The sequence below is a fragment of the Embleya sp. NPDC050154 genome (genome assembly GCF_044460165.1).
Lineage (GTDB): Bacteria > Actinomycetota > Actinomycetes > Streptomycetales > Streptomycetaceae > Embleya.
Genome location: NZ_JBITJP010000013.1, coordinates 55,692 through 113,362, shown reverse-complemented (window position 1 = coordinate 113,362; position 57,671 = coordinate 55,692). Strand labels below are relative to the sequence as shown.

Annotated in this window: 34 protein-coding genes (2 of these 34 cut by a window edge); 11 read left to right on the top strand and 23 right to left on the bottom strand. The window is 72.6% G+C overall.

The window, feature by feature from the left end; translation table 11 throughout:
* From ACIBSV_RS26615 to ACIBSV_RS26605, 3 genes are all read right to left on the bottom strand, one after another.
* Positions 1-13,924, bottom strand: partial view of a type I polyketide synthase gene (locus tag ACIBSV_RS26615; RefSeq protein ID WP_395867211.1) — the 5' portion only. 4,820 nt of this gene lie to the left of the window's left edge; 13,924 of the gene's 18,744 nt are visible here — the first part of the coding sequence; its start codon is at positions 13,922-13,924; the stop codon falls past the left edge of the window.
* Between the two features lie 243 nt (positions 13,925-14,167).
* Complete coding sequence (locus ACIBSV_RS26610; RefSeq protein WP_395867209.1) at positions 14,168-17,443, bottom strand: amino acid adenylation domain-containing protein; 3,276 nt, start codon at positions 17,441-17,443, stop codon at positions 14,168-14,170.
* 277 nt (positions 17,444-17,720) lie between these two features.
* Positions 17,721-18,536, bottom strand: a complete 816-nt coding sequence (locus ACIBSV_RS26605; protein ID WP_395867207.1) for a hypothetical protein — start codon at positions 18,534-18,536, stop codon at positions 17,721-17,723.
* Positions 18,537-19,037: 501 nt separating this feature from the next.
* Here ACIBSV_RS26605 and ACIBSV_RS26600 point away from each other — a divergent pair.
* The 4 genes from ACIBSV_RS26600 (at position 19,038) to ACIBSV_RS26585 (ending at position 23,265) form a co-directional block, all read left to right on the top strand.
* On the top strand, positions 19,038-19,955 hold the full coding sequence (locus ACIBSV_RS26600; protein WP_395867204.1) for an ABC transporter ATP-binding protein: 918 nt from the start codon (positions 19,038-19,040) through the stop codon (positions 19,953-19,955).
* Positions 19,952-20,797 (top strand): ABC transporter permease, encoded by an 846-nt coding sequence (locus ACIBSV_RS26595; RefSeq protein ID WP_395867202.1) that lies wholly within the window; start codon positions 19,952-19,954, stop codon positions 20,795-20,797. The genes ACIBSV_RS26600 and ACIBSV_RS26595 overlap by 4 nt, the downstream gene beginning before the upstream one ends.
* A gap of 75 nt (positions 20,798-20,872) precedes the next feature.
* The gene (locus ACIBSV_RS26590; RefSeq protein WP_395867200.1) at positions 20,873-21,604 is read left to right on the top strand and encodes a response regulator transcription factor; all 732 of its coding nucleotides are present in this window, start codon (positions 20,873-20,875) and stop codon (positions 21,602-21,604) included.
* Positions 21,605-21,762: 158 nt separating this feature from the next.
* A complete protein-coding gene (locus ACIBSV_RS26585) occupies positions 21,763-23,265 on the top strand; it encodes an ATP-binding protein (protein ID WP_395867447.1) in 1,503 nt (500 codons plus the stop codon).
* A gap of 100 nt (positions 23,266-23,365) precedes the next feature.
* Here ACIBSV_RS26585 and ACIBSV_RS26580 read toward each other — a convergent pair whose 3' ends face one another.
* A complete protein-coding gene (locus ACIBSV_RS26580; protein WP_395867198.1) occupies positions 23,366-26,146 on the bottom strand; it encodes an AAA family ATPase in 2,781 nt (926 codons plus the stop codon).
* A 951-nt stretch (positions 26,147-27,097) separates the two neighbouring features.
* Positions 27,098-28,042: a hypothetical protein gene (locus tag ACIBSV_RS26575; protein WP_395867196.1), complete on the bottom strand. Its 945-nt coding sequence runs from the start codon at positions 28,040-28,042 to the stop codon at positions 27,098-27,100.
* Positions 28,043-28,418: 376 nt separating this feature from the next.
* Between ACIBSV_RS26575 and ACIBSV_RS26570 the strand changes: the two genes are divergently transcribed.
* Positions 28,419-28,733: a hypothetical protein gene (locus ACIBSV_RS26570; protein ID WP_395867194.1), complete on the top strand. Its 315-nt coding sequence runs from the start codon at positions 28,419-28,421 to the stop codon at positions 28,731-28,733.
* Positions 28,734-29,110: 377 nt separating this feature from the next.
* Entirely contained in the window at positions 29,111-30,655 is a 1,545-nt protein-coding gene (locus ACIBSV_RS26565) for a PQQ-binding-like beta-propeller repeat protein (protein WP_395867192.1), read from the top strand.
* 112 nt (positions 30,656-30,767) lie between these two features.
* On the opposite strand, the gene ACIBSV_RS26560 is transcribed toward ACIBSV_RS26565, so the two are convergent.
* The 5 genes from ACIBSV_RS26560 to ACIBSV_RS26540 all read right to left on the bottom strand — a co-directional run bounded on the left by ACIBSV_RS26560 (position 30,768) and on the right by ACIBSV_RS26540 (position 36,865).
* Positions 30,768-31,760: a hypothetical protein gene (locus ACIBSV_RS26560; protein WP_395867190.1), complete on the bottom strand. Its 993-nt coding sequence runs from the start codon at positions 31,758-31,760 to the stop codon at positions 30,768-30,770.
* 93 nt (positions 31,761-31,853) lie between these two features.
* The gene (locus tag ACIBSV_RS26555) at positions 31,854-32,888 is read right to left on the bottom strand and encodes an MsnO8 family LLM class oxidoreductase (protein WP_395867188.1); all 1,035 of its coding nucleotides are present in this window, start codon (positions 32,886-32,888) and stop codon (positions 31,854-31,856) included.
* Between the two features lie 294 nt (positions 32,889-33,182).
* Positions 33,183-34,202 carry an acetamidase/formamidase family protein gene (locus ACIBSV_RS26550; protein ID WP_395867186.1) on the bottom strand — a complete coding sequence of 340 codons (1,020 nt, stop codon included), beginning with the start codon at positions 34,200-34,202 and terminating at the stop codon, positions 33,183-33,185.
* Positions 34,199-35,671, bottom strand: a complete 1,473-nt coding sequence (locus ACIBSV_RS26545) for an APC family permease (protein ID WP_395867184.1) — start codon at positions 35,669-35,671, stop codon at positions 34,199-34,201. Before ACIBSV_RS26545 ends, ACIBSV_RS26550 begins: the two co-directional genes overlap by 4 nt.
* A 54-nt stretch (positions 35,672-35,725) precedes the next feature.
* A complete protein-coding gene (locus ACIBSV_RS26540) occupies positions 35,726-36,865 on the bottom strand; it encodes a substrate-binding domain-containing protein (protein WP_395867182.1) in 1,140 nt (379 codons plus the stop codon).
* Between the two features lie 50 nt (positions 36,866-36,915).
* Here ACIBSV_RS26540 and ACIBSV_RS26535 point away from each other — a divergent pair, with 50 nt between their 5' ends.
* Complete coding sequence (locus tag ACIBSV_RS26535) at positions 36,916-37,356, top strand: MarR family winged helix-turn-helix transcriptional regulator (protein ID WP_395867180.1); 441 nt, start codon at positions 36,916-36,918, stop codon at positions 37,354-37,356.
* Positions 37,357-37,486: 130 nt separating this feature from the next.
* Here ACIBSV_RS26535 and ACIBSV_RS26530 read toward each other — a convergent pair whose 3' ends face one another.
* Positions 37,487-39,901: an ATP-binding cassette domain-containing protein gene (locus ACIBSV_RS26530; protein ID WP_395867178.1), complete on the bottom strand. Its 2,415-nt coding sequence runs from the start codon at positions 39,899-39,901 to the stop codon at positions 37,487-37,489.
* Positions 39,902-40,022: 121 nt separating this feature from the next.
* Here ACIBSV_RS26530 and ACIBSV_RS26525 point away from each other — a divergent pair, with 121 nt between their 5' ends.
* The gene (locus tag ACIBSV_RS26525; RefSeq protein ID WP_395867176.1) at positions 40,023-41,546 is read left to right on the top strand and encodes a hypothetical protein; all 1,524 of its coding nucleotides are present in this window, start codon (positions 40,023-40,025) and stop codon (positions 41,544-41,546) included.
* Between the two features lie 157 nt (positions 41,547-41,703).
* Positions 41,704-42,309 carry a DNA-binding response regulator gene (locus ACIBSV_RS26520; RefSeq protein WP_395867174.1) on the top strand — a complete coding sequence of 202 codons (606 nt, stop codon included), beginning with the start codon at positions 41,704-41,706 and terminating at the stop codon, positions 42,307-42,309.
* Positions 42,310-42,333: 24 nt separating this feature from the next.
* Here the strand turns inward: ACIBSV_RS26520 and ACIBSV_RS26515 are convergent, their stop codons facing one another.
* The 3 genes from ACIBSV_RS26515 to ACIBSV_RS26505 are packed head-to-tail and all read right to left on the bottom strand — an operon-like array spanning position 42,334 to position 46,127.
* Complete coding sequence (locus ACIBSV_RS26515) at positions 42,334-43,569, bottom strand: sensor histidine kinase (protein ID WP_395867172.1); 1,236 nt, start codon at positions 43,567-43,569, stop codon at positions 42,334-42,336.
* Positions 43,570-43,621: 52 nt separating this feature from the next.
* Entirely contained in the window at positions 43,622-45,907 is a 2,286-nt protein-coding gene (locus tag ACIBSV_RS26510; RefSeq protein WP_395867171.1) for a TOMM precursor leader peptide-binding protein, read from the bottom strand.
* A 52-nt stretch (positions 45,908-45,959) separates the two neighbouring features.
* A complete protein-coding gene (locus ACIBSV_RS26505; protein ID WP_395867169.1) occupies positions 45,960-46,127 on the bottom strand; it encodes a hypothetical protein in 168 nt (55 codons plus the stop codon).
* Between the two features lie 360 nt (positions 46,128-46,487).
* Between ACIBSV_RS26505 and ACIBSV_RS26500 the strand changes: the two genes are divergently transcribed.
* On the top strand, positions 46,488-48,041 hold the full coding sequence (locus tag ACIBSV_RS26500) for an MFS transporter (protein WP_395867167.1): 1,554 nt from the start codon (positions 46,488-46,490) through the stop codon (positions 48,039-48,041).
* Positions 48,042-48,134: 93 nt separating this feature from the next.
* On the opposite strand, the gene ACIBSV_RS26495 is transcribed toward ACIBSV_RS26500, so the two are convergent.
* Genes ACIBSV_RS26495 through ACIBSV_RS26455 form a run of 9 tightly spaced genes read right to left on the bottom strand, consistent with a single transcriptional unit; the run spans position 48,135 to position 57,059 of the window.
* Positions 48,135-49,391, bottom strand: a complete 1,257-nt coding sequence (locus ACIBSV_RS26495) for a sulfate adenylyltransferase subunit 1 (RefSeq protein WP_395867165.1) — start codon at positions 49,389-49,391, stop codon at positions 48,135-48,137.
* Positions 49,391-50,344 carry a sulfate adenylyltransferase subunit CysD gene (cysD, locus tag ACIBSV_RS26490; RefSeq protein WP_395867163.1) on the bottom strand — a complete coding sequence of 318 codons (954 nt, stop codon included), beginning with the start codon at positions 50,342-50,344 and terminating at the stop codon, positions 49,391-49,393. The genes ACIBSV_RS26495 and cysD overlap by 1 nt, the downstream gene beginning before the upstream one ends.
* Positions 50,341-50,802: an adenylyl-sulfate kinase gene (locus ACIBSV_RS26485; RefSeq protein WP_395867161.1), complete on the bottom strand. Its 462-nt coding sequence runs from the start codon at positions 50,800-50,802 to the stop codon at positions 50,341-50,343. The genes cysD and ACIBSV_RS26485 overlap by 4 nt, the downstream gene beginning before the upstream one ends.
* Positions 50,799-52,658 carry a M20/M25/M40 family metallo-hydrolase gene (locus ACIBSV_RS26480; RefSeq protein WP_395867159.1) on the bottom strand — a complete coding sequence of 620 codons (1,860 nt, stop codon included), beginning with the start codon at positions 52,656-52,658 and terminating at the stop codon, positions 50,799-50,801. Before ACIBSV_RS26480 ends, ACIBSV_RS26485 begins: the two co-directional genes overlap by 4 nt.
* Before the next feature lie 58 nt (positions 52,659-52,716).
* Entirely contained in the window at positions 52,717-53,913 is a 1,197-nt protein-coding gene (locus tag ACIBSV_RS26475; RefSeq protein ID WP_395867157.1) for an MFS transporter, read from the bottom strand.
* A complete protein-coding gene (locus tag ACIBSV_RS26470) occupies positions 53,913-54,683 on the bottom strand; it encodes an SDR family NAD(P)-dependent oxidoreductase (protein ID WP_395867155.1) in 771 nt (256 codons plus the stop codon). The genes ACIBSV_RS26475 and ACIBSV_RS26470 overlap by 1 nt, the downstream gene beginning before the upstream one ends.
* Positions 54,684-54,692: 9 nt before the next feature.
* The gene (locus ACIBSV_RS26465; RefSeq protein ID WP_395867153.1) at positions 54,693-55,688 is read right to left on the bottom strand and encodes a sulfotransferase; all 996 of its coding nucleotides are present in this window, start codon (positions 55,686-55,688) and stop codon (positions 54,693-54,695) included.
* Between the two features lie 18 nt (positions 55,689-55,706).
* A complete protein-coding gene (locus tag ACIBSV_RS26460; protein WP_395867151.1) occupies positions 55,707-56,600 on the bottom strand; it encodes a family 3 encapsulin nanocompartment shell protein in 894 nt (297 codons plus the stop codon).
* Positions 56,601-56,651: 51 nt separating this feature from the next.
* Positions 56,652-57,059, bottom strand: coding sequence for a hypothetical protein (locus ACIBSV_RS26455; RefSeq protein WP_395867149.1), 408 nt, complete (start codon positions 57,057-57,059; stop codon positions 56,652-56,654).
* Positions 57,060-57,123: 64 nt separating this feature from the next.
* Between ACIBSV_RS26455 and ACIBSV_RS26450 the strand changes: the two genes are divergently transcribed.
* Positions 57,124-57,671, top strand: partial view of a LysR substrate-binding domain-containing protein gene (locus ACIBSV_RS26450; RefSeq protein ID WP_395867147.1) — the 5' portion only. The gene runs 394 nt beyond the window's last position; the window shows 548 of its 942 coding nt (coding positions 1-548); it begins with the start codon at positions 57,124-57,126; its stop codon lies off the right edge, out of view.

Below are 57,671 nucleotides of genomic sequence, written 5' to 3'. Positions count from 1 at the left end.
CCGCCAACGCCGCCCGAATCACCCGCTGCTGCGACGGACCATTCGGCGCCGTCAAACCATTGCTCGCACCGTCCTGATTGATCGCGGTGCCCCGGACGACGGCCAGCACCTCGTGCCCGTTGCGGCGCGCGTCGGACAGTCGCTCCAGCAGCAACATCCCGACGCCTTCACCCCAACTGGTGCCGTCGGCCGCCGCCGAGAACGCCTTCGCCCTGCCGTCCGCCGCCAGGCCCCGCTGTCGGCTGAACTCGACGAAGACGCTGGGCGTGGCCATCACCGTCACGCCGCCCGCGAGCGCCAACGAGCACTCGCCGCTGCGCAGGGCCTGCGCGGCCAGGTGCAGCGCGACCAGCGACGACGAGCACGCGGTGTCCACCGTGACGGCGGGACCCTCCAGGCCGAACGTGTAGGCCACCCGGCCGGACGCGACACTGCCCGCACTGCCGTTGGCGAGGTATCCCTCGAACTCGCCGGCGTCGCCCGCCGAGTTCATCAGGCGGGAGCCGTAGTCGCCGTACATCACGCCGGCGAACACGCCGGTGCGGCTGCCGCGTACCGTCCGCGGGTCGATGCCGGCCCGCTCGAACGCCTCCCAGGACGTCTCCAGGAGCAGTCGCTGCTGCGGGTCGATGGTGAGCGCCTCGCGCGGCGAGATGCCGAAGAACACCGGGTCGAAGTCGCCCGCGTCGTGCAGGAAGCCGCCCTGGCGAACGTAGCTCTTGCCCTTGTGTTCCGGATCCGGGTCGAACAGGTTGGCCAGGTCCCAGCCGCGATCGGCCGGGAAGCCGGTGATCCCCTCGGCGCCTGCGGCGACCAGTCGCCACAGGTCCTCGGGCGAGCCGACGCCGCCCGGATAGCGGCAGCTCATCCCGACAATCGCGATCGGCTCGTCGTGGATGGCTACAGTCGGCGCAACGGCCGGCCGGGCAGCGTCCGTTGCCTCCGCCTCTCCCGTACCCGCCAGTTCGGCCCGTACGTGTTCGATCAACGCGGCCGGCGTGGGGTGGTCGAAGATCAGAGTGGCCGAGAGGCGCAGCCCCGTCGCCGTGTTGAGTCGGTTGCGCAGTTCGACGGCGGTCAGAGAGTCGAAGCCCAGGTCCTTGAAAGCCCGTTCCGGGTCCACCGACTCGGCGGTTCCGTGGCCGAGCACGGTGGCGACATGCTCGCGCACCAGTGTCGACACGGCGCGCTCGCGCTCCTCGGCGGACAGCCCCGACAGCCGCTCCCGGAGCGAACCGGCCGAGCGGTCCGCGCCGGCGCCGCCGCGTGCCACGCGACGGCTCGGCGCGGCGGGGACAAGGTCGCGCAGGACCGATGGCAGCCCGCCGTCGACGGCCTGGGCGCGCAGCGCGGCGGTGTCCCACCGGGCCGCGACGAGCAGGGCCGCGTCCGTACCGGTGGCCGCGTCGAACAGGGCGAGCCCGTCGTCGGCGGACAGCGCGAGCACGCCCGAGCGGTGCAGCCGGCTCAGGTCGGCGCCGCCGAGGCCGTCGGTCATGCCTTCGCTCTGTGCCCACAGGCCCCAGGCCAGCGAGGTGGCCGGCAGACCCGCCGCCCGCCGACGCACCGCGAGCGCGTCCAACGCCGCGTTCGCCGCCGCATAACCACCCTGACCCGCCGAACCCAACACACCCGCCGCCGACGAGAACAACACGAACGCGGACAACCCCCGCCCCCGCGTCAACTCGTCCAACAACAAAGCGCCGTCCACCTTCGCGGCCACCACACCCGCAACCCGCTCCGACGACAACGCCTCCACGACACCGTCATCCAGCACACCCGCCGCGTGCACCACCGCCGACACCGAACGACCCGCCAACAAACCCACCACCGACGCCCGATCCGAGACGTCGCACGCAACAACCTCCACCCGAGCACCCGAGGCAACCAACCCCGCCCGCAAACCCTCCACACCCGGCGCCGCCGAACCCCGCCGACTCACCAACACCAAATCCCGCACACCATGCCGAGACACCAGATGCCGAGCCACCAACCCACCCAGACTCCCGGTACCACCCGTCACCAACACCGACCCCGAACCCCAATCAGGCCCGGCAGCGTCCACGGGCGACGTGAACCGCGCCAAGCGCGCCGCGCGCACCGTGCCTTCGGATACCGACAGTTGCGGCTCACCCGATGCGACTACAGCGGTCACCAGTTCCGCCGAGGCGGCGTCCGAGGCGTCCACGTCCAGCAACACGAACCGACCCGGATGCTCCGACTGCGCCGACCGCACCAGACCCCACACCGCGCCCTGCGCCGGATCCCCGACCGCACCACACGTCACCACCACTAGCGTCGCGTCGGCCGTGCGCTCGTCGGCGAGCCAGGTCTGCACCACGTCCAGCGCACCGGCCGCCGCGTCCCGGGCGCTGCCCGCTGTGCCGACCCGGTACGTCACGACGTCCGCAACCGTGTCCAACGCACTCAGGTCCGAGCCGCTCGTGAGCTCGGGATGCCGTGTGACCGCCGAAGTCGTCCCGTGCGCGTCGACCGCGAGCGGAATCCAGTCCACCGTGTGCAGCGAACCTCGCGCCGTCGACCGACCGGCCGGCGCGGCGATCTCCGTCACCGGACGCAGCACCAGCGACGACGCGGACAACACCGGCCGGCCGGCGTCGTCGGCCAGCAGTACCGCAAGCCCGTTCCCGTCGGTCGGGGTGAGCCGGACACGTAGTGTCGTGGCGCCGGACGCGTGCAGTGCGACGTCGTTCCACACGAAGGGCAGTCGGGTCTGCTCGTCGACGTCCAGGACCAGCGGGTGCAGGGCCGCGTCGAGCAGGGCCGGATGCAGGCCGAATCCGTCCACCGACACGTCCGGCGGGAGCGCGACCTCCGCGTAGCGGATGTCGCCGCTGCGCCAGACCGCGCGCAGGCCCTGGAACGACGGGCCGTAGTCGTAACCGCGCTCGACCAGCAGAGCCCGGACCTCCGCAGGGTCGACCGGCGTTGCGGAGGTGGGCGGCCAGTCGGTCAGGTGGTCGTCCGGCTCCGCGGCGACGGGCGTGAGCGTGCCGGTGGCGTGTCGCTGCCACGTCGATTCGCCCACCGCGTCGCCGTCGTCCTCGACGCGCGAGTACAGCGCGAACGCGCGCCGTCCCGAATGCTCTTCCGCCGCCGCGACCCACAGCTGCACGACCACACCGCCACGCTCGCCGAGCAACAACGGCGCTTCCAGCATGAGCTCTTCCAGCAGCCCGCACCCGACCTCGTCACCGGCTCGAACCGCCAGTTCCACGTACGCCGTTCCGGGCAGCACGATCGCGCCGCCGACCACGTGATCGGCCAGCCACGGGTGCGTGCGCAGCGACAGCCGGCCCGTGAACAGCACGCCACCACCGTCGGCACGTTCCGCCGCCGCACCCAGCAAGGGGTGGCCCGAGTCGCCCATTCCGACCGAGGCGAGATCGGCCGAACGATCGAGCAGGTCGTCCAGCCAGTAGTGGTGCCGCTGGAACGCGTAGGTCGGCAGGTCCACGCGGCGTGCGCCCGGATGGAAGCCGGCCCACGAAACGTCGGGCGCGGCGCCGTTCACATACAGCGTGGCGAGCGCGACCATCGCGGTGTCCGACTCGGGCCGGTCCTTGCGCAGCACGGGTACGGTCACCGCACGCTCCGGCTCACGCAGCCCGTCACGAACCAACGCCGTCAGCGCGCCGTCCGGACCCAGTTCGACGAACCCGCGCGCGCCCTGGACCTCCAACGTGACCACGGCGTCGTGGAACCGGACCGGCTGTCGCACATGCCGGACCCAATACTCGGGATCGCTCCACTCGCCCTCGACCACCGCACCGGTGACCGTCGAGACGGCCGCCAACTCCCGTGCACCGAAAGACAATCCTTCGACCACGCGGCGGAACTCGTCGATCATCGGGTCCATCAGCGGCGAATGGAACGCATGGCTGACCCGCAGCCGCCGCACCCGACGCCCCAACCCCTCGAAATGCGCCACGATCTCGGCAACCACAGCCTCCGCACCGGAGACCACCACCGAATCCGGACCATTGATCGCGGCGATCCCGACGAGGTCATCCCGACCTTCGATCAACGGCAGAACATCCGCCTCCGCAGCACCGATCGCCGCCATCGCACCACCGACCGGCAACGCCTGCATCAACCCACCACGCGCCACCACCAGCCGGCACGCGTCCTCCAACGACAACACACCAGCCACATGCGCTGCCGCGATCTCACCCACCGAATGCCCGACCACCACATCCGGCCGCACACCCCACGACTCCAACAACCGGAACAACGCCACCTCGACCGCGAACAACGCCGGCTGCGCAAACCCGGTCTCGTCCAGACCATCCACATCGCCCGAGATCACCTCGCGCAACGAACCCTCACCCAGCTCCACTTCCAGCCGGTCGCACACCTCGTCGAACGCCGCCGCGAACACCGGGAAGGCCGCGAACAAACCACGACCCATCCCGACCCGCTGACCACCCTGACCCGCGAACACGAACGCCAGGCGGCCGGATCCGCCGCGGGCGACACCGCGCACCAGCCGGGGTCCTTCGCGGTCTTCGACCAACGCGTCGAGCGCCGCCGCGAGTTCGGCGTGGTCGTCCACGAACAACACGGCCCGGTCGTCGAGCGCGGCGCGCCCGGTGGCCAGTGAGTGGCCCAGGTCGACCAGCGGTGTGTCCATCGCCGTGGCTACGAACGCCCGGAGACGAGTGGCCTGTTCACGCAGCGCCGCGGCACCGAGCCCGGACAACGGAATCGGGGTCGGCAGTGCTGCCCGCACCGAATCCGTCTCGGCTTGCGGCTCGCCGGCGGCGACCGTCGGGCTCTCCTCGACGTCGGGCCGCTCCAGGATCACGTGCGCGTTGGTGCCGCTCACGCCGAAGGCGGAGATGCCGGCCCGGCGCGGTGCGCCCGTCTCCGGCCACGCCACCGGCTCCGTCAACAAGGACACCGCACCCGACGCCCAATCCACCTGTGGCGAGGGTTCGTCCACGTGCAACGTCCTGGGCAACACGCCGTGACGCATCGCCTGGACCATCTTGATCACGCCACCCACACCCGCAGCCGCCTGCGCATGCCCGATGTTCGACTTCAACGACCCCAACCACAGCGGCCGCCCACCCTCACGCTCACGCCCATACGTCGCCAACAACGCCTGCGCCTCGATCGGATCACCCAACCGCGTCCCCGTACCGTGCGCCTCCACCGCGTCCACATCGGCAGCCGACAACCCCGCATCCGCCAACGCCGCCCGAATCACCCGCTGCTGCGACGGACCATTCGGCGCCGTCAAACCATTGCTCGCACCGTCCTGATTGATCGCGGTACCGCGGATCACCGCGAGCACGCGGTGTCCGTTGCGGCGCGCGTCCGACAGCCGCTCCAGGGCGAGCAGGCCGACGCCCTCCGCCCAGCCCGTGCCGTCCGCCGAGGCCGCGAACGAGCGGCAGCGGCCGTCCGGGGAGAGGCCGCGCTGCCGGCTGAACTCCAGGAACACGCCGGGCTTCGCCATCACCGTCACGCCGCCCGCCAGTGCGAGCGAGCACTCGCCGCGCCGCAGCGCCTGGCCGGCGAGATGCAGTGCGACCAGCGACGACGAGCACGCGGTGTCCACCGTGACGGCGGGGCCCTCCAGGCCCAGGGCATAGGCCACCCGGCCGGAGATCACCGCGGCGGCGTTGCCGGTCAGGAAGTAGCCCTCCAGGCCCTCGGGTGCCTCGTGCAGGTGCGGGCCGTAGTCCTGGCCGTTGGAGCCGACGAAGACACCGGTGTGTGTGCCCGTCAAAGAGGCCGGGTCGATCCCGGCGTGCTCGAACGCCTCCCAGGAGGCCTCCAGGAGCAGCCGCTGCTGCGGGTCCATCGCAAGCGCCTCACGCGGCGAGATGCCGAAGAACGACGCGTCGAACTCGCCGGCGGTGTGCAGGAATCCGCCCTGCCGCGTGTAGCTGGTCCCGGCGTGCGCAGGGTCGGGGTGGTACAGCGCGTCCAGGTCCCAGCCGCGGTCGACCGGGAAGCCGGTGATGCCCTCGCGGCCTTCCGCGACCAACTGCCACAGTTCCTCGGGCGAGGTCACCCCGCCCGGGTAGCGGCAGCTCATTCCGACGATCGCGATCGGCTCGCCCGGATCGACCCGCACCGCGGGCACGGTCGGGCCGGCCGTGTCACCAAGCCCGGAATCCGCGGCGGCGCCGAAGAGTTCGTCGAGCAGGTAGCGGGCCAGGCCGTCCGGGGTCGGGTAGTCGAAGACCAGGCTGCCCGCCAGGCGCAGACCCGTGCTCGCGTTGAGGCGGTTGCGGATGTCGACCGCGGTGAGCGAGTCGAAGCCGAGTTCCTTGAAGGTGCGGTGCGCCTCGATCGCGGCGACCGAGGCGTGACCCAGGACTCCGGCGGCCGCGCCGCGAACGAGTTCGCGCAGCGCGTGCAGCCGTTCGCTCGCGGGCAACCCGGCCAGGCCGGCCGGCAGCGCGGTGGTCGCGGATTCGGCGGTGTGGTCGTCGGCCGTCCCGGCCAGGGCTCGCCGGACCTCGGGCAGGTCACCGATCAGCGGGCTGGGCCTGGTCACGGTGAAGGTGGTGGCGAACCGGGCCCACTGCACATCGGCGACCGCGAGGAAGGTCTCGTCGTCCGCGAGGGCCTGGCCGAGCACGGTCAGCGCGGCCTCGGGGTCCATCGCGGTGACGCCGAGGCGCTCGAATCGCTCGCCGGTGTCACCGGCGGACATCCCCGCTCCGGCCCACGCCCCCCATGCCACCGACGTGGCGGTCAGTCCTCGGGCCCGGCGGCGCTCGGCGATCGCGTCCAGCTCGGCGTTCGCGGCGGCGTAGGCGCCCTGCCCGCCGCCGCCCCACACGCCCGCGTTGGAGGAGATCAGCACGAAGGCGTCCAGGTCGTCGCCGGGGGTGCCGGCGAACAGCGCGTCCAGATGCTCTGCGCCGAGCGCCTTTCCGGCCAGTACGGCCTCGGTCTCGGCCGGGTCGGCGTCCAGGAGCGGCGTGGACCGCATGACGCCGGCGGCGTGTACGACGGTGCGGATCGGGCCGTGCTCGGTGTGTACCCGCTCGACCAGTTCGACCAGCGCGGCCCGGTCGGCGGTGTCGCACGCGGCGACGGTCACCCGCGCGCCCAGCGCGCTCAGTTCGGCGACCAGGGCGGCGGCGCCCGGCGTGTCCGGGCCCCGCCTGCCGGTCAGCACCAGGTGCTCGGCGCCGCGCGCCACCAGCCAGCGGGCGAGGTGTGCGCCGAGCGCGCCGGTCCCGCCGGTCACCAACGCGGTGCCCCGGGTGTGCCATTCGGCGGTCGGCCCGACCACGCGGGGGGCGCGGGTCAGGCGTCGGCCGAACACGCCGGACGGGCGCAGCGCCACCTGGTCCTCGTCCGAGTCCGCGAGGACCGCCACGAGGGCCCGGTAGGTCCGCTCGTCGGGGGTCTCCGGCAGATCGATCAAGCCGCCCCAGCGCTGCGGGTGTTCGAGCGCCGCGACCCGGCCCAGACCCCATACCGCCGCCGATCCGGGCGTCGGCGCGGCGTCGGTGTCGTGACCGCCGGGAACCACGACCGCGCCTCGGGTGAGCGTCCACAGCCTGGCCGGTACGTCCGCGTGCGCCAGTGCCTGGATCAGCGTCAGCACGGCCGAGGTCCGCGTCGACAGCCCGGACCCGCCTGCCGTGTCGGTCAGGGCGGTCAGGCAGAGAACGCCGTCGACGTGGGAGACCTCGTCACGCGCCGCGCGCAGTGCGGCGGCGAGCTTCGCGCGGTCCGGGGCGCCGCCGGCGACGGGGACGGTGCGCACGGTGGCGCCGCGTGCGGTGAGTTCCGCGGCGATCGCGGCGGCGATCGTGTCGTCGTCGGCGGTCGCGTCCGCCGACGTGATCAGCAACCAGGTGCCGGTCGCGGTGGGCGCGGCCGACTCGGGAATCGGCTGCCAACCGATCCGGTAGCGCCACCCGTCGATGGTGGACCTCTCCCGACGCTGCCGGCGCCACGAGGACAGGATCGGCAGTGCCTCCTCCAGCGAGCGCCGGTCGTCGGCGTCCGTCGCCGGCATCTCGGGCAGCGCCGTCGGGTCCTCGTCGTCCACGGCGGCCCAGAACGCGGCCTCCTCCGGATCCTGCTCCCGTTCCGATCCGGCGGCCGGCACGTCCAACCAGTAGTGCTCACGCTGGAAGGCGTAGGTCGGCAGGTCGACCGGCGGTGCGTCGTCGGCGTCGTCGGTGCCGGCGAACGCGGGCGACCAGTCCACCTCGACGCCCTGGACGTACGCCTCGCCCAGCGATTCGAGGAAGCGCGCCGGGCCGCCGTGGTCGCGGCGCAGCGTGCCCACGGTCACCGCGTTCGCGTCGACCGCGTCCAGCGTGCCCTGTACGCCCACCGTCAGCACCGGGTGCGGGCTCGACTCGATGAACGCGCCGATCCCGTCGGCCAGCAGCGCCCGTGTGGCCAGGTCGAACCGCACCGGCTCGCGCAGGTTGCGGAACCAGTAGGCGGCATCCAACCCGGCCGTGTCCAGGCGCTCGCCGGTCACCGCCGAGTAGAACGGGATCACCGACGAACGCGGCACGATCGGGCCCAGGATCTCCAGGAGTTCCGCCCGCAGGTCCTCCACCTGCGCGGAGTGCGACGCGTAGTCCACCGGGATCCGCCGGGCCCGTACGTCCTCGGCCTCGTACCCGGCCAGCAGTTCGTCCAGCGCGTCCGGCTCACCGGAAACCACCGTCGACGCGGGGCCGTTCACCGTCGCCACGCTCACGCGCCCGGACCAGCGCGGCAATCGCGCCTCGACGTCCGCGACCGGCAGGGGTATGGACACCATGCCGCCCCGGCCGGCCAGCGACACGGCGATCGCCCGACTGCGCAGCGCGACCACCCGGGCCGCGTCCGACAGCGACAGCGCGCCCGACACGCACGCGGCCGCGATCTCGCCCTGCGAATGCCCCACCACGGCCGAGGGCACCACACCGAACGAGCGCCACAGCTCGGCCAGCGACACCATGACCGCGAACAACACCGGCTGGACCACGTCCACCCGGTCCAGCCCGCCGGCCTCCGGATCCTCGGCGCGCAGCACCTCGGTCAGCGACCAGTCGACGAATTCCGTCAACGCCGCCTCGCACTCCGCGATCCGCGCCGCGAATACCGGGGACGTGTCGAGCAACTCACGCGCCATGCCCACCCATTGCGAGCCCTGGCCGGGAAAGACCAGGGCCACCGCACGCCCGCTCACCGCGGCCTCGGCCCGCACGCCCTGGCCCGCCGCCAGGGACGCGAGCCCGTCGAGCAGTGTGTCCCGGTCCGTGCCGACCAGCACCGCGCGGTGCTCCATCGCGGCACGCGTGTTCACCAGCGCCCGAGCGATCGGCGCGGGCGTCGCCCGCGGATCGGCCGCCACGTACGCGCGCAGCCGTTCGGCCTGCGCGGGCAGCGCGGCGGCGGAGCGGGCGGAGAGCACCCAAGGGACCGGGGTCGGCGCCGGTCGCGGGTCCGCCGGTGCCGGGGTCGGGGTCGGCTTCGAGGCCGCGCTCGGGAAGCCCTGTTCCAGGACCACGTGTGCGTTGGTGCCGCTGATCCCGAACGAGGAGACCGCGGCCCGGCGCGGCGCGCCGGTCTCGGGCCACGTCCGCTGCTCGGTCAGCAGCGCCACCGCGCCCGAGGCCCAGTCCACGTGCGGGGAGGGCGCGTCGACGTGCAGCGTGCGGGGCAGTTCGGCGCGGCGCAGCGCCTCCACCATCTTGATCACGCCCGCGACCCCGGCGGCGGCCTGGGTGTGTCCGATGTTCGACTTCAACGACCCCAGCCACAAAGGCTGTTCGGCCGCATGCTCGCGTCCGTACGTGGCCAGCAGCGCGTGCGCCTCGATCGGGTCGCCCAGCGCGGTGCCGGTGCCGTGTGCCTCCACCGCGTCCACGTCCGCCGCGGACAGACCCGCGTCGGCCAGCGCCGCGCGGATGACCCGTTCCTGGGCGAGGCCGTTCGGCGCGGTCAGGCCATTGCTGGCACCGTCCTGGTTGATCGCCGAGCCGCGCAGCACGGCCAGGATCCGGTGGCCGTTGCGCAGCGCGTCCGAGCGCCGTTCCAGGACCACGATGCCGGCGCCCTCGGCCCAGCCGGTGCCGTCCGCCGCCGCCGCGAACGCCTTGCACCGACCGTCCGCGGACAGGCCGCGCTGGCGGCTGAACTCGACGAACATGCCGGGCGAGGACATCACCGCCACGCCGCCGGCCAGGGCCAGGCCGCATTCGCCGCGCCGCAGCGCCTGGGCCGCCCAGTGCAGCGCGACCAGCGAGGACGAGCACGCCGTGTCCACGGTGATCGCGGGGCCTTCCAGGCCGAGCGTGTAGGCGACCCGGCCGGAAGCGACGCTGACCGTGCTGCCGGTGAGCAGATAGCCCTCATGGCCGGCGGCGGCCTCGTGCAGGCGGGCGCCGTAGTCCTGGGCCATCGCGCCGACGAAGACGCCGGTGCGGCTGCCGCGCAGCGAGTCGGGGTCGATTCCGGCGTGTTCCAGCGACTCCCAGGAGGTCTCCAGGAGCAGCCGCTGCTGCGGGTCCATGGCCTGCGCCTCGCGCGGCGAGATACCGAAGAAGGCCGCGTCGAACTCGGTTGCGTCGTAGAGGAATCCGCCGTGGCGGGTATAGCTGGTGCCGGACCGGTCCGGGTCCTGGTCGTAGAGGTTGTCCAGGTCCCAGCCCCGGTTGGTCGGGAACACCGAGACGGCGTCGGTGCCGTCCGCGACCAGTCGCCACAGGTCCGCGGGCGATCGCACGCCGCCCGGCAGTCGGCAGCTCATTCCCACGATCACGATGGGATCGTCCGCGTCGCGCTCCGCACTCGCGGCCGCGTCGAGGCGCGCGTCGGGCCCGGGCTCGTCGGCGCCGGGGTCGGTGCCGAGCAGGAGGGTACGCAGGTGTTGCCCGGTGGCCGCACCGGTCGGGTGGTTGAACAGCAGCGTGGGTGGAAGGTCGAGCCCGGTGGCGGCGGTGAGGCGGTCGCGCAGTTCGACCAGGCTCACCGAGTCGAAGCCGAGGTCCTTGAACGACAGGGTCGCGTCCACCGATCCGGCGGAACCGTGTCCGAGTACGACGGCGATGTGGCCGAGGACCAGGTCGGTCAGCGTCCTGGTCTGCTCGGCCTCGCCGAGTCCGGCCAGGCGCCGTACGAGCGGGTTCGCCTCGGTCTCGCGCCGCTCGTCGCCGTCCGCGTCGATCGCCGCCGCGACGGGCGCGGCGACCGACGCCGCCGGGCGTCGCCCTGTCGGTACGTCCAGCCAGTGGCGCTCGCGCTGGAACGCGTAGGTGGGCAGCGGCACCCGGCGCGTGTCGGTGTGCGCGAAGGCGGCCGAGAGGTCGACGGCGACGCCTTGGACGTACGCCTCGCTCAGCGACCGCAGCAGGCGGTCCGCGCCGCCGTCGTTGCGGCGCAGCGTGCCGAGGGTGATCGCGTCGGCACCGCTCTCGTCGACGGTGCCACGCACCCCGACCGTGAGCACCGGATGCGGGGTCGCCTCGACGAACGCGCCGATCCCGTCCGCGAGCAGCGCCCGTGTGGCCAGGTCGAACCGCACCGGCTCGCGCAGGTTGCGGAACCAGTAGGCGGCATCCAACCCGGCCGTGTCCAGGCGCTCGCCGGTCACCGCCGAGTAGAACGGGATCACCGACGAACGCGGCACGATCGGGCCCAGGATCTCCAGGAGTTCCGCCCGCAGGTCCTCCACGTGTGCCGAGTGGGACGCGTAGTCCACCGGGATCCGTCGACCCTCGACGCCGTCCGCGGCCAGCGCGCCGATCAGTTCCTCCAGCGCGTCCGGGTCACCGGAAACCACGGTTGAGGCGGGCCCGTTGACCGTCGCCACGCCGATCCGGCCGGTCCACGCGGAAAGGCGCTCCTCGGTGTCGGCGAGCGGCAGCGGTACGGACACCATGCCGCCGCGCCCGGCCAGCGACCGCGCGATCGCCTGACTGCGCAACGCCACCACGCGCGCCGCATCCGACAACGTCAGCCCGCCCGCGACACACGCCGCCGCGATCTCACCCTGCGAATGACCCACCACCGCGGCCGGCACCACACCGAACGAGCGCCACACCCGCGCCAACGACACCATCACCGCGAACAACACCGGCTGGACCACATCCACCCGGTCCAACGACGGCGCACCCGCACCGCCCCGCAACACCTCGACCAGCGACCAGTCGACGAACTCCGCCAACGCCGCCTCACACTCCGCGGCCCCAGCCGCGAATACGGGCGATGTGTCCAGGAGTTCGGCCGCCATGCCGACCCACTGCGACCCCTGACCCGGAAACACCAGCGCGACCGGACGCTCGGCGCCGCCGACCCCGCGCACCACGCCGGCGTCGGGCAGGTCGTCGGCCGCCGCGAGCGAGGTGAGCGCGGCGAGCAGTTCGGTGCGTCCGGTGCCGAGCAGCACGGCGCGCTGCTCGAAGGCGGACCGGGTCCCGGTCAGCGCACGACCCACCTCGGCCACCGTGAACTCGGGCCGCTTCGTCACGAAGTCGCGCAGCCGGGCCGCCTGTTCGATCAGGGCGGGCTCGGTACGGCCGGACACCACCCACGGCAGCGTGGTCGAGGTGTCGTCGTCCTGCGCGTCGGCCGTCCCGGAGTCGGTCGGCGCGTCCGGAGCGGAGGACAGCACCAGGTGGCAGTTGGTCCCGCCCATGCCGAACGAGGAGACCCCCGCGAGCAGTTCGCCGTCGGGTGCGGTCCATTCGCCGGTGTCCCGGCTGACCCGGAGGTTGAGTCCGGCGAAGTCGATGTCGGGATTGGGTACTTCGAAGTTGAGGCTGGGCACCAGTTCGCGGTGCTCCAGGCACAGCACGGTCTTGAGCAGGCCGACGATGCCGGCGGCGCCTTCGAGGTGGCCGACGTTGGTCTTGGCGGAGCCGACCAGCAGGGGGCCGCGGGATCGATCGGCGCGGGCCGCGCCGATCACCGCGCCCAGTGCGGCGGCCTCGATCGGGTCGCCGACCCGGGTGCCGGTGCCGTGCAGTTCGACGTACTGGACGTCGGCGGGATCGACGCCGGCCGCGCGGTAGGCGGCGCGCAGCACGTCCTGTTGGGCGAGCGGGTTGGGCGCGGTGAGCCCGGCCCCGCCGCCGTCGTTGTTGACCGCGCCGCCGCGGATCACGCAGTGGATGTGGTCGCCGTCGCGGCGGGCGAGGTCCAGCGGCTTGAGCACGATCAGCGCGCCGCCCTCGCCGCGCACGTAGCCGTTGGCCCGGGCGTCGAAGGTGTGGCAACGACCGTCGGGCGACAGGCCGCCGAACTTGGCGGCGCCCAGGGTGCTGTCCGGGATCAGGTTCAGGTTCACGCCGCCGGCCACGGCGAGGGTGGTCTCGCCCCGGCGCAGGCTCTCGCAGGCCAGGTGCACGGCGACCAGTGCGGACGACTGGGCCGCGTCCACGGACATGCTGGGTCCGCGCAGGCGCAGCAGGTACGAGAGGCGGTTGGCGAGCACGCCGCGCTGCAGGCCGGTGACGGTGTGCCGGTCGACCGCCTCGGGGCCGGCCTGGTGCACCAGTCGCGCGTAGTCGTCGTAGTTGGCGCCGATCCAGACCCCGGTCGCGCTGTCGGCCAGGCTCGCGGGCACGATGCCGGCGTTCTCGAACGCCTCCCAGCCCAGCTCCAGGGCGAGTCGCTGCTGCGGGTCCATCGAGCGGGCCTCGCGCGGGCTGATTCCGAAGAACGCCGGGTCGAACCGGTCGACGTCGTCGATGAAGCCGCCCCACCGGGTGTTCATCCGGCCGGGGACGCTCGGGTCGGGGTCGTAGTACGCGTCCGCGTCCCAGCGGTCGGCGGGGGGTTCGGTGATGCCGTGGCCACCGGCGCGCAGCAGCGCCCGGAAGGCGGCCGGGTCCGGCGCCTTCGGCAGCCGGCAGGAGATGCCGATCACCGCGATGGAGTCGTCTGCCGGCTGCACGGACGCGGACTTCCTGGCCATGGTGCTGGTACCCCCGTACCGAAAACGGATGGATCGAACGGTCGAGCGGAGTGTCGGGGCGGGACTCGGCCGCTCACCGAACGGCGAGTGCGAGCGAGGACGGGCGGCGGACGACGGCCGATGGGCGGTGGGCGGTGGGCGGTGGGTGCCGGCGGTGAGTGTCGGCGGCGGGCGGCGGTGCGAACGAGGCGACCGCATGCCGTGCGACCCCGTCGAGTTCCGCCCCCGCCGCCGGCGCGGCGGCTACTCCTCCCGCGCCTGTGACACCCCTTGTGGTTCGCTCGCGCGCATGTACGCGGCGAGTCGGGTCGGGGTCGGGTGGTCGAAGAGGTCGGCGAGTTTGAGCGAGCCGGAGATCATCGCCTCGGCCCGCTGGACCAGTTGCGCACCGAGCAGCGAATGCCCGCCGTGCGAGAAGAAGTTGGTGTCGGCGTCGACGTCGGGTCGGTTCAGGAGTTCGCGCCACAGCGCGACCAGGGCGGCGGTCGACTCGTCGTCCGGCTCCGCGCCGCCGGCGCCTTCGACGCGGGCGCTGCGGTGTTCGGCGGCGAGCCGGACCAGCGCCGGGTAGTCGATCTTGTCGTTCAGGGTGGTCGGGAAGCTCTCCACCACGAAGAACTCCTGCGGGACGGCCGAGGCGGGCAGTTCGCCGCGGGCGTGCTCCCACAGCCCGTCGGAGGGGTCGGTGCTGGGCGCGGCCTCGACGAACGCGGCCAGCGTGGCGTCGGGACCGGGGCCGCCGAGAACCACCACGGCGGCGCCCTTGACCTCGGGGTGGGCGCGCAACACCGCCTCCACTTCGCCGAGCTCGATCCGGTTGCCGCGCAGCTTGACCTGCCGGTCCAGCCGGCCCTGTACCTCCAGGGTGCCGTCGGCGCGCCACCGGGCCTGGTCGCCGGTGCGGTAGTGGCGGCCGTACTCGGGGTGCCGGCGGAAGCGGTCCGCGTCCAGTTCCGGGCGCTCGTGGTAGCCGATGGCCACCCCCTCGCCCGCGATGCACAGTTCGCCACGGACGCCGACCGGCAGTTCCCGGCCGTCGGGAGCGGCGACGAAGACTCGGGTGTTGCGGATCGGCCTGCCCACCGACACCGGCCCGCCGTCGGTGTCGTCGGCGCCGATCCGGCCGGAGGTGGACCAGATGGTGGTCTCGGTGGGGCCGTACACGTTCCACAGCTCGCAGCCGGTGGCCAGGAGCTCTCGGGCCAGGTCGGCGGGCAGCGGTTCGCCGCCGCACAACACCCGCAGGCCGGCCAGGACCGGGCCGGCGTCGGCCAGCACCAGTCGCCAGGTGGTCGGAGTGGCCTGCGCGATGCCGACCCGGTGCGTGGTCAGCACCTCGCGCAGCGCGGCGCCGTCGGTGCGCGCCGAGTCCGGGGCGACCACGAGTCGACCGCCCGTGGCCAGGGGCACGAACAGTTCCAGCGCGGAGATGTCGAACGTGAACGTGGTCATCCACAACGTCACGTCGGCGGGGCCCGCGTGCTGCTCGGCGGCGAAGTGCGCGACCAGGTTGGCCAGGTTGCGGTGGCTCAGCAGGGTGCCCTTGGGGCGGCCGGTGGAGCCGGAGGTGTAGATGAGGTAGGCGCACGACTCCGGGTCGACGTCGACGTCCAGGTCCGGGTCGAGTTCCGGGTCGAGGTCCGACGCCGAACCGGCGGGCGTTCCGGCGGCGAGAGCGGGCAGCGCGAGCACGGTCAGGTCGGCGATCTCCGGCAGTGCGACGCCGTCGGCGACCAGCACCGCCCGTGCCCGGGAGTCGGTGAGCTGGTAGGCGATGCGATGTTCGGGGTGGTCCGGGTCGAGGGGGAGGTAGGCGGCTCCGGCCAGCCAGACGCCGAACACGGCGGCGGCCAGTTCGGGACCGCGCGGCGCGGCCAGCGCGACCACGTCGCCCGACGCGACGCCCGCGCCGCGCAGCAGGTCGCGCACGGACCGCGCGCCCGCCCACAGTTCGCCGTAGCCGATCCGCCGGGTCCCGTCCTCGATGGCCGGCGCCGTGGGATCGGCCGCGACCCGGGCGGCGACCGCGGCCGGGACACCGGCGGCGTCCTCGGCGCCGGTGTCGTTGGCGGCGGCGAGCAGCGCGCGCTCCTCGGCATACCCGATCGGGATCTCGCGCAGCGGCCGGTCCGGGGCGTCCGGGTCGGCGCCCAGCGCCAACAGCAGCGCCTCGTAGCGACGGGCCAGCGCGCGCACCTGGGCCCGGTCGAGAACCTCGGTGTAGTGCACGGCGCGCAGCCGGATGCCCTCCGGCGCGGACATCAGGAAGAACTCCAGGTCGAACTTGCTGGAGCCGTTCTCGACCACGGCCACCGAGGCCTTGCGGCCGCCGATCTCCAGGTCGGGCAGGCCCATCCCGGGCACGTAGTTGAACACGTGCCGGAACAGCGAGTTGCGCCAGCCGGAGCCGTCCCGCTCGACGTCCTCGAGCATCGTGTCCACCGGCACGCCGGTGTGCATGAAGCCGGCGAAGAACACGTCCCGGGTGCGGCGCACCAGTGCGCGGAAACCTTCCGCCGGATCCACCCGCACGCGCAGCGGCAGCACGTTGATGTGGTAGCCGACGGCGCGCTGATCGCGCGGACCGCGCAGGTTGACCGGCGCGCCCACGGTCAGGTCCGGGCCGGCGCCGTGCGCCTCGAGCAGCGCGTAGTAGGCGGCGAGGAGCACCACCGCCTCGGGGGCCTTGAGTTCGCGTTGGAGTCGGCGCACCACGGCGGTCGCCTCGTCCGACAGGTCCACCACGAGTTGGTCGCCGGTGAGCGTGGTGGTGGCCGGTTCCGGGGTCTGGCAAGCCAGTTCGAGGCCGGCCGGGCGGAAGCCGGCGAGGTGCTCGCGCCAGTACGCCAGACCGGCCGGTGCGGGCGGCGCCTCGGTGAGCGCGGGCACCACCGCGCGCAGCTCCTCGGGCGGGCGCCCGGTCTCCACCAACGCGTCGTGTACCGCGACCAGTTCCTCGAGCACGATCATCGCCGAGGTGGTGTCGAAGACCAGGTGGTGTGCGGTGAGGCAGAGCACGTCCTGCTCGCCGTCGGTGAACACCACCGCACGGACCAGCGACTCGCCCTCGAGTGCGAACGGGGTGCCGGCGAACTCGGCGAGTGCGGCGTCCAGTTCACCGGCCGCGACCTGGACCCGGTCGATCCGGGCGGTGGTCGCGGCGGCCGGCCGCACCTCCTTGGTCAACGTCGCGTCGTCGGCGTGGAAGACGGTGCGCAGCACCTCGTACCGGCGCAACAGCACGGTCAGCGCCGAGCCGAGCGTCTCCGGGTCGAACTCGCCGGTGCTCCGCAGCGAGATGGAGAGGTTGTTCACCGGCGTGCCGGGGACCATCTTCTCCAGCAGCCACAGCGCCTCCTCCTTGCGCACCGCCGCGCTCCGGCGGTCGGACCCGACCCGCTCCGCGGCACCGCCGGGCGCGTCGGTCCGCCCGGTGTCGGCGGCCGGGTCGGTGTCGTTGTCGGCTGCCGCGACCGGAGTCGCGGTGTGCGCGTCGTGCGCGCCGGAGTGCCCACGCATGTCTGACGTCCCCTCATTGCACTGGTGCGTCGCCGCCGCCGGTGCTCGGCTCGGCCGGCTCTCGTATCGGCCGATTCCCGGCCCGTTCCCGACCCGGTCCGCGCTGTGGACCCGGCCTCTTCCCGACCCGGTCCCCCCGCTGTGGACCCGGTCCCTTCCCGACCCGGTCCCCCCGCTGTGGACCCGGCCCGTGTGCCGCGCCCGAATCGCGGGCGTCGCCCTGCGGCGGGTCCCGGTCGGCCCACCGCCTCGGGGCGAGGTCGCCCCGGCGTTCGGCTCAGCCGAGCAGCCCGAGCACCGTGCGCGCGACGTCCTCGTCGCGCAGCAGGTCGGCGTGGTCGATGTCGAAGGTGATCTCCCGACCGATCAGATCCTCGCGGCCGTTGCTGCGGGCCAGGTTCAGGCCGTTGGTCTCGGTGCGCGAGGTGATCGCGGTCGCGGCGGCCCAGCCCGCGGCGTAGTCGATCTCGGTGGCCGCGGTCAGATAGGAGACGAACGCGGTGAAGGTGCCGCCCAGTTCGGCGGAGCGCTCGGCGTCCAGGCCGGCCCGGGCGAAGGCGGTGCGGCCGACGTCCTGGAAGATCCGGTCCAACGCGGCGCCGAAGGCCACCAGTTCCGGGTTCTCCTCGCGGGCCTTCTTGCCCGCCTCCTGGGCGTCGCCGACCTCGGTCGGCGAGAGCACCACGGAGAGGTTCCCGACGACCTTGTGGAACTGCCAGTACAGGGTGAGTTCGGAGACCGCCTCGGGGTCGAAGAGCACCACCGCGGGCGCGGTCTCCTGGCGCTTGGTGACGTGCTCGGCCAGCGCCGCCGCGTACACGGAACCGGCGCAGTAGCCGAACACCCCGACCACCGGGATGTCGCCGCCGGGCAGGCCGTCGACCCAGCGGGCCACCTGGTCGGCGCCCGAACCCGCGCCCGGCGCGCCGGCGGCGGTGGGGACCGTCTCCCACAGTTGCAGGCCCGGCGCGATCCGCGGCGCGAACTCGGCGAAGCCTGCCTCCGGCCGGCCGGTGGCCGGGAAGTCGGCGGCCAGGATGACCCCTTCGCCGCCTCGGTCGTTGAGCAGTTTCCACGAGCCCTGGTCCGCCATTGCGATCCCCCAGTCGGATGAGCCGGCCGGTTGAGCCGGCCGCGCTTTTCCCATCGCTGCCACTGCGGTCGACGCTATGCAGGGGTTTCCACGGACACCACCCATAGAAGTTCGACGGGCACCCGGAGTAAGCATGGGGGTACCCCGAACAACCCCTATGCCCCCGATCGGGGTCGTGACGTTGACCATTGCATCGAAATGAGAACTCGTGATAGTGGGTCGAACACGGTGCGTGCCCGTCGTCGCGTTCGCCCGTGGATGCCCTCGACCGGCCCGAACGCGGGTTTGCCGGCAGCTTCCCGAGAGATTCCTGAGAGTTTCCTGAACGTCGCGTCCGGCTCGCCGGGCGCGCGGCCGAGGTCGTACGCGACCGGCCGCGGAATTCAGCGAACGCTCAGGAACCTCTCAGCGACAGGCCACTCGGCGCCGGCACGGTACCGGCATGAGCGCACACGGGTCGCACCACAGCACGGTGCACCATCGGATCGCGGAGGCCGCCGGATGATCGAGGTCAAGCAACTGACCAAGCGCTACGACGACAAGGTCGCCGTCGACGACCTGAGTTTCACCGTCCGGCCGGGTCGGGTGACCGGGTTCCTCGGGCCCAACGGCGCGGGCAAGACCACGACGATGCGGATGATCCTGGGGTTGGACACCCCGACCGCGGGAGCGGCCACGGTGAACGGTCGCAAGTATGTGGATCTGCCGCAACCGATGCGCGCGGTGGGGGCGTTGCTGGATGCCAAGGCGGCGCATCCCAGCCGTACCGCGCGCAGCCACCTGGTCTGCCTGGCGCGCAGCAACGGCCTGCCGGCACGGCGCGCGGGCGAGGTGCTGGAGCGGGTCGGCCTGGAGGAGGTGGCGGGCAAGCGGGTCGGGCAGTTCTCGCTCGGGATGAGTCAGCGTCTGGGCATCGCCGCCGCGCTGCTGGGGGATCCCGACATCCTGATGTTCGACGAGCCGGTGAACGGGCTGGACCCGGAGGGCATCCGGTGGATCCGGCAACTGATGAAGCGGCTCGCCGACGAGGGCCGCACGGTGCTGGTTTCCAGCCACCTGATGAGCGAGATGGCGCTCACCGCCGACCACTTGATCGTGATCGGCCGCGGTCGGCTGGTGGCCGACACCGGCCTGGAGGAGTTCATCGAGCGCAGTTCCACCCACTCCGTGCTGGTGCGCACCCCGTTCGCGGACGCGTTCGGCCGGGTGTTGACCGCGCACGGCGCAAAGGTGCGGCTGGACGAGACCGGTGCGCTGGTGGTGTCCGAGATGGACAGCCTGGAGATCGGTCGCCACGCCGCCGCCGACGGGGTTCCACTGGCCGAACTGACGCCGCAGCGAACCTCGTTGGAGGAGGCGTTCATGGAGTTGACCCGGGACAGCGTGGAGTACAACGTGACCGAAGGAGCGGTTCGATGACCACCGTGACCGAGACCCGCGAGCGGGTCGAGTCGACCGAGTCGCCGGCCGGGAAGGCGCGCGCGTACCGGGTGACCGACGTGCTGTTCTCCGAGTGGTCGAAGATCTGCTCGTTGCGCTCGACCGCGTACACCCTGCTGGCGACGATCGCGCTCGGGGTGGGACTGGGACTGCTGTTCACCGCCGCCGGGGCGGCGCAGTACGAGGATTCGAGCGCGGCCGACCGGCTCGACTTCGACCCGACGGCGACCAGCATCAAGAGCTACATCATCGCCCAGTTGGCGGTGGGCGTGCTGGGCGTGCTCGTGGTCACCTCCGAGTACGCCACCAAGATGATCATGACCAGCATGGTCTCGGTGCCGCGCCGGTCCTGGCTGCTGGGCGCCAAGGCCGCGGTGTTCGCCGCGGTGGCGCTGGTGGTCGGCCAGATCGTCGGGTTCGCCGCGTTCTTCGTCGGCCAACCGGTGCTCGACGCGCGCGACGCTCCGTACGTGAGCCTGGGCGATCCGGGCGTGCTGCGCGCGGTGTTCGGCTGCGGGCTCTACCTCGCCGCGATCGGCCTGCTCGGCGTCGCGCTGGGCACCCTCCTGCGGGCCACGGCCGGCGCGCTGGCCGTACTGGTCTCGGTCACCCTGCTGGTGCCCACCCTGGTCACCGCGCTGCCCACGTCGTGGGAGACCAACGTGCAGAAGTGGTGGCCCACCAACGCGGGCAGTCAGATCATGGCGGTGCACCGGGATCCGGACATGTTCGGTCCGTGGGCCGGGTACGGGATGCTCTGCGCGTGGGTCGCGCTGATCCTCGCGATCGCCTTCGCGGTCTTCCGCACCCGCGACGTGTAGCGCGCGACCGATGGCGCGGCCGGCCGGATCGGCGGGACTTGGCTCGAAAACGCACGGGAACGATGGGGGCTGGGCATGACAGGCGGGATCCACGGCGGGCCCGGCCGGGCTCGGCCCGGGCCGGAACTGCTCCTGGTGGTGGAGGACGAACCCACGGTGCGCGAACTGCTGTCCGCGAGCCTGCGTTTCTCCGGTTTCGCGGTCGCCTCCGCGGCCACCGGCGACGAGGCGCTGGCGATGGCCGTGCGCGATCGCCCGGATCTGGTCGTCCTGGACGTGATGTTGCCGGACATGGACGGCTTCGAGGTGCTTCGGCGACTGCGCGAGGAGTTCGGCGGGGCCGTCCCGGTGCTCTTCCTCACCGCGCGGGACGGCTCCGAGGACAAGATCAACGGACTCTCCCTGGGCGGCGACGACTACGTCACCAAGCCGTTCCAACTCGACGAGTTGATCGCCCGGATCCGGGCCGTGCTGCGCCGGGCGCGGGGCGAAACGGCCGGCGAGGGCACGCTGATCGTCGCCGACCTGGAGGTCGACGTGAACGCGCGCCTGGTCACCCGCGCCGGGCAGGCGATCGATCTGTCCCCGACCGAGTTCAAGCTGCTGCGCTACCTGTTGGAACACGTCGACCAGGCGTTGGAGAAGTCCCGCATCCTCAACGACGTGTGGCGCTACGACTTCGGCGGGGACGCGGGCATCGTCGAGTCGTACATCAGCTATCTGCGCCGCAAGGTGGACCACGTGGAACCGAAGCTGATCCACACGGTGCGCGGGATCGGGTACGTGCTGCGCAGGCCCCGCCCGTGACCGTCGCCGACGCCGACGCCGCGGCCGGGGGCGGGGGCGGGGGCGGGGCCGGGTCGAGCGCCGCACGGCCCGCCGAGGACGGGGCCGGTCCCGGTCCCGGCGCCGGCGACGGGAGCACCGGGCCGGGTCGAACCGGGCCGCTGCGCCGGGCGGCCGGGCTGCTCCGGCGCGGCCGGCGCGTCCTGGGCCGCCGATCGTTGCGCGCCCGGGTACTGCTGTTGACCGTGTGCCTGCTCGCGATCGGGTTGTTGATCAGCAACGCGGTGGTCCTCGCGTCGCTGCGCGCGCCGCTGGTGGACCGGGTGGACAGCCAACTGCGCACCACCGGCCGCCTGATGGCCGGGGTCACCCCGCAGTTCCTGATCACCTTCCGCCAGTCCCCCGACCAACCCCAGGCCCTGCCGCTGGACCTGGTCGGCGACCTGTACGTGGCCTACCTCGCACCGGACGGCCGCATCGAGCAGACCGGTCGGGCCGGCGCCCATCGCGACAACCCGGACCCCAAGCCGCCCACCCTGGACACCGCGGCCGTCGCGCGCCGGGCCGGCCGCCCGTTCGAGCTCGCGGGCCGCGGCGACACCACGTGGCGGGTGTTGGTGCTGCCGCGCACCACCGGCCCGCCCGGCTCCGGGGTGCTGGTGGCCGCGTCACTCGACGAGGTCGAGGCCACCGTGGACCGGGTCCGCCTGGTCTGCCTGGTGATCACCGCGGCCACGCTGGCCCTGCTCACCGTGCTCGGCTTCTTCGCGGTCAAGGGCGGACTGCGCCCGCTGCGCCGGATCGAGGAGACCTCGGCGGCCATCGCCGGCGGCGATCTGGCCCGTCGGGTCCCGGACACCGCCGCGCCGAACACCGAGATCGGCCGGCTCAGCACGGCGCTCAACGGCATGCTCGCGCAGATCGAGACCGCGGTGGCCGCGCGCGCCGCCTCGGAGGCCCGGCTGCGCCGGTTCGTCGCCGACGCCAGTCACGAACTGCGCACCCCGTTGACCGGGATCAAGGGCCTGACCGAGCTGTATCGCATGGGCGCGCTGCCCGAGCGCACGGACGTGGACCGCACGATGGACCGGATCGAGCGCGAGTCGACCCGGCTGGGCCGGTTGGTCGAGGACCTGCTGCTGCTCGCCCGGCTCGACGAGCGCGCCGCCGCCGATCCCGGCGCGCTGCAGTTGCGCCCGGAGCCGATGGACCTGCGCTCGCTGGCCGCCGACGCGCTGCACGACCTGCGCGCCCTGGACCCCTCCCGGCCGGTCCGGCTGACCGGCCCGGACGGCGGCCCGGTGAGCCCGGCACCGACGATGGGCGACGAGCGCCGACTGCGCCAGGTGGTCACTAATCTGATCGGCAACGCCGTCACCCACACCCCGGCGGGCAGCCCGGTGCGGATCGGGGTGGGCACGATCGCGGACGGGGTGCTGATCGAGGTGGCGGACAGCGGACCTGGGTTGACCGACGAGCAGGCGCACCGGGTGTTCGAGCGCTTCTACCGCGTGGACGGCTCGCGCAGCCGCAGCACCGGCGCCGGCGCGGGCCTGGGTCTGGCCATCGCCCAGTCGCTGACCCAGGCCCACGGCGGACGCCTGGAACTGCGCACCGTGCCCGGCACCGGGGCAACCTTCCGCCTGATCCTGCCCGCACACACCGGCGACCCGGCGACCTGACCCGGCCGCCCTGCCGCTCCCTACCGGGTCGCCCGACCCGGTCCGCCCCGCCCGCTCCGTACCGGGTCGCCTGGCCCGCGACCCGGCACGGCCCGGGATGCTAACCGGCTCGGCAGGTCTCCAGGGCCACCGGCAGGAAGGGCCGGCCCTTGACGTTGAGCTTGCGGTAGATCCGGGTCAGGTGTTGCTCGACGGTGCCGGTGGTGATGTGCAGTTCGTCGGCGATCTGCCGGTTGGTGTAGCCGCGTACCGCCAGCCGGCCCACCCGGCATTCGGCCGTGCTCAGCGACCCGGTGTCCACCGGCTCGGCGAAGGTACGGACCGGCCCGGACAAGGTCGGCGGCCGGGTCGGCTCACCGCCGCCCGCGCTCCGCAGCAGTGGCTCCGCGCCGCAGATCATCGCCAGACCGGTCGCCTGGCGCCGAGCCATCCGGGCCCGGGTGGGATCCCCCAGTGCCTGGTGGGCGTCACCCAGATCGGCCAGACAGTACGCCAGTTCGAGCTGGTCACCGGAATCCAGGAGCAGATCGCCCGCCCGGGTCAACACCTTGGGACGTTCCGCGGGCGACAGGGTGGCGGCCAACGCCCGTAGCGAGATGCCGTGCGTACGGGTGCCCCGGGTGTCGGTCAGCGCGAGTTGTTCCTCGGCCAACTCCCGGGCCCGACGGCGCCGTCCCAACCGCAGGTGCGCCAGCGCCGACTCGCTGCGCCAGGGCACCAGCGCCGGCAGGTCCATCTGCCAGCTCCGCATCAGTTCGCCGCACGCGGTGAAGTCGCGCAGCGCCGCCGAGGGCCGGTCACCGGCCATGTGATGTCGGCCTCTGGCGTGCAGGTAGTGCAGCCCGGCCCGGGTCTCGTACATCGCCTCCGGGATCGGATGGGCCAGGTAGCGGGCGGCCGTGTCCAGGTCGCCGCGCATCGTCTCGGCCAGGACCAGCCAGGCCAGCGGTCCGCCGATGCCGATCCCCCAGCTCTGTGGGGACAGGCAGGCCAGCGCGGTCAGCGCGGTGTCGGCACTGGCCCCCAGGTCGCCGAGCCGGAAGTCCACGCTCGCCTTGATCGCCCGCAGCAGCGCCTGCCGGTTGGGCGCGGTGCGCCGGTCGGCCTGCTCGATCAGCCGGTCGGTCCACACCCGCGCCTTGGGCAACTCGTCCGAGTACAGCAGCGCGAGCAGCGCGGAGGCCATCGCGTCCTCGGTGCGATCGCCGAGATGACAGTTCTGCAGCACCTGCTCGGCGGCGTACACGGTGCTCTCGTCCGAGCGCCCGGTGAGCACCGCGGAGAGCACCTCGACCGCCTGCACCTGCGGGTTCATCACCGTGGGGTGGCCAGGATCCAACGGCGGTCCCAGGCCGGAGTCCGCGGCGTAGACCACCGCGGGCGGATGGAGCACGAACAGCGACTGGTGGGCGACGTGGTAGCCGGCGGCGGCGTGCCGGTCGGCCTCGTCGGTGGCCCGGAACAGCTCGAACATCAGGCCGATCACCTCGGCGGCCTCCTCCGAGCGGCCGTGCCACAACAGGTGCCTGGCCAGTGCGAGTCCGTCCCGCCGCCCCAGGTGTCCGTCCCGCAACGCCTGGGTGAGCGCGGTCAGATGGCGGGCCGCGGCCGACGGGTCCACCCGCCATTCCATCTGGGCCAGCTCCGCGGTGACCGTCGCGCGGATACCCTCGTCGACGCTGCATCTGCGGGCGTGGTTGAGGCATTCGATGGCGAAGTCGATCTCGTCGCCCAGGGCCGCCTGTTCGGCCGCCTCGCGCAGCGCGGCCACCGCCCAGCCCTGCCCGACCGGTTCGGCCGCGATCAGCCGTTCGGCGATCCGGCGCGCCGACGCCCCGGTCTCGTGCAGCAGGTTCGCGGCCTGCCCGGACAGGTCCGCCCGGTGGGTGAAGTCGTGGTCGGCCAGCACGATCGCCTCGATCGCCGGATGCCGGAACCGTTCCCCGTCCAGCAGCCCCGCGCCGCGCAGCGTCTTCATCGCGCCCGCGGCGTCCTCGGAGCCGATCTGGATCAGTTCGCCCACCAGCGCGGGAGCGGCCGGCGACCCCAGCACCGCGATCGCGCGGGCCACCTCGCCGTCCAGCGGCGCGCCGTGGTGCAGACAGGCCAACACCGCTTCGCGGAACGATTCGCCCATCACCACGCCGTCCGCCTGGCGGACGGCCCCGGGCAGGGTGGTGGGCAGGTCGTCGACCAGGGCGTGCACCAGACGCGGATTGCCGCCGCTGAGCGCGTGGCAGCGCACCCCCAGGCCCTGCGCGCCGACCGCGCCCAGCCGCTGCTCCAGGATGTTGGCTACGCCCACCGGGGACAGCGCCCGCAACCGGACGTGGTGGCCGAAGGGCCGGTCGACGAACCCCGCCCACGAGGTGGGGTCGAGCCGCTTGCCCAGGTTCAGGTCGCTGCAGATCATCAGGATCCGGGCCACCCGAAGCCGATTCGCCAGGTAGAACAGCAGCTTGCGGGAGGCGAGGTCGGCGTGCTGGAAGTCGTCGACCATGACCACGAGCGGCTGCAGCTCGGCCAGCCGCAGGAACAGCTCGAAGAGTTCGTAGGCGGGGTGACCGAGGCTGATCGGCGTCTCCGGCCCGGCGGCCGTCGCCTCCTCGATCAACCGGGGTACGTGCTCACCGATCGTGTCCGGGACCTTGGCGCTGTGGAAGAGCTGACTGAGCAGTCCGAAGGGAAGGTCCGCCTCCACCGGTGACCCGGTGGCCACCAGGAGCAGTACGTCCGATCCCGTCACCCGACCGGTGAATTGCGAGAGTAAGGCCGTTTTGCCGATGCCGGGTGGTCCGGTGACTACTGCGACGCCTCCTTTCCCCTGACGACATCCGATCATTAAGTTATTGAGCCGGGAGAAATCCTTTTCTCGTTCCACCAATTTCACTGTGACCCCCTGAGAACCAATCTCGTCGCACTTCCGGACGCGCGAAACATCCCCGTGCCGCGCCGTCGCTTGAACCGAGTAGTTCGTGAGGAATCATTCTACGCGCCCACACGCGGGAACCGGAGGGCTGCCCGAAATTGAGATGATTACGGGTGATCCAGGATGAAAGAAGGCCATCTGCGCCCGATGGCCGAAAGGCCCACTTTTGCAGTCATCCGATCGATCCCACGAGTATTCCGGAGCGCGTTCGTAGCAAACGGTTAACCCGCCGGACTCGTCATGGAAACCGATCCCGTGCACTGATATTCCGGCCACCACAGGGTTGGCCTGCGTCGATTTACGGCCAATCCCCGGCCACATTCGGACGCGCCGCCGGCGACATCCGCCCGGCTCCGCGCACCGACCCGACGACCCGCCGGCCGAAATGGGCGCCTGCACGGCACCGAATCCGATGCCATCGCGCTGGTCAGCGGCGGAACCGGAGCATTTCGGAGACCGCGCCGACGACCCGACCCACCCCCTCGTCGGCGACCGATCCGCCAACCGACCGGATATTCCGCGCAGCGGAATTCCGCTTGCCGAGTACCGCCGCGAGCCGCCGGGACAGGGATTGCAAATCCGTACCGATATCCGCTCCGAGGAAGTGTGACGAATCACCCGACATTCGACCGATCGACGCTCTCCACCGCACCGGCTCGACGGCCCGACGACAGTGGTTGCGGTATCGACAATTCACGGGCGGAATCACCGGTCGGATATCGCGGACAGCAGCTCACGACGTACGCACTCGGGCGCCAATCCGTGCAATTGCACACCAGCACGGGCGTAGCGCTTGTGCCCGCATAATCCGTGTGATCCAGGTGGATGGCGCGGTGCGGGCGCGAAAACGGGCCGGCTCGGAGTCGAGCCGGCCCGTGATACCGCGGACGAATTACCCGTTGGTCACTTCTCCAGGTCGGGACGCAACCGCAGGGCCAGTGCCGCGGCGCTGTCCAACGACTTCTCGCTGATGCCGTAGACGACGCCCACGGTGTCCTGGTCGACCCACACGCACGTGGGCAGCGCCTTGCCGCCCGATCGGATCTCGGTGCAGCGCAGCACACCGCCCATGCTGCCGGGGTCCATCTCGCGGACACCGCCGAGGCCCGAGGACTTCTCCTCGGCCCCTTCCTGCATCCCCTCGATGAGCTGGTCCATCACCGTCGTCGGCGACATGAACGGCGACGGGTTGGCCATCACCATCACCAGCGCGGTCGGCGTGGCGTCCCCGGCCGCACCGTAGGCGGCGACCTTGGAACCGGGCACCGCCTGCCGCCGGATCGAGGTCTGGAGCGGATACGCGTCGTCGCCCATCCGGTCCAGGCCACCCGCCCGGGCCGGGGTGTCCACGGTGCGCTTGGTCGTGGACGACTTGGACGACGTGGCCGGCGGCCGGGTCGGCAACTCCGGCGGCCCCGGCACTCGCGAGGTGGGCGACGTGGTCGGCCGGTCGCTCGCCGAGACCGACGACGTCGGCTTCGCCACCGGGTCCTTGTCGTCGGAGGAGAACGCTCCGGTGGCACCCAGCACGGCGACGGTCCCCACCGCCACCACGCCCACCACGGCCGCGACGATCAACCCGACCTTCGGGCCCCGACGCCCCGGCGGCTGCGGAATCCCGTATCCGGGCGGTCCGTACATCGGCTGCCCCGGAGGCTGCGGAGCGCCATAGGGGTGGACACCCGGCTGCAGCGCCCCGGGTGGGGGGCCGTAGGGCCCGTAGGGCTGACCTTGGGGCTGCCCGTACGGCTGACCCTGGGACTGCGCCCCGTACGATCCGGGCGGCGGCCCGTAGGGCCCACCACCGGGCGGCGGCTGCTCGCCTCCCGCCGGCTGCTGAAACGACACGATCCACTTCCCCGTTTCGACCACGACGCCGATCGCCGCCCCGACATCCTGCCTCACCGCCACGACACCCCCACCGGGTGGTCCCGCCCGTCGGGCACCCGGTCGCCTCGGGCTCCCACCCATGTGGGGCCCGACCCCTGGGGGTCTTCCGGGGACGGACGACGACGCACGAGCGCGAACGCGACGCCCCCGAGTCATACGACTCGGGCCCGGTTGGGGGGATTTCGTGGAGTGTCGCGGGCGGAGAGGGGGCGATGGTCGGCGGGAGGAGAGCGGGGTCGGTACGGTGATCGACGCGGCGTTTGCGTCGGAGGTGCCGGGCGGTGGTCGCGGTACGGGGTGAATTCGGGACAGGAACACGGGGGGCGCGATCGTCATGACGCACTCATTGCCACCGCAGGGCTCGGTGCGGGGCTCCGGCCCGGGGCAGGCGCCACCACCGTGGGGCGCGCCGGCGGAACCTCGGCCGGCCCGCGGGCCGGCCGCGCCGCGCAGCGGTCTGGTGATCGTGGTGAGCGTGCTGATCGTCGCGGCCTCGGCCGCCGCGATCACGTTCCTGGTGTTGTGGCTGCACAACGTGGGCCAGTCGGTGGGCCACGTGGACCGGAGCGACTTCAAGGACCTGCCGGGCCCGCGCGACGTCGGCCTCGGCGCCCCGGTGATACCCGGCACGTCGGGAGGCACCGCGTGAGCACCCCGCAGTACCCGCCCGGCCCGGACAGCCCGAACAGCCCGGACGACGCACACAACCCGTGGGACGAGCAACGACGCTCGCACGCCCGGCGGTCCGTGCCGCCCCCCTTCGCGCCACCGGGCCAGGCCCAGGCACCCCCGGCGTTCGCACCGCCGTCGTCGGGCCAGGCGCCACCGCCCTTCGCACCGCCCGCCTCCTCGTCACCGGCCCGACCACAGCCGTCGGGCCCCGGCCCGGGCCCCGGTCACGCGCAGCCGCAGCCATCGCCCCAGCCGCACATCCCGGCCCAGGCGCAGCCGCCGTCGCACGCGCGCCCGGCGGCACAACCGCACTCACGCCCCGCGCCGTTCCCGAATGCCTCGGGTGGCGGCTTCGTGGCCAATCCCAACCTGCCCCTGCACGACCCGCATCCCCAACCCGGGCCGCACCCGCACACCCCCGGGTACGGCGGCCCGGCCGGACCGGGCTCGGCCCTCCCGCCGACCCCCGCGCCGATGCCGCTGCAACCGGCGCCCTCGGACCACCACTTCGTTTTCGGCCCGCCGCTCGCCCCGGACCGGATCCGCCCCGCGCGCGATCGCCCGGTCCTGCTGCGCACCGCGATCCTGGCCCTGCTGGTGCTCGCCCTCGCCGGCGTCGGCGCGGTCCGGCAGGCCGTGCTGCACGGCGACGAGTACGGCAACACCGGCGAACACGTGTCGGTCGCCTGGGCGTTGAAGGAGGGTCGGGACGGCCCCAAGCCGGTGTCGACGGCGGGCTCGGACGTACGCACGCTGGAGGGCACCTGGTTCCAGGGCGACACCGTGGTGCGTTCCGAACGCACCCGCGTGGTCGCGTACCGCGTGGACAGCGGGGCCACCGTCTGGGAGAAGCCGCTCCCGAACGGCGCCGCGATGTGCGCGGCCGGCGCCGAGACCGACGGACCGATCGCCGTCGTCGTCTACGGAGTCGGCACCGCCTGCGACCGGATCGCGGGCATCGACATCACGTCGGGCACCGAGGTGTGGGCCAAATCGCGCACCGCCAAGGGCCCCGCGGCCCTGGAACGCCTGGCCGTCTCGCGCGGCGTGGCGGTCAGCGGCGACACCGCGTTCCGGATCAGGGACGGCGCCCAACTGTGGGTGGCCGACCGCACCTTCGCGGTCGGTTGTCAGGTCGCCGGCTTCCGCGGCGGGGCCGCGCTGGTGGCCAACGGCCGGTGCGGGAGCACGGACGCGGTGTGGGCGGTCGATCCGCTCACCGGCAAGCCGGCCTGGGTGCACAAGCTGCCCACGGAGGGCACGGTGCTCGCGGGCACCTCACCGGTGGTCGCCACCTCCCCCGTGATCGTCGACGAGCCGACCGCGCCGGGCGGCCCGGCCAGGCTGACCGTGTTGAACGAACGCGGCGAGCCCGCCTACACGATCGACGCGGGCGGCCCGCTGGTCGACGACACCCGCGGCGACGCGCGCGAGGACAAGCGCGACACCTCGCCGCGCGTGCTCGCCGACGAGCGCACGATCTACGTGCCCGGCAACAACGGCCGGTCCGTGCACGCGTCGAACACGCCCGGAGCGAACCAGATCGTGGCCGTCGACCGGCAGACCGGTCGGGTGCGCTGGATCTCCGCGCTGCCGGCCGCCGTCAAGGTGGTGGGCCTGAGCGTGGACAGCAAGGCCGCGCCGATCGCGGTCGACCCCGACGGCGCCCTGCGGGTGTGGGTCAACGCGCGCGGCAGCAAGCCGCCGCGCCTGGTCCGCTTCGACCCGCAGAACGGCCACATCCGGGTCCTCGCCGAGTACCCCCTGCGGCTGGGCGTCTCCCTCGCCGAGGCCATGCCCAAGCCGTTCGAACACGACGGCCGGCTCTTCCTGGTCGACGAGAGCACCGCCGGTCTCGGCTACCGGCTGATCACCGGCAGCATCCGCGGCAAGTCCTAGCCGGCACGAGAACACCGAGGCCCCGAGCCCGGATGCCCGTCCATCGGGCGCCCGCGCTCGGGGCCTCGGCGGATCCGGCCGGGGCCCCGGACAAGGAGGCCCCGACCCGAACTCAGGCCACTTCCTGGGCGGTCGCGCGCGTCTGCGGCGATCGCGATCCCCACGGGCCGCTGCGCCAGGTGATCCCGTTCCAACGGCCGAGGCGGCGGATCTCCCAGACGCTCAACGCGGTGATGATCACCGAACCGCCCACGCCGACCACGGCCTTGATGTTGCCCGGCACGATATCGGATCCCGCGAACAGCGGGTTGTCGGTCTTGACCAGCATGTCGGTCAGGGTGAACGTCCAGGCCAGCCACATCGCCATCAGCGCGGGCAACATCGGGTGGCCGTCCGCCGCGGAGAACAGGTGCTGCGCCACCTGCCAGATCGCCACCAGGGCGAATCCGAAGACCCAGATCCCGGCGACCATGGACACCCAGGACAACACCAGTTGGACCATCGTGCCGTCGGTGCGCAGCGTGTTGGTGTTCGCCCCCAGCCCCGCGCCCTTGCGGCATCCCCAGGCCAACGCGAGGCCCAGCCCCGGAACCACCAGGAACAACCCGACCGTGCGGACCGGGTGGATCAGTTGGCGCAGGGTCAGCGAGCGCAGGTGCGGCCGGGCGCAGAGCACCAGGAGGCAGCCGATCAGCACGATGCCGACGATGCCGTACAGCGGCAGCAGCACCATCCGGCGGACCATCGCGGACGCCAGTTCGGCGACCACCTGCGCCCCCTGGATCTTGGTGGTGGTGCCGGCGGCCGCGCCCGAGGAGTGCGTGCGCTCCTGGTACAGCCCGCGCAGGAACACGGCCAGCACGATCATCAGGCCGAGCCACGCGCGCACCCGATTGAGGTTGCCCATCAGCCCGTCCGGCTTCCCGATCCGGTGCGCCGGGCGCAACATCCGGTGCGCCAGGACACCCGGGACGACCACGGAGGCGACGTTGGCGATCCGGCGCCGCTCGATCTGCGCGGGTGTCTCGGTCGCCGCGTGCGCGGGCGTGTGCCCGGGTGGGTATGGGTGTGGAAGCGTGTGTGCTTGGTGGCCGGCATGGGCCATCGGTCGGAACCTCCCCGCAGAACGACCGGCTCGGGCCGCACCACGTTAGCAACGCGCGCCGGCTGCCGGCGGAGGTCGGTCCGCCCGGCCGGCTCAGCCGGCGGCAGCCGCGCCGATCCGCGGCGCGATGCCCGCCAGTTCGGCCAGTCGCCGGGCCGATCGCAACCGGCCGGCCCGGTCGTGCGAGCTGGTGGTGACCAGGAACTCGTCCGCGTCCGTGCGGGCGAACAGGCCGGCCAGCTCGCCGGCGACGGTCTCCGCGGTGCCGTGGATCTGGTCCCGGAGCGCGGCGTCCAGGTGTTCCCGCTCGCGTGGGGTCATCGCCGTCGCCCGGATGCGCTCGGCCGGGAGCAGCGGCGGGAAGGTGCCCTTGGTGCGCGAGTACGCGGCCGCCCACGCCTCGGGCAGGAGCAGGTCGTACGCCGCCGCCTCGGTGTCCGCGATCGCGATCGTGCCGGCCACCACGACGTAGGGTCGCGTCGACCACGCGGACGGCCGGAAGGCGGCCCGGTAGCGCTCGATCGCGGCGAGCATGCGTTCCTCGCCGATCGCCGCGGCGACCACGAGCGGCACCCCGGCGGCGGCGGCGTGGTCCGCGCCCGCCCCGGTGGCCAGCACGAACGGGGCCGGCCGCAATCCCTCGGCGGGGCGCGCGTGCACCCCGGGGTGCACGTCCTGGGTGCCCAGGAAGTAGCCGAGCAGTTCGGCCAACCGATCCGGGAAGTCCTCCGCGGCGTCCTTGCCCCGGCCCAGCGCGGCGCGGATCCCGTCGGTGAAGCCCACCGAGCGGCCCACGCCCAGGTCGATCCGGCCCGGGTACAGCGACTCCAGCACGCCGAACTGCTCGGCCACCACCAGCGGTTGGTGGTTGGGCAACATCACCCCGCCGGTCCCGACCCGGATCCGCTCGGTGACCGCGGCCACCGCGGCGGCCAGCACGGTGGGTGCCGACCCGGCCACGCCCGGCACACTGTGGTGCTCCGCGACCCAGAAGCGGTGGTACCCCAGCCGCTCCACCTCCCGGGCGAAGGCCACGGCGTGGCGCAGCGCCGACGCGGGGTGCTCCCCTTCCAGGGTGAGCGACCTGTCGAGCACGGAGAACCGGACACCCGGCGGCAACACGTTCACACGAGTCCCAACACGCACACGGGCCGGGAATTCCCGCCGCGCCGGGTCGCTCGCACCCGGTCGTACCGCCGCGAACCCACAAGCACGCGGGCACGCGGGCACCGAACCGCCCGAGCACCCGGCACCCGGCACCCACAGGGACATCCCCGAGTTCTCCGCTGCGGGATGCGCGTCGGCGGACGCGTCCTTCCCGGGGATGTCCCCCGCTCGCCCGGCCTGCGGATGATCCGCCGCCGGGCACCGGCAACCGGTGGCCCCTCCGGTGCCGGAGTCGTCACGGCCCGCCGCGCGGCCTCAGCGCTCGGCCAGATAGGCCGCCGCCACCGCCCGCAGGTGGTCGTGCCGGCCCTCGTAGGCCCGGTGTCGTCCGAGCACGGCCTTGGGCAGCTTGCCGACCATCGTGTAGTTGGTGTCGCACACGTTGGCGGCCGGGGCCAGGCCGGCCTGGCTGACGAGCTGGTAGGCGTCCAGCAGTTCCAGGTCGAGCAGCTCCGCCGTCCAGCCCACGAGATCGCGTTGGCTGATCCGGAAGGCGTCCTCGAGCGGGCGGGCCGACCCGGTGGTGAGCAGGTGGTCGTCGTTCTCCAGGCGCGGCGACACCGGCGCGCCGCCCTTGATCAGGTCGACCACGATCACCGTGCGCATCGCTGCCTCGACCGCCGTCCCGCACAGTTCGCCCTCGCCTTGGCGGGCGTGGCCGTCGCCGATCGAGAGCATGCCGCCCGCGACGTTGACGCCGAAGTACGCGGTGGTGCCGGCCCGCATCTCGGGGGTGTCCATGTTGCCGCCGTGCGCGCCCGGGGTGATCGACATCAGCGTCTCACCCGCGGCGGGCGCCACCCCGACCGTGCCGTGCATCGGGTCCAGCGGGAGGTCCACGACGAAGTCGCTCTCCCGAGCCCGGAATCGGCAGATGCCCGCGTCGGCGTCCAGGTCGTAGACCCACACCCGTTCCTCCAGCGCCTCGTGCAGCATCGCCGTGGTGGGCGTGGCGGTGAGCGCGCCGAAGTGCGGGAACGTGGTGGAGATGCCCCAGTCGCGCGCGGGTGCGATGTCCACGAAGTGCACCGCGAGGGTGTCCCCGGGTTCGGCGCCCTCGACCGCGATCGGTCCGGTGACGGGGTTGAGATAGGGGAAGGTGCACACCGCGCTGGGCAGGTCGTCGATGCCCTTGACGTTCCCGCCGAAGCAGTCCTCGGTGGACAGTTCCACGATGGTGCCGGGGCGGACCGTCACCAGCGGGCGGCGCCCGCCGAAGGTGTAGGCGTACTGGTGGTAGGTCGGCTGCAGGGAGACGACTTCGAGCAGGGTCATACGGGTTCCTCGACCTGGTCGATGGCGGAGATTTTCGGCCGGCGGCCCGCCAGGACCAGACCGGAGAGCAGGGCGAGACCGATCGCGAACCAGATCGTGCCCAGTCGTTTCGCGTCGCCGTCGGCGTTGTAGACGACGTAGGCCAGGATCGCGAAGCCCAGCGAGGGCGCGATCAGGTGCCGCCAGTAGTCCCGGCTCTTGTGCCGGATCAGGTAGTGCACGACCACCGACACGTGCAGCACCAGGAACGTGGTGAGCGCGCCGATGTTGACCAGGCTGCTCAGCGTGGTGATGCCGTCGTCGCGGGTGCTGGTGTACAGGCCCAGGGCGAGCGAGATCACGGCGGTGAGCAGCGTGGCGTTGACCGGGACCCGGTGCTTGGGGTGCACCTTGGCCAGGAAGGACGGCAGTTGCCGGTCCCGGGCCATCGCGTACAGCAGGCGTGAGGTCGCGGCCTGGGCGACCAGCGAGTTGGCGAAGCCCCACGCGATCGCGGTGGCCACGGCGGTGAGCTTGGCCAGCCAGCCGCCCGCCGCGACCCGGGCCGCGTCGTAGAACGCGGTGCCGTCCGGGTCGCCCTTGTCGATCAGCGTCCCGGGGTCGGGCACCAGCAGCGAGGCGATCCAGGTCTGCGCGATGAACAACGTCCCGGCCAGCAGCAGCGCGGCGACCATCGACCGGCCGATGGCCTTGGCCGAGTCCTTGTTCTCCTCGGACAACATGGAGATGCCGTCGAAGCCCAGGAAGCTCAGCGCCGCGATCGAGACGGCGCCGAAGACCAGGCTCCAGGAGAAGGTGTCGCTGTTGTAGATCGGGGTGAAGTCGAAGCCGCGGCCCTTGCCGTCCATCAGCGCGACCACGCCGATCACGATGAACAGGACCAGGATGATCAGTTCGCCGATCAGCATGATCTTGTTGACCTTGGCGGTCATCTCGACGCCGAGGTAGTTCACCGCCGTGTTCAGCAGCACGAACCCGACCACCCACATCCACACCGGGATGGACGTGACCAGCGAGTTCATCGCGACGGCGGCGATCAGGTAGAGCAGGCCGGGCACCAGGATGTAGTCGAGCAGGATCATCCAGCCGGCCAGGAAGCCCACCGGGGCGGCGATGCCTCGGCCGGCGTAGGAGTACACCGATCCGGCCATCGGGAAGGCCTGGGACATCTGCGCGTAGGACAACGCGGTGAACATCATCGCGACCATGCCGATGACGTAGGCGAGCGCGACCATGCCGCCGGAGCCCTGGAACACGCCGCCGAAGATGCCGAACGGCGCGATCGGGACCATGAAGACCAGGCCGTACACGAGCAGGTCGCGGAAACTCAGGGACCGGCGGAGTTCTTGCTTGTAGCCGTACTTCTCGATCGACGCGGGGCTTCCGGTCGGGTCCGGTCTGCCGGGGGACTCGGGTCTGCCGGTCGACTCGGGTCTCCCGGTCGATCCGCGCGTGGGGACTTCGCTCATGGTGGTCTCTCCTCGGGACGACCCCGAGGGGTCACGGAGAAACCCTAGAACCAGTTATTTCCAAATGGAAGTACTTTCTCGTCGCGGCAGCACAACGAAATCCAGCCCTTCCGCTCGGGCCAGGTACACCTGCCTGCGCGGCGGCCCCAGCGACGACCGCGCCCACGCCCCTCGCGCGGCGGCCGGATCGGCGTCGAACAATCGGCGCACCGCCGCCGCCAACCCGTCCGGCGCCAGTTCGTCCCGCGCGGCCAACGCCGCGACCAGGTGCAGCCCGTCGTACAGGCCCTCGGCGTAGGCGTCCAACACCGGCGCCTGCGCGCCGAACAGGGACCGGTGCCGCTCGGCCAGGCCCAGCCGGCGATCGTCGGTCTGCGACGCGAAGGACTGCATCACCGCGTACATCGCACCGGTGTCGTCGCCGCCGTAGGCCAACAGCCCGTTCTCCTCCAGCGCCCCGGACAGCCGGACCAGGATGCGATCCAGCCCTGCGTGCCGCAGTGCCCGGTTGAAGTCGACCAGGTCGCGGCCGATCAGGCTGAGCAGCAGCGCGTCGGCGCGGGCGACCCGCAGCCCGGCCAACAACTCGTCCAGGCCCGCGCGTACCGCCCCGAAGGCCACCCGTCGCTCGTACACCACGCTGCTGTGCGCGTGTGTGATCAACCGCGTGGCGGCCGCGTGGATGGCCTGCGGCCAGATGTAGTCGTTGCCGATCAGCGCCCACCGGCGCAGCCGATGGTGCTCGGTCAGCCACCCGATCGACTCACGCAGTTGGCGCATCGGGTCGACTCCCGTGCACACCACCCCGGGCAGCCGACCGCCGCCCTCGTGCGGCGGGGTGAAGACGTACGGCGTCCGGCCGCTCACCACCGACTCGATCGCGCGGTGCACGTCGCTGGTGTGGAAGCCGACCAGTACGTCCACCGCACCCGCCGAGCCGAGCAGTTCGACCTGCGCCGCGACCTTCTCGGGCGGGCCGCCGGCGTCCACCAGGACCAGTTCCACCGGGCGGTCGCGCACCCCGCAGGCGGTGTTGATCTCGTACGCCGCGAGCAGCGCCGCGTCCACCGCCGAGGGCCCGATGATCCCGAGCGGCCCGGACTGGGGCACCACCAGGCCCACTCGAAGCACCTGGGGATTCCGGTCGGAATGCAGCGCGTCGAGCGGCTCGATCAAGACTGTGTCGACGCTCATCAGGCGAGTAAGTATGCTCCTGGAACCGGCCCGGTGAAGGGGTGATGCGCATGTCCGCCGGCGAACTCGCCGAACGAGCCGTCGCCCGACCGCCCCTGGCCGAGCTGCTGACCATCGCGCAGCGCCGCCTGACCCGCACCCTGACCCTCGTGTTGGCCGAGGAGAACTGCACCCTCGACCAGTGGCTCGTGCTGCGCGCCGTCGGCGAGGGCGACGGCCGGCTGATGGGCGACCTGGCGCAGAGCCTGCTGATCCCGCACGCCAGCCTGACCCGGATCGTGGACGCGCTGGTGGACGACGGCTGGATCTACCGACGCCAGTCCGGCGTGGACCGCCGCCGGATCGCCGCGCACCTGTCCCGGCGCGGGCGCCACCGCCTCGCCCGGTTGGACGCGCTGGCCCAGGCACACGAGGCGGCCGTGCGCGCGGCGTGTGCCGGCGACGATCCGGCCGTCCTCCTCGAGTTCCTGGCCGGTCCGGACGCCGACTGAGCCGGCCGGGCCGACCCGCGCGGGCCGATCCACCCGCCCGAACCACGCGATGCCGAACCGCGCGACGAGGCGCCGGCGTGGCCCGGCTCGCCCACCCGCCCGGCGCCGCCCCGCGCGTCAGTGCGCCGCGTCAGTACGCCGCCAGGAACCGCGCGGTCACCCCCACACCCTTCGCCGCCACATCCGCCGGCACCCCGCTCGCCACGATCCGGCCGCCGTTGGCGCCGCCGCCCGGACCGAGGTCGATCATCCAGTCCGCGCCGGCGATCACGTCCGGGTCGTGTTCGACCACCACGACCGTGTTGCCCGCCGCGACCAGACCGTGCAACTGGCGCATCAACAGCTCGACATCGGCCGGATGCAGCCCGGCCGTCGGCTCGTCCAGCACGTACAGCGTGTGCCCGCGCCGGGCCCGTTGCAGCTCACTGGCCAACTTGATCCGCTGCGCCTCGCCGCCGGAGAGCTCGGTCGCGGGCTGTCCCAGTCGCAGGTAGCCCAGGCCCACCTCGCGCAACGTGGTCAGACTGCGCGCGGCGGCCGGCACCTCGGCGAGGAAGTCGGCGGCGGCGTCCACCGTCAGCCCGAGCACGTCCGCGACGCTCAGCCCCCGGTACGTCACCTCCAGCGTCGGCGGGTTGTAGCGCGCGCCGTGGCAGGTCGGACACGGCGCGTACGTCCCGGGCAGGAACAGCAGCTCCACCGCGACGAAGCCCTCCCCCGAACACGTCTCGCATCGGCCGCCGTCCACATTGAAGGAGAACCGGCTCGCGGTCCACCCGCGCTCGCGCGCCGCGTCGGTGTCCGCGAAGAGCCTGCGCACCGTGTCGAACAGGCCGGTGTAGGTGGCCAGGTTCGAGCGCGGGGTGCGCCCGATCGGCTTCTGGTCCACCCGCACCAGCCGATCGACCACGTCCAGGCCCTCCACCGCGCGAATCTCGCCCGACTCCTGCCGCCGGTCCTCGTCCTCCTCCGGCCGGGTGCCCAGGTGATCCGCCGTCACCTCCGCCAACACCCCGCCGACCAGGCTGGACTTGCCCGAGCCGGACACCCCGGTGACCACGGTGAACACGCCCAGCGGGAAGCGCACGTCCACATCGCGCAGGTTGTGCAGGGTCACCCCGGTCAGCGTCACCCACCCGGTGGGCGACAGCGGCTCCCGGATCGCCGCCGGGCCGGTCCGGAACAGGTATCGGCGGGTCGCCGAGTCGGCCACCTCGCGCAGCCCGGCCGGCGGGCCGCTGTACAGGATCCGGCCGCCGCCCTCGCCCGCGCCGGGCCCGACGTCCACGAGCCAGCCCGCGCGGCGCGCCACCGTCATCCGGTGTTCCACCACGAACAACGAATTGCCTGCCGCGCGCAGCCGGTCGAGCACCACGAGCAGCGCCTCGGTGTCCGCCGCGTGCAATCCCGCGGACGGCTCGTCCAGCACGTACACCACCCCGAACAGGCCCGACCGGAGCTGGGTGGCCAGCCGCAACCGCTGGAGTTCGCCCGAGGAGAGCGTCGGCGTCTCCCGATCCATGCTCAGGTAGCCGAGCCCCAGCTCGACCAGCACCGCGATCCGCGCCACCAGGTCCGTACAGATCGTCGCGGCCGGCTCGCCGTCGGCCTCCGCGCCGGCCAACACCTTCGCCGCCTCGGCCAGCGGCAGCGCGACCAGCGCGGCGATGTCGTACCCCGCGAAGGTCACCGCCAAGGATTCCGGCCGCAGCCGCCGGCCGTGGCACACCGGACACGGCCCACTGCGCAGGAAACGCTCGACCCGCCTGCGCTGCGTCGCGCTCTTGGAGGTCGCGAACGTCTTCAGCACGATCCGCCGCGCGCTGCTGTACGTGCCCTGGTAGTCGCGTTGGATCCGGCTCGCGTCGCGCACCGGACGCACGGTGACCACGGGCTGGTCGTCGGTGAACAGGATCCAGTCCCGCTCGACCTTCGGCAGCTCGCGCCACGGCCGGTCCACGTCGTAGCCGAGGGTGGCCAGGATGTCCCGCAGGTTCTTCCCGTACCAGGCGCCCGGCCACGCGGCGATCGCACCGTCCCGGATCGATCTGCCCGGGTCCGGGACCAGCGACTCCTCGCTCACCTCGTGCACCCGGCCCAGGCCGTGGCAGTTCGGACAGGCGCCGGCGACGGTGTTCGGCGAGAACGCGTCCGAGTCCACCCGCCGCGCGTCGGGCGGGTAGTGGCCGGCCCGGGAGAACAACATCCGCAGCGAGTTGGACAGCGTCGTCAGGGTGCCCACCGTCGAGCGCGAGGTCGGCGCCGAGCGCTGTTGGCGCAGCGCGATGGCCGGCGGCAGTCCGCTGATCTCGTCCACGTGCGGCGCGCCGACCTGCTGGATCAGTCGCCGGGCGTACGGGGCGATCGATTCGAAATACCGCCGTTGTGCCTCCGCGTACAGCGTGCCGAACGCGAGCGAGGACTTCCCGGAGCCGGAGACCCCGGTGAACACGACGAACGTGTCGCGCGGGATGTCCACGTCCACGTCGCGCAGGTTGTGCTCACGCGCGCCGCGTACCCGCACATAGGAGTCGTGTTCGGTCATCGCGCTGCTCCTCGGGGTGCCGGGCCGAAGGTTGTCGTATGCCCGCCGGCGGGCGGTCCGCAACCGCGCCGGTCGGGTCGGCCCGGCCGCGGGGCCGCGGCAAAGGTGATCGTCGGCTCTGGTGATCGTCGGGATCCGCCGTTACGGTCGGCCCGCCGGGTGGTCCGGTGCCGAGGAGCAGCGTTGCGAGGGGGCGTCGATGGCGCTGGAGACGATCGATCCGCGGACACCGGTGCTGGTGGGCGCCGGGGTGGCGAATCAGCGCCTGGCCGAGGCGGGCGCCGGGGTCGGCGAGCTGGAGTTGATGGCCCGGGCCGTCGAGGACGCCGCCGACGGCCTGGGCGGCCTGTTGCGGGCGGTGCGGCATGTGCTGGTCCCGCGCGGGACGTGGCGGCACGGCGATCCGGGACGGTGGCTGGCGAACCGGTTCAAGATCGTCGACGCGCACAGCACGCTGGCCGAACTCGGGGTGTTGCAGCAGTCGTTGATCAGCCGGGCCTGCGCCGACATCGCCGCCGGGCGGGCGGACGTGGTCCTGGTGGTGGGCGGCGAGGCGGCCCACCGGCGGTTGCGGGCGAGGATCGCCGGGGTCGAGCTCGCGGATCCGGTCGCGGACGGGGTGCCCGACACGGTCTGGGCGCCGGGTGCGGACATCCTGGCCCGGGTCGAGATCGATCGCCATCTGGCCGTGCCGGCCCGGCAGTACGCGGTGATGGAGTCCGCGATCGGCGCGGCACGCGGGTTGTCGCCGGCGGACAACGCGCGCGAGATCGCCGCGCTGTGGCAGGGCTTCTCGGCCGTCGCGGCCGACGCCGGGCACTCGGTGCGCGGTCGCGCGCTGCGCGAAGACGAGTTGTTGTCCCCCGAGGGGCGCAACGCGTGGCTGGCCGACCCGTACACCAAGTGGCACTGCTCGCAGATGAACGTCGACCAGGCCGCCGCGCTGCTGCTGTGTTCGGCGGAGGCCGCGCGGCGGTTCGGGGTCGAGCGCGGGCGGTGGGTGTTCCCGACCATGGCGGCCGAGGCGAACACGATGGTGCCGCTGGTGGCCCGACCGGACCTGGACCGCTCCCCGGGGTTCGCGGCGGTCGGCGCGGCGCTGGGCTCCGGGGTGGGGGACACGACCCACGTTGACCTGTACAGCTGCTTCCCGGCGGCGGTGCGCATCCAGCAGCGCGAGTTGGGTCTGACCGAGCGTGCCGGCCGGGCGTTGACCGGTACGGGCGGGATGGCCTTCGCCGGGGGGCCGCTCAACAACTACGTGCTCCAGGCCACGGTCGAGGTCGCGGCGAACGTGCTCGCGGGTGGGGACGGGCTGGTGACCGCCGTGTCGGGGATGGTGACCAAGCAGGCCGGCGCGCTGTGGGCGGGCCGCCCCGCCGCCGGCGGTTTCCGGGCGGTGGACGTCAGTGCCGAGTTGCCGGCCCGGCCGGTGGACGCGGACTACGCGGGCCCGGCGGACGTGGTGGGCTGCACGGTGGCGTTCGAGCAGGGCGAGCCGGCGGTGGCGATCGCGGTGGTCGAGGGCACGGGCGGCGTGCGATCGGTGGCCTCCTCGACGGACGCCGACGTGCTGGCGTCCATGCGCACCGACCCGTGGATCGGCCGGTCGGTGCGGGTGCGCGGCGACACGTTCTCGATCTGACCGGTCGTGCTCGCCTTGGACCGGCGTGATCGGAGCGCGTCGGGGCAGGTGAGAGGGCGTGGGGTCGTCGGTGTCGCGGGCGGGGCGCTGCCGCCGGTGCTCCCGAGGAACGGTCGATGACAGTGACCATCCCGTTGGGATGCCGTGGGGGGACACGATGGTCAGGGTTCTTCTCGCCGAGGACATGCTCATGCTGCGTCGGGCGCTGGTGTCGTTACTGGAACTGGAGCCCGACATCGAGGTCGTCGCCGAGGTCGATTGCGGAGATCTCATCCTGCCGGTGGCGCTCGAGGTGCGCCCCGAGGTCGCGGTGTTGGACATCGATCTGCCGGGTCTGGACGGCATTCGGGCGGCCCGGCTGCTGCACGAGCGGTTGCCCGAGTGCCGCACGGTGATCCTGACCAGCCTGGGCCGGCCGGGCAATCTGCGGCGGGCGCTGGCCGCGCACGCCTCGGGGTTCCTGCTCAAGGACGCCGATCCGGACCAACTGGCCGCCGCCATCCGCGCGGTGGCCGCCGGTGAGCAGGTGATCGATCCGCAGTTGGCGGTGGCCACGCTCCAGGCGGCGGAGAATCCGTTGAGCGCGCGGGAGACCGAGGTGTTGCGGTTGGCCGCCGAGGGGGTGGACGTGCCGGAGATCGCGCGCGGCCTGTTCCTCTCCGCCGGGACGGTACGCAACTACCTGACCACGACGGTGACCAAGCTCAACGCCCGCAATCGTATGGACGCGGTGCGGATCGCGCGCGACTCCGGCTGGTTGTGACGCGCGTCGACCGGCCGCGCGGCGTCACCGGCCCGGGGAGCCGCCGACCGCGGTGTCCCACCCCGCGTTCCGATCGGGATCGGCCTCCGCGTTAACCGGCAGTTCCGCCGTCAGTTCGAACCAGCCGTCCGCACGGGTGGCCGCGGTCAGCGTCCCGCCCAGGGCCAGCACCCGGGTGGCCATGTTGCGCAGCCCGCTGCCGCCCTCGGTCGCGCCGGCGGCGACCGGCGGCGTCTTGCTCGCGTCGATGCCGTCGTTGGTCAGGGTCAGCCGCACCCGGTCGTGGTCGAGGACCGTTTCGATCACGCAGTGCCGGGCCTTGCTGTGCCGCAGCACGTTGGTGATGCCCTCGCGCAGCACGGTGGCCAGCACCGCGTCCGCGCCGCCCGTGGGCAGGTCCGCGGCGGCGCGCACCCGGGTGTCGATGCCCACCGCGCTCAGCAGCGACTCGGCGGCGGTGATCTCGCGGGTCAGGCTCATGTGCAGGTAACTGCTGGCGACCGAGCGGACGTCGGCCAGCGCCTGCCGGGACGTGTGCAGGATCTCCACGATCTCGGCCTCGGCCCGCGCGGGGTGCAGGCGCACCAGACGGTAGGCGAGTTCGCACTTGAGTGTGATGGTGGACAGGCTGGAACCGAGCAGATCGTGCAGGTCGCGAGCGAAGCGCAGCCGCTCGCGGGTGATCGCGAAGCGGGCCAACTCCTCACGGGCCTCCTGGACTTCGCGCATCAGCTCGGCGAGTCGGCTGAGCCCGTAGACGACCAGCCCGGTCAGCGCGGTGGCGGTGACGTTGTAGGCGAGTTCACCGCCGCCGAAGCCGACCGCGTATTGGATCACTCCGGTGGACACCACGACGGTGCCGAAGCACACCCACGCGAGGACGGACTTGAGCACGAGCAGACACGACGCGGCCAGGAACCCGGGCATGCCCAGCCAGGCCGCGCCGAAGAGGGTGAACGGCAGGTAGGTCAGCAGGGCCTGCGCCGCCAGTGTGCGCTCGCGCCGGCCTGCCAGGATCGGCACCCGGGACGGGAACGAGTGGCCCAGTTGCAACGCGAACAGCAGCAACATCAGCGCCAGGCACAACACCAGCGCACCGGCTCCGTGTTCGTCGCGCAGCACATAGGTGAGCGCGACCAGGAAGAAGCCGAGGATCACGATCGCGGTGATCGTCACCGCCGTGCGCGGAGCGGGTTCGGTGTGCGGCGCGGGTCTGTGTCCCGGGCTGATCTCGGGTTCGCGCGCGGGAGTTGCGTGCATCAAGGCTCCTCGCTCGAGGTCGCTGTGCAACGCAGCGTAGGAGCGGGACGGGCTACAGGAACAGGGGAATCGGATTGAGGTCGGCATAGCGGGTCGGGGCGGTGAGCCGGCCCAGCCGCACCGGCGTGTCGTACAGCCGCCCCGGGGCGAACCGGGCCGAGACCGGGCGAAGCCCCGGGACGATCACCCGCACCACGGGCAGCCCGATGTCGGGGCGGGTCTGGTCCAGCACGAGCAGTTCCAGATCGTGTGCCCGGACCAGGTTCTCGATGGTCCGCACGTCCTCGCGCAGGTCCCGGTGCCGCCGGTGCGGGAAGTCGCCCGGAGCACTCGCGGGCAGGCCGGGATCGGGGGTGACGTAGGGATGTTCGGCGATCGTCGCGGTGCGCCACCAGTGCAGCGCCACGGGGTCGTCGCACCCGTAGCCGGACCCGTCGGCGGCGACCCGGGCGACGGGCGGCAACATCTGGTTGACCTCGGCCAGCGCGCGGCGCAGCGCGATGCCCGGGTCGAAGTGCGCGCCGAAGCCGAGCGAGATGTCCTCCGCGGGTTTGTCCACCCGCCGCGACAGTGCGGCGAACGCCGGCACGCCCAGGTCGCTGGTGAGGTCGAGGGCCCACACCTGCCGGTGCAGTTCGGCGTGGCCGCCGCGCACCCGGGCGATCCAGGGGTCCTCGAACGTGTCCAGGTCGACCCCGCGCTGCCGGGTGCGGTTGTACCACCACAGCGCGACGGCGTCGCGTTCGACCAGTTCCAGGAAGCCCTGGAGGATGGCGTCCTCGAGCGAGCCGCCCGCGGCGCAGCCGTTGGAGCCGGCGACGCAGCGGCGACCGCCCGGGTCGCGCGGGGTGTTGTAGTAGAGCAGCGAGGTGGGCAGCAGTCGCGGGCGGTCCCCGGTGAGCGACCAGGTCGGGGTCCAGTGCACCGGCGCGTGGTCGTCGAACGGCGCGCACACGTGGTGGGCGGGGGCGTGTTCGGCGTTCCAGCGTTCGCGGTCCGCGAACTGGCGGGGGTGGAAGAGTTGGACCAGGTCGGGGTGCACGGCGTTGTCGCCAAGGTCGGCGTAGGCCGCCCGGACGACCGGTTCGTCGCCGTGGTGGTCGCCGCTGAACCGTTCCACAGCCTCGCACAGCGCGCCGACCCGGGCGTCGCGCGCGGTCGGGCCCTTGCCGGAGCTGTGGGTGCGCAGCCCCGCGTGCAGCGCGGTCCGGCCGGTGGGCGCGGCGGCCGGGTTGTGGCCGGCGTGGAAGCAGTTGAGGAAGTCGGGGCCTCTGGTGTCCCGGGTGATCTCGCCCAGGACTCCGGTGAGCGGATCCACCAGGTGGCCGTAACGCTCGAGGATCTCCTCGGGGGTCGAGGCCCGGTCTCCGTACGCGGTGTCGGCCTTGATCCGGGTGCCGGGGCGGACCGGGGCCCGCACCCGGTGGGCGACGATTTCGGGGTCGCCGCAGCCGGCGCATTGCGGGCGGCGGCGCACCGGGTGGTGCCGGCCGGTGAGGGTGAGGGTGTCCAGTGTCCAGATCGTGTCGGGGGCGGGCCGGGGTCGGCCGGCCAGCCATTTGGCGGCCTCCAGGCCGGCCAGGTGCAGCGCGAGCAGCCGGCCGGCCGGGTGGGCGGACGCGGGCGCGCCGACCGGTCGGCCCAGCGCCTGTTCGAGGTAGCGGTGCGCGGGGCGATTGCGGCGCAGCGCTTCGGCCAGGCAGCGCCAGCACGGGGCGTCCGCATCGCCGGGGCGGAACAGCGGCCCGATCCAAGGCTGTTCGCCGCCGCAGCGGACCAGGAGCCAGGGCACCCGGGAGGCGCGGTGCGCGGCGTCCAGGTCGGCCAGCGCGGGGTCGAGGTAGTCGTCGCACCCGGCGATGGTCAGCGCCGGGGGTCGGTCCGAGGTGTCGGGCACGTGCAGCCCGGAGGCGACCAGGGCCTCGGTGAGCGCGGTCGCGGTCGCGGTGCCGGTGGGGCCGACACCGACCACGCGGACCGGGCCGGTGCGTACCCGGTCCGCCGCGAGGTCACCGTCCAGGCCCGCGAGTTCCCAGTAGGCCCGATCGGCTTCGGGGACGTTCTCGGCCGGTCGCCGGTGGGTGAGCAGGCCCGCGTCGAGCAGGCCGCCGACCAGGTGTCGGGTCTGCGCGGTGGGCAGGGTCGATGCGGTCTCGGCGATGAGCGCGTCCAGGGTGCGGGTGCCGTCCAGGAGCGGTGCGAGGGCGACCAGGCCGGTGCCGCGCAGTGCGGTCACCCCGCGCTCGGACACCAGGAACACGCCTTCGGCGGGCACCACTTCGACCTCGAGGTGGGGTTTGAAGGCAAGGCCGGGGGCATTGTGTCGCGCGCCGTTCACGATTTCCCTTCGGTCCTCGGGGAAGTCCGCCGATCGGTCCGGGATATCCGGTTCAGTCGACGGGCTGCGCGTCCGACCAGCAGATACACGTGGCCGGCCGGTTTCGATCGGCCGGCGGTGCGGTGAGATTCTCGACGACCAGTTTCTCGCAGCCGTCGGGGGAAAGTGCCGGGACGGTGGGCGCGTGGACTCGGGCGGGCGGAAGGGCAATGGTGTTCATGGCGCTCCTCGGGGGCTGTGTGGCGGGCGGCGTGCCGGGCCGGTGCGTCCGAAGTCGGCGGGCCGGACCGGGCACTTCGTCGATGGCGAGGGGAAGTCTTCCTCCGCTCGGCGTGAGTACGCCGGCGGTGTGCCGCGGGTTTTTCCCGGTCGGGATGTGAACTCTTCACGTACCCAACGGATATCACAAATGCACCGCCCGCCCGATGGAACATGTATTCGATCCGCGGCGGGCCGATTGCCTGCGCCGCGCTTTCCCCGGAAATCCCGCGGCTCGGCCATAAACCGTGCTGATCGAAACGAACGCAAGCCCTTAACGCGCGACCCCCTGTCCACCCCCTTCGATTTCTAGCCTGGAAGCATGACTTCACCCATCGCTCACCCGGAAGCGGCCCCGCCGGATTCGCGGCGCTGGATCGCACTGGCCATCGTCATGACCGCGGCGTTCATGGATCTGCTCGACGTCACGATCGTCAACGTCGCACTGCCCTCCATCCAGCGCGACCTGGACGCCTCCACGAGCCAGATCCAATGGATCACCGCGGGCTATGTGCTCGCGTTCGCGGCCGGCCTGATCACCGGCGGCCGGCTCGGCGACATCCACGGGCGCCGGCGGATCTTCCTGATCGGTGTCACCACCTTCACCGTCGCCTCCGCGCTCAGCGGCTGCGCGGTGAACGCGGACATGCTGGTCGCGTCCAGGATCCTGCAGGGCGCCGGGGCCGCGATCATGGTCCCGCAGGTCCTGTCGATCGTGCACGCCACCTTTCCCGCGCACGAACGCGGCAAGGTCTTCGGCCTGTTCGGCGCCATCGTCGGCATGGGCGGGGTCTGCGGACCGCTGCTGGGCGCGCTGCTCACCGAGTGGAACGTGTTCGACCTCGAATGGCGGACCATCTTCCTGATCAACGTGCCGGTGGGCATCGCCGGGCTGATCCTGGGCCGCAAGTACATCACCGAGTCCAAGGCCGCCCGCGCCCTGCATCTGGACCTGGTCGGCGTCGGCCTGGTCACGCTGGGCCTGCTGATGTTGCTGTACCCGCTCACCCAGGGCCGCGAGTTGGGCTGGCCGCTGTGGGGCTACCTCTCCATGGCCGGCTCGGTGTTCGTGTTCGCCGCGCTGGCACTGTACGAGCGGGCCAAGACCCGTCGGGACGGCTCGCCGCTGGTGGAGATGTCGCTGTTCCGGGTGAAGAGCTTCAGTGCCGGGATCGCGGTGGAGTTCGGCTTCGGTGTCGTGTGTGGCATGTTCTTCCTGGTCTGGACGCTGTACATGCAGATCGGACTGGGTTGGAGTGTGATGCGCGCCGGTCTGACCAGCCTGCCGTTCTCGGTGGCGGTCGCCGCCGCCGCGGGCGTCTCGGTGCAGAAGCTGGTGCCGCGATTCGGACGCAAGGTGCTCCAGGCCGGTGCGCTGGTGATGGCCGCGGGCATGCTGATCTACCTGTGGGAGGCGGACCGGTACGGCACCGGGATCACGGCCTGGCAGATGGCGTTGCCGCTCCTGGTGATCGGCGTCGGCATGGGGCTGATCGTGGCGCCGCTGACCAACGCGGTGCTCTCCGATGTACCGCGCGAGCATGCCGGATCGGCGTCCGGGCTGATCAACACGACGCTGCAGATGGGCAACGCGCTGGGTCTGGGGCTGACGTCGGTGGTCTTCTTCCGGCTGATCGAGGACGGACTCGCGCCCGAGAAGGTGGGGCCCGCGTTCGTGAACGCCTTCGAGAACTCGCTGCTGTGGGCCGCGGTCGTCCTGGTCGTGATCTTCGTGTTGATGTTCGCGCTGCCGGCGCGCCCCGAGGTCGACCCGACGCTCGAGGCCGAGGCCGCGGCGGCTCCGGCGGACGGCCCCGCCGGGGACGCGCCCGCCGAGTGGGAGTCCCGGAACGGCGCGATCGGCGCACCCCGCTGACCACCCGGCCGCCGAGTCGATGCGGTCGACGAACACCCGTGCCCACGCTCGCCGTCCGCGGACGGCGAGCGTGGGCACGGGTGTCTTCCCCGGTCAGGCCGGGGTCTCGGCCATCCCCGCGGACAACGTCGTTCCGTCGATCGGGTCGATCAGCAGGAACGAGCCCGTGCGCCGGGAGTGCGCGTACGGGTCGAGGGCGATCGGCTCGGCGGTGCGCAGCACGACCGTGCCGATGTCGTTGGCGACGAGTTCGCCGGGGGCGGACCGGTGCGAGAGGTCGTCGAGGTTCAGCCGCGAGGGGATCTCCTTGACGATCGCCCGCACCGTCCTGGTGGTGTGCCGCAGCAGCACCCGTTGACCCGGTGCCAGCGGCCGGTCGTGCAGGTGGCAGACGGTCCCGCGGACGTCTCGGGTGGGGTCGGGCGCGGTGTCCTCGGGGGCGAGCAGATCGCCGCGGGAGATGTCCAGGTCGTCGGCCAGCCGTACGGTCACCGATTGCGGCGCCCACGCGGTGTCCACCGGTTCGCCGAGAGCGTCGATGCCCTCGACGGTGCTGGTGCCTCCGGACGGCAGCGTGCTGACCCGGTCCCCCACCCGCAGCACGCCGGAGGCGATCTGGCCCGCGTAGCCCCGGTAGTCCGGGAGTTCGGCGGTCTGCGGACGGATCACGTACTGGACCGGGAAGCGCGTCGGGTCGCCGTCCGGGTCTCGGGTGACCGGCACCGTCTCCAGGTGTTCGAGCAGGGTCGGCCCGGCGTACCAGTGCATCGTCCCGGTCGGCTCCACCACGTTGTCCCCGGTCAGCGCGGAGACCGGGATCGCGGTGACCTCGGCCACCCCGAGCGCGGCGCAGTAGGCGGTGAACTCGTCCGCGATGCCCGCGAAGACGGTCTCGGACCAGTCCACCAGGTCCATCTTGTTGACCGCGAGCACCACGTGCCGGACCCGCAGCAGCGCGGCCACCGCGGCGTGCCGCCGGGTCTGTTCGACCACGCCGTTGCGCGCGTCGATGAGCACCACGGCCAGCTCGGCGGTGGACGCCCCGGTGACCATGTTGCGGGTGTACTGCACGTGCCCGGGGGTGTCGGCGAGGATGAACCGGCGGCGGGGCGTGGCGAAGTAGCGGTAGGCCACGTCGATCGTGATGCCCTGCTCACGCTCGGCCCGCAGGCCGTCGGTGAGCAGGGCCAGGTCGGGTGTGTGCTGCCCCCGGTCGAAGGAGGCCTGCTCGACCGCCTCCAGTTGATCGGCCAGGATCGACTTGGAGTCGTGCAGGAGTCGGCCGACCAGGGTGGACTTGCCGTCGTCCACGGAGCCGGCGGTGGCGAAGCGCAGTGTGTCGACGATCATCAGAAGTAGCCCTCTCGCTTGCGGTCCTCCATCGCGGCCTCGGACATCCTGTCGTCGGCCCGGGTGGCGCCCCGCTCGGTCAGGCGGGACGCGGTGATCTCGTCGATGACCTTCTCGACGGTGTCGGCGTCGGAGTCCACCGCGCCGGTGCAGGACATGTCGCCGACCGTGCGGTAGCGCACGCGCCGGCACTCGGTCGGTTCGTCCTCGCCCGGGCCGCCCCACTCGCCCCGGGTCAGCCACATGCCGGATCGGTGGAAGACCTCCCGCTCGTGCGCGTAGTAGATGGCCGGGAGTTCGATCCGCTCCCGGGCGATGTACTGCCAGATGTCCAGTTCGGTCCAATTGGAGAGCGGGAAGACCCGCACGTGCTCGCCCGGCGCGTGCCGCCCGTTGTACAGCTGCCACAACTCCGGCCGCTGCCGGCGCGGATCCCAGCCGCCGAACTCGTCGCGCAGCGAGAACACCCGCTCCTTGGCGCGGGCCTTCTCCTCGTCCCGCCGGCCGCCTCCGAACACCGCGTCGAAGCCGTGCCGTTCGATCGCGTCGAGCAGCGGCACGGTCTGCAACGGATTGCGGGTGCCGTCCGCACGCTCGCGCAGTTCGCCGGCGTCGATGAACTCCTGGACCGACACCACGTGCAGGCGCAGTCCGTGTCGGGCCGCCGTGCGGTCGCGGTACTCCAGCACCTCGGGAAAGTTGTGGCCGGTGTCCACGTGCAGCAGCGCGAACGGGGGCACTCCGGGCGCGAAGGCCTTGAGCGCGAGGTGCAGCATCACGATGGAGTCCTTGCCGCCGGAGAACAGGATCACCGGCCGCTCGAACTCCCCGGCCACCTCGCGCAGGATGTGCACCGCCTCGGACTCCATCGCCTCCAGGTGCGCGAACGGATACCCCTTGTCGGTGCCGTCGGTGCCGCCGGTGCCGTCGGCGCGGTTCGTCGCGATGGTCATGCCGATCCCTCCTCGATGAGCAGCGCGCGCAGCGCCGCCGCGGCCTCGGGTCCGTGCGCCGGGTCCGCCGCGATCGACGGCCCGGTCGAGTCCGCGGCGGCGCCCACGCGCACCTCCAGGTAGCGGGTCCCGCTGTCCAGGTGCCAGGCCCGCACCCGGGCCCGGGTCGCCGCGTCGGGGGCGGGCACCGTCACCAGCACGGTGGCGCCGTTGCGGGCCAGTACGTGTGCGACTCGGCCGATCCGCAGCACGTGCCCGCGGCGTTCGGCGCCGGAGGACGTCGGGTCGGCGCCGACGACGCGGCGCAGCGCGGCACCGGTCAGGATCTCCACCCGACGGTGCGCACGCCGCAACGACCGGGCCGCGACCCGGGCGAGCCGGTCCCGGTCCGCGCCGGGCGGGCCGGTGAGCCAGACGGTGGCGCCGGGCCGGCAGGTGCAGTACGCGGGCCCGGTCACGACGCACACCATCCTCGGACCGCGGCGGTCAGGATCGTGCCGGCCGCGCGGAACTCCGCCGCGTCCAACTTTTCGTGCGGGGTGTGGTCCAGCTTGGAGTCTCCCGGGCCGTAGGCGACCATGGGGATGTCGTGCCAGGTGGTGGCCAGCGTGTTCATGTCGCTGCTGCCCTTCTTGAGCAGGAATCGCGGCGTGGTCCCGGCGGCGCGGAACGCGCGTTGGAAGACCTTCACCAGCGGGCTGGAGCGCGCGGTGGACACCCCGGGGGTGGCCCGGACCACGTCCAGCGCGATGGGCGCCAGGGGCAGTGCGCGCAGCGCCGCGAGCAGGTCGTCCACGGCCAGGCCCGGCGGCACGCGCACGTCCACCGTCGCCTCGCCGAGCTGTACGTCGCCGCGGTTGTGCGCACGGATGCCCAGCACCGCGGTGAGCGCGTCCGGGTTCAGTCGTTCCACCTCGGCGCGGACCGCCCGCAGCCCCTCGACCATGCGGTCGCCGGCCGTGCGCGCGCCCTTTCCGGCGGTGTGTTCGGTGTGTTCGGACATGCTCAGCCGCAGCTTGACCAGGCCGTAGTAGCCGATGGTGAGCGCGCCCGCGCCGCTGGGTTCGCCGATCACGACCGCGTCGGCGGGGTAGTGGTCGCGGGCGTGGAAGGCACCGGCGCCGGTGATCTCCTCCTGTACGGCGCCGATCACGCGCACCTGCGCGTCGTCCGGCACCTCCAGCTCGGCCAGCGTGCGCAGGTAGGTCACCAGGCTCGCCTTGGCGTCCACGCAGCCGCGCCCGGTGAGCACGTCGCCGTCCCAGCGGACCGGCCAGCGGTGCGGCACGGTGTCCAGGTGGCCGAGCAGCAGCAGTCGGCGCGGGCCGGTGCCGCGCGTGGCCACCAGGTTGCCGGCCGCGTCGATCTCGGCATCGAGTTTGTGGGCCGCGCACCAGCCCGCGAGATACTCGGCGAGTTCGCGTTCGTCGTGCGATACCGACGACAACTGCACGGCTCGGGACAGGAGTTCGAGGTCGGGGCTGGGCGCGGGGGCGCGCCAGAACCGGGTCGCGCGGGTGGTGTCGAGGGTGTGCGGGCCGGTGATCGCCACGTCGCAGGTGCCGCCGAGGGCGATCTCCGCGGCCCGCACCTTGTGCCGCATCCGGCCACGCGCGTAGCGCTGTCCCTGTCCGGGCAACATGTCGCGCAGCGTGCCGCCGTCCGCCTCGGGGTCGGCCAGCAGTCCGGCCGTTCCGGTGACCAGGCGCAGGTGGTCGGCGTCCAGGGCCTTGGCCGCCTCGGCGGCCAGCACGTCGGCGTCCACGTTCAGCGCCACGCCGCCGTCGGCGTCGGCGACCGGCGGGGACAGGCATACCACGTCGAAGGTGGCCAACAGGTCCGTCAGGCGCGCCGCGTCGACCCCGCTCACGCGTCCCGCGCGCTGGTCGCGCACCACCCTGGTGCGGCCGTCCTCGACCACTCGCAGGGGTCCGACGGCGGTGGCGCGCACGAGGCCGGCGGTGCGGGCCGGGGCGGCGAACACCGAAAGGCCGCGCCGGGTCAGCGCGTCGTCCACGCGCGGCAGCGTGAGTTGTTCGTAGGCGGCCAGCAGGTGCGGCAGTTCGGCGGGCGGACAGTAGCGCACGGTGTCGCCGGAGCGCAGGGTCAACATCCGCACCTCGCGCCCGATCCGGGCGTAGTGCTCGGTGATGCCGGCCGCGCCGCCGGCGATCACCAGCAGCCGGGCCCCGCGCCGGCGCAGCGCGAGAATCTCGTCGAAGAGCGATTCGTGCGTGAGCGTCGCGCTGCCCAGCTTGAGCACGTACAGGGCGGCGTCGCGCGCGCGGGCGGTCTCGCTCGGTGCGGCGGACATGCGAGGACTCCTTCGGTGGGTCGGCACGCGTGTGGCCACGCGCGGGGGATCGATCAGGTCACGAGGCCCGGGCTCGGTCCCGGCGCCGGGCCGCGGCGGTGCCGGTGTACAGCGAGCCCAGTACGGCGACCGCGGCCAGCAGGAAGGTGGCGGTGTAGCCGACCTCGGCGAGCAGCCCGCCGAGCAGCCCGGCGAGGCCGACCGCGACGTCGAAGAACGAGGAGATGGCGCCCAGTACCGCGCCGCGTTCGGATTCCGGCGGAGTGTCGATCGCGATCATCGCCAGCGCCGGATACAGCAGGGTGAAGCCGCCGCCGGCGATCAGCGCGCCGGCCGCCGCGACCCACAGGGTCGAGGCGAACGCGATCAGCACCAGGCCGACCGCCTCGACGCACGCGGACACCACGATCACCGGCAGCGCGCCGACCCGATCGGGCACCCGCCCCGCGACCACCCGCACACCCACGTACGACGCGCTGAACACGCTGATCAGCAGCGAACCGTTGCCGATCCCGCGGGACGTCAAGGCCAGCGCCCCGAAGCTCGCCACCGCCGCGTATCCGAACGCGCCGAAGCCGAGCGAGAGGCCGGGCAGGATCGCGGCGCGCGGCAACAACCGGGCGGACACCGCGACGCCTTGGCGGGCGCTGTCGGGCAGCCGGGTCAGCACCGCCACGGCGACCGCGGGCAACACGGCGGCGGCCGTCCACACCGCGCCGTACGAGCCGGTCCGATACAACACTTCGCCCAGCGCCGGCCCCACCGCCAGGCCCGCCCACATCGCCAGTCCGTAGAACCCGACCACCTGACCGCGTCGGTCCACCGGGGTCAGGGCCACCGTCCACACCGATCCGGCGGTGAACAGCAGGGCCTCCCCCACGCCGAGCACGAACCGGGCCGCCAACAACCCGAACAGGGTCGGCGGCAGCGCGTACAGCCCGCCGACCAGCACCATCAGCGCGGCGCCGAGCATCATCACCGGGCGGCAGCCGCGCTGTTGGGCCAGCCGCCCGGCGTACGGGCGCACCAGCAGGGCCACCACGCCGGACACCGTGAACGCGACGCCGACCTGGAGCGGCGAGCCGTGCAGTTCCCGGGTGACCAGTCGGGGGATGACCGTGATCGCCAGGCCGACCGCGACGAACGTGGTGAACAGCGCGACCAGGACGCCGGCGAAGGTGCGCGCCCAGGGCTGCGTCGGGCGGGCTTCGGTGCCGGCGGTATCCGCCTCGGGCCGGTGCGCGGGCGCCGCCATCAGCCGATCCCCCGCGAGTTGCCGCCGTCCACCACCACGACCGAGCCGGTGACGTAGCCGGCCTGTTCGGCGGCCAGGAAGCAGACCAGCGCGCCGAGGTCCTCGGCCCGGCCGATCCGGCCCAGCGGGATGTCCCGGGCCACCTCGGCGAGCCGTTCCTCGACCCGGGCGCCGTACTGCACGTCCAGAATGGGTGTCCGGTGGAATCCGGGGGCCAGCACGTTCACGGTCACCCCGGCCGCGCCGAACGCGTGCACCAGGCCCTTGGCGAAGCCGAGCACCCCGAGCCGGGCCACCGAGGACAGCCCGCTGCCGGGGTGCGGTTGGCGCACCGACTCCGAGGTGATCATCACGATCCGGCCCCAGCCCGCCGCGGTCAGGTACGGCGCCGCGGCGAGCGCGAGCGACACGTGCGGAAGCAGGTTGCCGTCGACCGCCTCCCGGTACTGCGCGACGGTGAAGCTCTCCACCGGGCCGAACGGCACGCCGCCGGAGTTGCTCACCACGATATGCAGGGCACCGAACTCCTCGGCGGTGCGCCGGACCCAGCCCGCGGCGGCCTCCTCGTCGCGCAGATCGATCGAGGTGGCCAGCACCCGGCCCTTGCCGCACGCGTCGATCTCGTCCCGGGCGCGGGCCAGCTTGTCCGGATCCCGTCCGCAGATCGACACATCGGCGCCCTCCGCCGCCAGCGCACGCGCGACGGCCAGGCCGATCCCGCTGCCGGCCGCGGCGACGAGCGCGGCGCGGCCATCGAGTCCGAGATCCACGGTCGGCTCCTATCGTTGCGCGGCGGCGGTCGCCGGCACCGGCTCCGCCGATGCCTTCGTCGGGTGCGCCCGGTCGCCGTGCCCGGGCAGCAGTGGATAGCCGTAGCGGCGCAGCAGGGGCGCGGTCAGTGCGGTGACGACGGCCAGGTCGCGCGGGGCCAGTTCGGTCCGCCACCGCTCGTCGGGGCGGATCTCGGTGACGCCCTGTCGCAACCGGTCCGGGTTTCCGGTGACGGTGTGGTTGCCGCCCAGGTGCACCCGGCCCCGCGCGTCGACCGGCGGCTCGTCGTCGAGTCCGGCGAAGCGCAGCACGTCGGCGAGCACGTCCGCGGGCCGCGCGCACAGGTCCTCGTGGCGCACCCGCAGGTAGCGGCCCACGGCGGTGGCGCCGACCAGTTCGGACGCCACGTTGAAGGCGTTCCAGTAGCCGCTGCTGCGGGCCGGGCTCATCGGGTCGATGTACTGCTTGGCCCGCCGATAGGACAGCGCGGTGGCCCGGGGGTCGCGCACGATGTGCAGGATGCGCACGTCCAGGTCGCGGCGGCCGAGCAGCGCGGCGGCCTCCGCCGGGTACTTCGAGCCGTCCACGATCAGCCGGCCGGCGCCGTCGTCGACGAGCCGGCGATGGATCCGCGCGGTGCGGTCAAGGAGTTCGTCCACGCCGGGGGCCGCGGGCACCCGCCCGCGGGCCTCGGCGAGCCGGGTGCGCACGTGCCGGGTGCGCAGCAGCGCGTGTTGCCGCATGGCCGTCCGCCGCGCGGTCGCCTCGAGCCCGGTGCCGTCGGTGTCCTCCAGCACACCCGACCACAGCGGGCACGCGCGCAGGCTCGTGCCGCAGCCGCAGGTCGAGTTGCTGCCCCGGCCCAGGACGCCGTTGCGCCACAGGTAGTGCAGTTCGCCCACGTGCCGGACTTCGGGAAGTTCGTTGAGGATGTTGCCCAGGAGCGTGCTGCCGCTGCGCATCCAGCCGGTGATGTACAACACGCGTGGGGACCGGTCGGCCATCGCGAGCACACTCCCTTCTCAGTCGCGGGTCAGCAGCAGGAAGTGCTGCGGAAGGTGAACGGCCAGTCCCACTCGGGTGGTTGCCTGCACCGCGTCACAGCCGTCGGGTCCGGCGCCGCGACGCAGCGCGAGCGCGGCCACGTCCGGGACGAGCAGGGTCGCGGCGGCGCGGAAGTCGCCGAGCAGTACCCGGTCGCGCGGGATCATCCGGGTCCGGGAGACGGTGACGCCCGCCTGGGCCAGGAGGGCGAGCGTGCCGGTCTTGACCAACTCCCAGTAGGTGAAGGGGTGTACGACGATGCCGTCGCACGAGCCACCGGTCTCCTCGACCTCGGCGGCGGCGACGGTCAGGCCCTCGGCCAGGTCCGCGCCGAGCCGGCCGTGCCTGCTCTCGGGCAGCGTGAGCAGACCGGGGATCGCCTTGTCCGCGCTGCCGTGCAGCAGCGACTCGTTCTCCACCACGGACAGCCGGACCAGCACGCGGTAGTCCACGAAGGACGCGAGCAGCGCGGGCTGGTCGAGTAGCCCGCGCGGGAGCGGTACGGACACCGTCAGGTCGGTGAGTTCGGCCTGCTCCAGGCGGGGCACGAAGGCGCCTTCGGGTGTGCTGCGATAGGAGGTGCCGGCCGCGGCGGTCGTCTCGGCGGGCGGCTCGTGCACGTACGGCACCCGACGGTCGGGCACCGACGCGGTCTTCAGCAGGTGCCGCACCGCGTAGCGCGGTCGGGTCGCGAACAGCGGGAAGACGGCGGGCAGATGGGCCCGGAACGGGACCACCCGATCCTCGGCGGCGGGCACGCCGCCCATCGCCCAGGCGAATTCCTCGCCGGGACTGCGCGTGCGCAGCCCGGGATCGGCGAGCGTGACCCGGACTCCCTGTTCGACGGCGGGCCCGGCGGCGGCTCCCTGCATGGCGACTCCTCGGCTGGATCCGAACTCGGAAACGTTCCTGAGTAATCGACGTTAGGCGTGATCTCCACCGCCGGGGGTCGCCGTCGAACGCGTGTTTTTATGACCCGGATAAGTGCGCGTGATTTCTCCGGACACTCGGGCGGGCGAATCGTCGACGAAATGGCCGTCGGCGCCGTGCCGGCAAACGCCCGGTTCGGCGTCGCCCGTCTCCACCGAATGCCCGTTTGCCGGCATGCTCGTCGCACGCGACGCCTGCCGCCTGCCCGCTCGGCGCCGGATCATGCCACCCGATCGCATATTCGCATTCGGCCGTGAAAATCTCATGCCGAAGTCGTGAACCGTACCGTGGAACGGCCGGTCGGCGCCCCGTACCCTGGTTTCGGCCGGCAATACGACGCCGAAGGCGCCGGCGAGGCCGAATTGCTCAGGTTTATTGATCTTGTTGCCGCACAGCATCATCTTGGCCCCGTCGCCACCCGAGCGTCAGGTGTGTGGCAAGACCCTTCATGGATGTGAGTGGAGAATGCATCACGACCTGCAAGTCAATCGACTGAGGGCTTTGTTGACCGTGGTCGACCTCGGTGGTTTCCGCCGGGCCGCGGAGGCTCTGCACATCACCCAGCCCGCCGTCAGCCAGCAGATCCGGCAGCTCAACGGTCTGATCAAGGGTCCGATCTTCACCTCGACCGGGCGCAACCTGCGGCTCAGCCCCCAGGGCGAGGAACTCCTCGGCTACGCCCGGCGGATCGTCGCGCTCAACGACGAGGCGGTGGACCGTTTCGTGCCGGCTTCGGGACACGAACGGCTCTCCATCGGGATCGTCAATCAACTCGCGGAGGCGTTACCGGAGTTCCTTCGGCTGGTCACCCGCAGGTTGCCGCAGGCGCAGGTGAGTGTGCGCACCGGCCTGAGCGAGGCGCTGGAGACCCAGGTGGGCACCGGCCAACTCGACCTGGCGCTGCTCCTGCAGACGCGCTCGGACGAACCGGCCGCCACCAGTCGCGGACTCGGCCACCTGCGGATGGACTGGTTCGGCCAGCCGGCGCACGGCGAGAACGCCGCGCTGCCGCT

What these genes read in the sequence shown, in the direction of transcription:
- ACIBSV_RS26610 (WP_395867209.1), bottom strand. Translation starts at nt 17,443, where the DNA reads ATGCGTGGGCACTCCGGCGCGCACGACGCGCACACCGCGACTCCGGTC.
- ACIBSV_RS26605 (WP_395867207.1), bottom strand. Translation starts at nt 18,536, where the DNA reads ATGGCGGACCAGGGCTCGTGGAAACTGCTCAACGACCGAGGCGGCGAA.
- ACIBSV_RS26600 (WP_395867204.1), top strand. Translation starts at nt 19,038, where the DNA reads ATGATCGAGGTCAAGCAACTGACCAAGCGCTACGACGACAAGGTCGCC.
- ACIBSV_RS26595 (WP_395867202.1), top strand. Translation starts at nt 19,952, where the DNA reads ATGACCACCGTGACCGAGACCCGCGAGCGGGTCGAGTCGACCGAGTCG.
- ACIBSV_RS26590 (WP_395867200.1), top strand. Translation starts at nt 20,873, where the DNA reads ATGACAGGCGGGATCCACGGCGGGCCCGGCCGGGCTCGGCCCGGGCCG.
- ACIBSV_RS26570 (WP_395867194.1), top strand. Translation starts at nt 28,419, where the DNA reads ATGACGCACTCATTGCCACCGCAGGGCTCGGTGCGGGGCTCCGGCCCG.
- ACIBSV_RS26560 (WP_395867190.1), bottom strand. Translation starts at nt 31,760, where the DNA reads ATGGCCCATGCCGGCCACCAAGCACACACGCTTCCACACCCATACCCA.
- ACIBSV_RS26550 (WP_395867186.1), bottom strand. Translation starts at nt 34,202, where the DNA reads ATGACCCTGCTCGAAGTCGTCTCCCTGCAGCCGACCTACCACCAGTAC.
- ACIBSV_RS26545 (WP_395867184.1), bottom strand. Translation starts at nt 35,671, where the DNA reads ATGAGCGAAGTCCCCACGCGCGGATCGACCGGGAGACCCGAGTCGACC.
- ACIBSV_RS26540 (WP_395867182.1), bottom strand. Translation starts at nt 36,865, where the DNA reads ATGAGCGTCGACACAGTCTTGATCGAGCCGCTCGACGCGCTGCATTCC.
- ACIBSV_RS26535 (WP_395867180.1), top strand. Translation starts at nt 36,916, where the DNA reads ATGTCCGCCGGCGAACTCGCCGAACGAGCCGTCGCCCGACCGCCCCTG.
- ACIBSV_RS26530 (WP_395867178.1), bottom strand. Translation starts at nt 39,901, where the DNA reads ATGACCGAACACGACTCCTATGTGCGGGTACGCGGCGCGCGTGAGCAC.
- ACIBSV_RS26520 (WP_395867174.1), top strand. Translation starts at nt 41,704, where the DNA reads ATGGTCAGGGTTCTTCTCGCCGAGGACATGCTCATGCTGCGTCGGGCG.
- ACIBSV_RS26515 (WP_395867172.1), bottom strand. Translation starts at nt 43,569, where the DNA reads ATGCACGCAACTCCCGCGCGCGAACCCGAGATCAGCCCGGGACACAGA.
- ACIBSV_RS26505 (WP_395867169.1), bottom strand. Translation starts at nt 46,127, where the DNA reads ATGAACACCATTGCCCTTCCGCCCGCCCGAGTCCACGCGCCCACCGTC.
- ACIBSV_RS26500 (WP_395867167.1), top strand. Translation starts at nt 46,488, where the DNA reads ATGACTTCACCCATCGCTCACCCGGAAGCGGCCCCGCCGGATTCGCGG.
- ACIBSV_RS26495 (WP_395867165.1), bottom strand. Translation starts at nt 49,391, where the DNA reads ATGATCGTCGACACACTGCGCTTCGCCACCGCCGGCTCCGTGGACGAC.
- cysD (WP_395867163.1), bottom strand. Translation starts at nt 50,344, where the DNA reads ATGACCATCGCGACGAACCGCGCCGACGGCACCGGCGGCACCGACGGC.
- ACIBSV_RS26480 (WP_395867159.1), bottom strand. Translation starts at nt 52,658, where the DNA reads ATGTCCGCCGCACCGAGCGAGACCGCCCGCGCGCGCGACGCCGCCCTG.
- ACIBSV_RS26475 (WP_395867157.1), bottom strand. Translation starts at nt 53,913, where the DNA reads ATGGCGGCGCCCGCGCACCGGCCCGAGGCGGATACCGCCGGCACCGAA.
- ACIBSV_RS26465 (WP_395867153.1), bottom strand. Translation starts at nt 55,688, where the DNA reads ATGGCCGACCGGTCCCCACGCGTGTTGTACATCACCGGCTGGATGCGC.
- ACIBSV_RS26460 (WP_395867151.1), bottom strand. Translation starts at nt 56,600, where the DNA reads ATGCAGGGAGCCGCCGCCGGGCCCGCCGTCGAACAGGGAGTCCGGGTC.
- ACIBSV_RS26455 (WP_395867149.1), bottom strand. Translation starts at nt 57,059, where the DNA reads ATGATGCTGTGCGGCAACAAGATCAATAAACCTGAGCAATTCGGCCTC.